Source organism: Vibrio sp. QJM3NY_26 (assembly GCF_057786005.1).
The window spans coordinates 1-57,671 of record NZ_CM173515.1 but is presented as its reverse complement, the minus strand read 5'-3'; the positions used below and the strand labels follow the sequence as shown (position 1 = coordinate 57,671).

Annotated in this window: 37 protein-coding genes, 10 tRNA genes, 3 rRNA genes and 1 riboswitch (1 of these 51 running past the window's edge); of the genes, 17 read left to right on the top strand and 33 right to left on the bottom strand. The window is 44.8% G+C overall.

Annotated elements, in window-relative coordinates:
• Positions 1–1,126: the 3' portion of a hypothetical protein gene (locus AC3CH4_RS00250; protein WP_488543118.1), read on the top strand. The gene continues 428 nt to the left of window position 1, outside the view; the window shows 1,126 of its 1,554 coding nt (coding positions 429–1,554); its start codon lies beyond the left edge, outside the window; it ends in the stop codon at positions 1,124–1,126.
• On the opposite strand, the gene AC3CH4_RS00245 is transcribed toward AC3CH4_RS00250, so the two are convergent.
• Positions 1,123–1,314, bottom strand: coding sequence for a hypothetical protein (locus AC3CH4_RS00245; RefSeq protein WP_488543117.1), 192 nt, complete (start codon positions 1,312–1,314; stop codon positions 1,123–1,125). The two genes, AC3CH4_RS00250 and AC3CH4_RS00245, sit on opposite strands and share 4 nt — an antisense overlap.
• A gap of 230 nt (positions 1,315–1,544) precedes the next feature.
• On the opposite strand from AC3CH4_RS00245, the gene AC3CH4_RS00240 reads away from it, so the two are divergent.
• Together AC3CH4_RS00240 and AC3CH4_RS00235 are read left to right on the top strand one after the other, a co-directional pair.
• The gene (locus tag AC3CH4_RS00240) at positions 1,545–3,875 is read left to right on the top strand and encodes a hypothetical protein (RefSeq protein ID WP_488543116.1); all 2,331 of its coding nucleotides are present in this window, start codon (positions 1,545–1,547) and stop codon (positions 3,873–3,875) included.
• A gap of 240 nt (positions 3,876–4,115) precedes the next feature.
• Entirely contained in the window at positions 4,116–6,926 is a 2,811-nt protein-coding gene (locus AC3CH4_RS00235; RefSeq protein ID WP_488543115.1) for a hypothetical protein, read from the top strand.
• A 79-nt stretch (positions 6,927–7,005) separates the two neighbouring features.
• On the opposite strand, the gene AC3CH4_RS00230 is transcribed toward AC3CH4_RS00235, so the two are convergent.
• From AC3CH4_RS00230 to AC3CH4_RS00185, 10 genes are all read right to left on the bottom strand, one after another.
• Entirely contained in the window at positions 7,006–7,962 is a 957-nt protein-coding gene (locus AC3CH4_RS00230) for an SPOR domain-containing protein (protein ID WP_488543114.1), read from the bottom strand.
• Positions 7,963–8,149: 187 nt separating this feature from the next.
• The gene (locus AC3CH4_RS00225; protein WP_004735541.1) at positions 8,150–9,088 is read right to left on the bottom strand and encodes an ABC transporter permease; all 939 of its coding nucleotides are present in this window, start codon (positions 9,086–9,088) and stop codon (positions 8,150–8,152) included.
• 2 nt (positions 9,089–9,090) lie between these two features.
• On the bottom strand, positions 9,091–10,068 hold the full coding sequence (locus tag AC3CH4_RS00220; protein ID WP_004735540.1) for an ABC transporter permease: 978 nt from the start codon (positions 10,066–10,068) through the stop codon (positions 9,091–9,093).
• Between the two features lie 180 nt (positions 10,069–10,248).
• A complete protein-coding gene (locus tag AC3CH4_RS00215) occupies positions 10,249–11,802 on the bottom strand; it encodes an ABC transporter substrate-binding protein (protein WP_054548018.1) in 1,554 nt (517 codons plus the stop codon).
• 94 nt (positions 11,803–11,896) lie between these two features.
• Positions 11,897–13,624: a dipeptide ABC transporter ATP-binding protein gene (locus AC3CH4_RS00210; protein WP_004735537.1), complete on the bottom strand. Its 1,728-nt coding sequence runs from the start codon at positions 13,622–13,624 to the stop codon at positions 11,897–11,899.
• 1,343 nt (positions 13,625–14,967) lie between these two features.
• A tRNA-Pro gene (locus AC3CH4_RS00205) sits at positions 14,968–15,044 on the bottom strand.
• A gap of 55 nt (positions 15,045–15,099) precedes the next feature.
• Positions 15,100–15,175 (bottom strand) — tRNA-His (locus AC3CH4_RS00200).
• A gap of 44 nt (positions 15,176–15,219) precedes the next feature.
• Positions 15,220–15,296 (bottom strand) — tRNA-Pro (locus AC3CH4_RS00195).
• Positions 15,297–15,373: 77 nt separating this feature from the next.
• Positions 15,374–15,449: transfer RNA gene (locus AC3CH4_RS00190), tRNA-His, on the bottom strand.
• A 48-nt stretch (positions 15,450–15,497) separates the two neighbouring features.
• Positions 15,498–15,574, bottom strand: a tRNA-Arg gene (locus AC3CH4_RS00185).
• A 296-nt stretch (positions 15,575–15,870) separates the two neighbouring features.
• Here AC3CH4_RS00185 and AC3CH4_RS00180 point away from each other — a divergent pair.
• Positions 15,871–16,284 carry a c-type cytochrome gene (locus tag AC3CH4_RS00180; RefSeq protein ID WP_054548019.1) on the top strand — a complete coding sequence of 138 codons (414 nt, stop codon included), beginning with the start codon at positions 15,871–15,873 and terminating at the stop codon, positions 16,282–16,284.
• Between the two features lie 95 nt (positions 16,285–16,379).
• Here AC3CH4_RS00180 and rep read toward each other — a convergent pair whose 3' ends face one another.
• A complete protein-coding gene (rep, locus tag AC3CH4_RS00175) occupies positions 16,380–18,398 on the bottom strand; it encodes a DNA helicase Rep (RefSeq protein WP_102574978.1) in 2,019 nt (672 codons plus the stop codon).
• 180 nt (positions 18,399–18,578) lie between these two features.
• Between rep and AC3CH4_RS00170 the strand changes: the two genes are divergently transcribed.
• The 4 genes from AC3CH4_RS00170 to ubiK all read left to right on the top strand — a co-directional run bounded on the left by AC3CH4_RS00170 (position 18,579) and on the right by ubiK (position 23,790).
• Positions 18,579–19,160, top strand: a complete 582-nt coding sequence (locus AC3CH4_RS00170; RefSeq protein WP_017076482.1) for a TetR/AcrR family transcriptional regulator — start codon at positions 18,579–18,581, stop codon at positions 19,158–19,160.
• Between the two features lie 18 nt (positions 19,161–19,178).
• A complete protein-coding gene (locus AC3CH4_RS00165; RefSeq protein WP_065207387.1) occupies positions 19,179–20,285 on the top strand; it encodes an efflux RND transporter periplasmic adaptor subunit in 1,107 nt (368 codons plus the stop codon).
• 11 nt (positions 20,286–20,296) lie between these two features.
• On the top strand, positions 20,297–23,419 hold the full coding sequence (locus tag AC3CH4_RS00160; RefSeq protein ID WP_488543113.1) for a multidrug efflux RND transporter permease subunit: 3,123 nt from the start codon (positions 20,297–20,299) through the stop codon (positions 23,417–23,419).
• A gap of 119 nt (positions 23,420–23,538) precedes the next feature.
• Positions 23,539–23,790: a ubiquinone biosynthesis accessory factor UbiK gene (gene ubiK / locus AC3CH4_RS00155; RefSeq protein ID WP_004735787.1), complete on the top strand. Its 252-nt coding sequence runs from the start codon at positions 23,539–23,541 to the stop codon at positions 23,788–23,790.
• A 274-nt stretch (positions 23,791–24,064) separates the two neighbouring features.
• Here ubiK and ilvC read toward each other — a convergent pair whose 3' ends face one another.
• Positions 24,065–25,549, bottom strand: a complete 1,485-nt coding sequence (gene ilvC / locus AC3CH4_RS00150; protein WP_054548023.1) for a ketol-acid reductoisomerase — start codon at positions 25,547–25,549, stop codon at positions 24,065–24,067.
• Positions 25,550–25,695: 146 nt separating this feature from the next.
• Here ilvC and ilvY point away from each other — a divergent pair, with 146 nt between their 5' ends.
• Positions 25,696–26,586 (top strand): HTH-type transcriptional activator IlvY, encoded by an 891-nt coding sequence (gene ilvY, locus AC3CH4_RS00145; RefSeq protein WP_054548024.1) that lies wholly within the window; start codon positions 25,696–25,698, stop codon positions 26,584–26,586.
• A gap of 125 nt (positions 26,587–26,711) precedes the next feature.
• Here the strand turns inward: ilvY and AC3CH4_RS00140 are convergent.
• The 11 genes from AC3CH4_RS00140 to AC3CH4_RS00090 all read right to left on the bottom strand — a co-directional run bounded on the left by AC3CH4_RS00140 (position 26,712) and on the right by AC3CH4_RS00090 (position 35,547).
• A tRNA-Ser gene (locus tag AC3CH4_RS00140) sits at positions 26,712–26,802 on the bottom strand.
• Positions 26,803–26,873: 71 nt separating this feature from the next.
• Positions 26,874–26,989 (bottom strand): 5S ribosomal RNA (gene rrf / locus AC3CH4_RS00135).
• Between the two features lie 113 nt (positions 26,990–27,102).
• Positions 27,103–29,996: ribosomal RNA gene (locus tag AC3CH4_RS00130) — 23S ribosomal RNA — on the bottom strand.
• A gap of 314 nt (positions 29,997–30,310) precedes the next feature.
• Positions 30,311–30,386: transfer RNA gene (locus AC3CH4_RS00125), tRNA-Val, on the bottom strand.
• Positions 30,387–30,415: 29 nt separating this feature from the next.
• Positions 30,416–30,491: transfer RNA gene (locus tag AC3CH4_RS00120), tRNA-Ala, on the bottom strand.
• Between the two features lie 25 nt (positions 30,492–30,516).
• Positions 30,517–30,592 (bottom strand) — tRNA-Lys (locus AC3CH4_RS00115).
• Between the two features lie 2 nt (positions 30,593–30,594).
• Positions 30,595–30,670, bottom strand: a tRNA-Glu gene (locus tag AC3CH4_RS00110).
• A 122-nt stretch (positions 30,671–30,792) separates the two neighbouring features.
• Positions 30,793–32,347, bottom strand: a 16S ribosomal RNA gene (locus AC3CH4_RS00105).
• Together the 16S, 23S and 5S rRNA genes with 5 tRNA genes alongside form the textbook arrangement of a ribosomal RNA operon.
• A 546-nt stretch (positions 32,348–32,893) precedes the next feature.
• Positions 32,894–33,421: a menaquinone-dependent protoporphyrinogen IX dehydrogenase gene (hemG, locus tag AC3CH4_RS00100; protein WP_054548333.1), complete on the bottom strand. Its 528-nt coding sequence runs from the start codon at positions 33,419–33,421 to the stop codon at positions 32,894–32,896.
• 10 nt (positions 33,422–33,431) lie between these two features.
• The gene (locus AC3CH4_RS00095) at positions 33,432–34,889 is read right to left on the bottom strand and encodes a TrkH family potassium uptake protein (RefSeq protein ID WP_010433127.1); all 1,458 of its coding nucleotides are present in this window, start codon (positions 34,887–34,889) and stop codon (positions 33,432–33,434) included.
• A gap of 34 nt (positions 34,890–34,923) precedes the next feature.
• The gene (locus AC3CH4_RS00090) at positions 34,924–35,547 is read right to left on the bottom strand and encodes a YigZ family protein (protein WP_102552457.1); all 624 of its coding nucleotides are present in this window, start codon (positions 35,545–35,547) and stop codon (positions 34,924–34,926) included.
• Positions 35,548–35,774: 227 nt separating this feature from the next.
• Here AC3CH4_RS00090 and fadB point away from each other — a divergent pair, with 227 nt between their 5' ends.
• The 3 genes from fadB (at position 35,775) to acuI (ending at position 40,359) form a co-directional block, all read left to right on the top strand.
• Complete coding sequence (fadB, locus tag AC3CH4_RS00085) at positions 35,775–37,946, top strand: fatty acid oxidation complex subunit alpha FadB (RefSeq protein ID WP_488543112.1); 2,172 nt, start codon at positions 35,775–35,777, stop codon at positions 37,944–37,946.
• Positions 37,947–37,972: 26 nt separating this feature from the next.
• On the top strand, positions 37,973–39,136 hold the full coding sequence (fadA, locus tag AC3CH4_RS00080) for an acetyl-CoA C-acyltransferase FadA (RefSeq protein WP_488543111.1): 1,164 nt from the start codon (positions 37,973–37,975) through the stop codon (positions 39,134–39,136).
• A gap of 242 nt (positions 39,137–39,378) precedes the next feature.
• Positions 39,379–40,359 (top strand): acrylyl-CoA reductase (NADPH), encoded by a 981-nt coding sequence (gene acuI / locus AC3CH4_RS00075; protein WP_146453672.1) that lies wholly within the window; start codon positions 39,379–39,381, stop codon positions 40,357–40,359.
• Positions 40,360–40,468: 109 nt separating this feature from the next.
• Here acuI and AC3CH4_RS00070 read toward each other — a convergent pair whose 3' ends face one another.
• The gene (locus AC3CH4_RS00070) at positions 40,469–41,410 is read right to left on the bottom strand and encodes a LysR family transcriptional regulator (RefSeq protein WP_372244125.1); all 942 of its coding nucleotides are present in this window, start codon (positions 41,408–41,410) and stop codon (positions 40,469–40,471) included.
• Between the two features lie 155 nt (positions 41,411–41,565).
• Entirely contained in the window at positions 41,566–41,751 is a 186-nt protein-coding gene (locus tag AC3CH4_RS00065) for a hypothetical protein (protein WP_017073805.1), read from the bottom strand.
• A 149-nt stretch (positions 41,752–41,900) separates the two neighbouring features.
• On the opposite strand from AC3CH4_RS00065, the gene tusA reads away from it, so the two are divergent.
• The gene (tusA, locus tag AC3CH4_RS00060) at positions 41,901–42,152 is read left to right on the top strand and encodes a sulfurtransferase TusA (protein ID WP_017055492.1); all 252 of its coding nucleotides are present in this window, start codon (positions 41,901–41,903) and stop codon (positions 42,150–42,152) included.
• A gap of 84 nt (positions 42,153–42,236) precedes the next feature.
• On the opposite strand, the gene AC3CH4_RS00055 is transcribed toward tusA, so the two are convergent.
• Together AC3CH4_RS00055 and AC3CH4_RS00050 are read right to left on the bottom strand one after the other, a co-directional pair.
• A complete protein-coding gene (locus AC3CH4_RS00055; protein ID WP_004736676.1) occupies positions 42,237–42,491 on the bottom strand; it encodes a hypothetical protein in 255 nt (84 codons plus the stop codon).
• 151 nt (positions 42,492–42,642) lie between these two features.
• Positions 42,643–43,197 (bottom strand): TMEM165/GDT1 family protein, encoded by a 555-nt coding sequence (locus AC3CH4_RS00050; protein WP_017073807.1) that lies wholly within the window; start codon positions 43,195–43,197, stop codon positions 42,643–42,645.
• A 34-nt stretch (positions 43,198–43,231) separates the two neighbouring features.
• A riboswitch (yybP-ykoY riboswitch) is annotated at positions 43,232–43,408 on the bottom strand.
• 210 nt (positions 43,409–43,618) lie between these two features.
• Here AC3CH4_RS00050 and glyQ point away from each other — a divergent pair.
• The 4 genes from glyQ to AC3CH4_RS00030 all read left to right on the top strand — a co-directional run bounded on the left by glyQ (position 43,619) and on the right by AC3CH4_RS00030 (position 50,415).
• A complete protein-coding gene (gene glyQ, locus AC3CH4_RS00045) occupies positions 43,619–44,548 on the top strand; it encodes a glycine--tRNA ligase subunit alpha (protein ID WP_017073808.1) in 930 nt (309 codons plus the stop codon).
• Between the two features lie 2 nt (positions 44,549–44,550).
• Complete coding sequence (gene glyS, locus AC3CH4_RS00040) at positions 44,551–46,617, top strand: glycine--tRNA ligase subunit beta (protein ID WP_488543110.1); 2,067 nt, start codon at positions 44,551–44,553, stop codon at positions 46,615–46,617.
• A gap of 201 nt (positions 46,618–46,818) precedes the next feature.
• Positions 46,819–48,906, top strand: coding sequence for an alpha-amylase (locus AC3CH4_RS00035; protein WP_488543109.1), 2,088 nt, complete (start codon positions 46,819–46,821; stop codon positions 48,904–48,906).
• 255 nt (positions 48,907–49,161) lie between these two features.
• Positions 49,162–50,415 (top strand): valine--pyruvate transaminase, encoded by a 1,254-nt coding sequence (locus tag AC3CH4_RS00030; RefSeq protein ID WP_017073811.1) that lies wholly within the window; start codon positions 49,162–49,164, stop codon positions 50,413–50,415.
• Between the two features lie 116 nt (positions 50,416–50,531).
• Here AC3CH4_RS00030 and AC3CH4_RS00025 read toward each other — a convergent pair whose 3' ends face one another.
• The 5 genes from AC3CH4_RS00025 to dnaA form a co-directional block, all read right to left on the bottom strand.
• The gene (locus tag AC3CH4_RS00025; protein WP_102571935.1) at positions 50,532–50,966 is read right to left on the bottom strand and encodes an Hsp20 family protein; all 435 of its coding nucleotides are present in this window, start codon (positions 50,964–50,966) and stop codon (positions 50,532–50,534) included.
• A gap of 504 nt (positions 50,967–51,470) precedes the next feature.
• Entirely contained in the window at positions 51,471–53,888 is a 2,418-nt protein-coding gene (gene gyrB, locus AC3CH4_RS00020) for a DNA topoisomerase (ATP-hydrolyzing) subunit B (RefSeq protein ID WP_428785288.1), read from the bottom strand.
• Positions 53,889–53,905: 17 nt separating this feature from the next.
• On the bottom strand, positions 53,906–54,985 hold the full coding sequence (gene recF / locus AC3CH4_RS00015; protein WP_017073814.1) for a DNA replication/repair protein RecF: 1,080 nt from the start codon (positions 54,983–54,985) through the stop codon (positions 53,906–53,908).
• 82 nt (positions 54,986–55,067) lie between these two features.
• Complete coding sequence (dnaN, locus tag AC3CH4_RS00010; RefSeq protein ID WP_017073815.1) at positions 55,068–56,168, bottom strand: DNA polymerase III subunit beta; 1,101 nt, start codon at positions 56,166–56,168, stop codon at positions 55,068–55,070.
• Positions 56,169–56,249: 81 nt separating this feature from the next.
• The gene (dnaA, locus tag AC3CH4_RS00005; RefSeq protein WP_017081729.1) at positions 56,250–57,671 is read right to left on the bottom strand and encodes a chromosomal replication initiator protein DnaA; all 1,422 of its coding nucleotides are present in this window, start codon (positions 57,669–57,671) and stop codon (positions 56,250–56,252) included.

The window sequence follows — 57,671 nt, the reverse complement described above, 5'->3', positions numbered from 1 at the left end:
AACGGAAAACTCTCCGATTAACCACTCGGTTGATATTACAGGACTATTTGAAGATCCTGATGATGACCTACTGACGACACAAATCGCCGTTAATCATCCGAAGTTCTCTGTTTCGAATCTCGGTGGAAAGACAAGCATCCAAGGCACCCCGAAAGCAGGTGAGGCGCCAACTCAGCTTATTGCTCGCGCCAAAGATAATTACCATGGTTCAGAAGAGAATGCATGGGTTACGACCAGCTTTTCTCTCCCTTCAATCTCTTCAAGGCTAGAGGAAGATGGCTTGCACCCTTTGATTGGTGAAACTTGGTATCGACTGGAAACCAGCCATCGATTTGCAGGCAAAACTTACAATTATGAAAAGGTATACTGCGAAGCTTTTAAGTTCATCAATGATGAAGTGTTCTTCGCATCTTCGAACACCTTAACCACCTGCCCAAATGAATATGAACTGCGGAAAGTGGGGAGTTATTATGTTGATGACGACACTATTATCGCCTCTAGCACCCAGTCAATATTTGACAATGACATGAGCTGGAAAATCTTAGAGACGTACCCAAGTCACCCTACTTTCACCACCGCTCATGTGGCACAAGTGAAAATGAACAATGACTATGAAACTTATACGCTCGCCTCAAAAACTCAAATAGAACAGCGTATAAATACCACAACAGGCTTAGAAGCGCTGCAGATGACTATGCAGAACTACATGTATCTCGCCAACGATGGCCAATACTACCTTGGTTGGTATGGCATGCACATTGGTAATTACCAACTAAAAGACCCCACCTGGCCGGACAAGATGGATGGCGACCTCAATATACAGTCTTACAATACAACGGTTATTTGCGAAGATTTACTCAACAAGTTTGATCACTATTCTATCGGCGGGCAAGGGGTGTACGGTGAGATCATCGGACAAACCATCGGTGAGGCCTATGAACCTATCGAGTGTGATGAGCAGCCATTGGGCAACCTTCAATACTCTTACTTTGATGTCGACTTTCTCGAATTCGATGAGTTCAAGCATGGCGAAGTATTTAGCATCATACTTCGCCCTAAGCTCGAGTGGCGTCATAAGGTTGAAGAGATCAAACTCAATGTTCAATATCTAGACCCTAACGCCTAGAAGTTCCAAAGAGCCTGTAAGCCGGTACTGAATATATAAGTATCGGCTTCAGGTAAGGTCGCATTTTTTTGTTCTGTTACGTAATCTGTACACACTCCATCAACCATGGTTTTACAATACATGGTCATCACAGTTTCAGTATCCGATTGGAAGCGTTTCTCATAACCAAACACCGCATACCAATCCAATGTAACCCCTACATCATTTCATAACTCACCGTTCCTTCGACATCCGCTCGATAACGACAGTCGTAAACTCGAAACCTATAAATAAAATCAAATATATTTTATGGATTTTTTCAGAATTTACGTGTGTTGATAAAACGGTCTATACCCAGTAAAACATTCACCAGGGAAATATAAAACTCAAAACAATAAGCAAACAGAGCTTGGCTAGAGCTCTTTACAAAGGATATGACATGAAAAAAGTTAGTTTACTAGCAGCGTCAGTGGCTTTCGCCCTAACAGGCTGTGGTGGTTCAGATGGTGATTCAACTTCGCCTTCTCCGAGCGGTGTAACAATTACAGGTTTTGATGGTTACTTTAACCAAGCGGTTGTGTTTGATGATAAAAACAACAATGGCGTTTTGGACATTGGATCTGACGTTATTTTCGGTCTTACTAACGACCAAGGCCAAATTGAGATATCTGGCGACGTTTCAGGTGCACTAGCACTTCAAACACTAACACCTAGCGGTGCAGTGCAAACTGCACTTGCGAACCACGATAGCAGCAAATACGCGGGCAAATACACAATCGATATGGATCACCCAGCTCAAGCAATGGCTCATGAGCTTGTGTTCCGAGCTCCAACTTCATCGGATGTAATCTCTCCAATTACCGATTTAGTTGCGATTGAAATGGCAAAAGGCACAGACGCTGCGCCAGTGACTGAAGAAGAAGCAGTAGCGATTGTTAGCACAGCTTTAGGTGGCACAGAAGAAGCGCCTATCGACCCTTACTCTGATTTCGTTTCAGGTGCTGATGCAAATGCTGAACTACACAAAACAGCACAGATCCTAACGGAATCGAAAGCGGCTAACCCTACTACTTATGTAGAAAAATCCGAGCAGTTTGCAAAAAAAGCAGATGCGATCGTTGATACGCTAACTCCAGCACAACTAGCAGACAACGATTTAAAACCAGTTATTGGAGATAATGCAGCTCCTGGTGACGATCTTGACCCTGTTGTTGTAGCCAACAATAAGCTGGTTGTAACAGCAAGCGTTTTAGAAACAGAGCAAGGTAAAATCTCAATACTAGAAGAGAATGGTAGCTCATCAAATATCGTTCTTGATATAACGGGCTTATTTGTTGATAAAGACCAAAACCTAATCACACCAGTTGTTACTCACAACATCCCAGCAGCAAGCGGTATTGTTGTCACTCTAACAGATAATACTCTGACTCTATTCGCATCAGATTACATCAATGCTTCTGGTGACTTTGAAGTTACTTTAACGGCAGAAGATAAAAACTTAACACCGGAAGTCGTTGGCTCTGCGATCGCGACTTTCAACGTTAAAATTGAAGCTGCGAACCAAGTTCCTACTGTTGACCATGCGGAATATAATGTTTTACAAGCTGAAATTAGCAACTGGCAGCTAGAGGTTGGCGTTCCATTCGAACAAACCATCAATATTGTAAACCTATTCACAGACAAAGATGGTGACATTGTTTCTTACCGTACTGGTGCTATGACAATCCCAGGGCTAACTGTATCTCCACAAGAAGGTACGAACCCAATCATTACCATTTCGGGTACGCCAACCAAAGCAACGGCTGCTGACGCTTCTGAAGCATTCATGGTTGGTGGTGTTGATAACGAAGGCGCTGCAGCTTACCAAGAAATGTTGATACCTAAAGTCGCTGAAGGTGTGGTTCCAGAACCAAACCTTCACCCTCTAGAAGGTAAGACTTGGTACATGCTAGAGCACGGTAGTTCAAACGGTGAAAATGAGCAGAACTACGCAAGCATCTGGTGTGATTCAATCAAGTTTGAAGACGGCATTGTACTAGGCAACGTAAGAAGCATCGCAAATAAAACAAGCTGTTCTGCTGCTGATACTCAAACTGAAAATGCAACTTACGAAGTTATCGACGGTAAGCTTTTTGCGACATTTGAGTTCGTAGAAGATGGACAAAACCTAGTTGAAACCTTCCAAGTCGAAGTGTTTGAAGACGCAGATGATATTTCTACTGGTGCTAAAACAATCATTCACCGAATGAAAGACTCTACTGAAGATTCAGCAGAACGATACACATATTTCAGCAATAAAGCAGACATCGAAAAGCGCATCAATGTGACATCTGAAATGTCAGGTGATGAGCGCGGCTTTAACGCTTACTTACCAGCAGAAGCAGACATAACTTACAACCTTGGCGTTATTACTTTATCGCTAACTGAAGATATAAGTAACGGTGATGAAGGTACTATGGACGCAAATTTATACTTTGATGTTCCAAACAATGATTTTACATGTAAAACCGTTAAAGAATTCTTCTCAGGCTTTTACTTCACAGGTGAAGATATTGATTCACTGCAATCTAAAGAGTTCAATAGCACACCGATTGAGTGCTACACAAATGAAGAAAACGGCGTCAACTATGCATCTGTTGACTTTGACTTACCAGCACTAACTGTTAATAACGTATACAGCGTAATTGGTAAGGTAAAAGACAGCGATAGCGAATACCTAGAAGCAGTTAAATTCAACATTGAATGGACAGGCATATCTAACAAAGACTAACGGAACACATTGATGTCAATACCCCGCTCCGGCGGGGTTTTCATTCCCACAGCCAATACGATCAACCCCGAACATACACATTGCAAATAACCAATTCCACAAATTGTTTTTAATGACAATTTTTACGGATTTTCTATTAATTTTCGTATCTTGCACCTACCGAATACAAGCTGTAAAAACTAGCCCGTTTTTATATAACTTCAAAAAAATAATAGATTTCACTCGGTAAGGATGGAAAGAATGAAGAAGGTTAGTTTACTAGCAGCGTCAGTGGCTATTGCATTATCAGGTTGTGGCGGTTCAGATGGTGGTTCATCTGACGAAGCAACCCCAGGCGGTATCGTGATTACTGGCTTCGACGGCTACTTTAAAAATGCAGTTATATTTGACGATGTCGGTCAATCTGGCGTTTTAGAAGTAGGCACAGATACTATCTTTGGCTTAACAGACCAAGATGGTAAAATCACACTTCCAGTAGATACTGAAATTGATGGAAAACTAGCCATAAAAACACTTCGTCCAGGCGATATGACTAAAGCGCTTGCTGAAGAGCTTTCAGCGTTGAGCTCTAAAGCGGATAGCTATTCTGATTTTATGGATGTTTACACCACAGATATGGACCATGAAGGCCAACCAATGGCTAACAGCGTTGTATTCCGCACGCCTGAAGGTACCGATAAAACTGCATTAGTTATCTCTCCAATTACCGACCTTGTTGCTATTGAAATGCAGAAAAACAATAGCTCATTCGAAGATGCTACGACATCTGTAAACGAAAATTTAGGCGGAACGATTGAAGAACCTATCGATCTATTTTCAGACTTTGTAGCAACTTCAAAAGATGATCTTGAAAGCGCACAGTTGCACAAAACTGCACAAATTCTTACTGAATCCAAAGCACAAGATCCTGCAGCCTACGAAAATAATGTAAATAGCATTACCGAGACCGCTGCTGAAACTTCTAAAAAGATCGTAACAGAAGAGAACAAGGGCTCTGAGGAGATCGTTAACGAGAAGCCTGTTATCGATCCAAGCCAACCAGAAACAGCTGTGCCTAACTACAAGTTGCTGGTAGACCCTACTGCGCAAGCTGATCTCGAATCAGAATTTGCAAAGCTAGAGGTAGTTGAAGGTCAAGGGTTTGAGCAGACTATCACTGTTCCTGAAAACTTATTCCAAGATAAGTACAGTTCTGAAGATAAATATCAAAACATCGCTATCGCTCGTTCTGAAGTGAATGGTGAGCAAGAAATTACGATAACGCTAGAAGGCGAGACATTAACTATCTCAGCAAAAGATAGCTTTGTTCCTACACTAAGCAGCTACATTGTTACTCTAACAGCAGTTGATCGTGCCACTGCTAGCTCCAAAGTACTGAGTGAGCTAAGCACTACATTCTCATTCGATGTTTCACTGGTAAATACTGCACCAAAAGTAGATCCAGAAGCACAATCAGAATTACAGCACGAGATTACTGATAACTGGACAATGAAACAGGGTGAAGCTTTCTCAGCAGAGCTAATGGTTAACGGCCTATTTACAGATCGCGAGAACAATACTCTAACTTATGATTCCAACATTAGTAATGTCGTAAAAGGACTGACATCAAAGTACGACGCCAAATCGGGCAAACTGCTTATCTCTGGTCATCCGGAGGTACCAACCGCAGACACAAAACAGTTCAACATCACGGCTGATGATGGCCACGCTGCGACATTCATGGTGTCTGAGCCTGCAAGTTTTGATCTACCAACTATTTCACTAGGTGATATTACTATTGAACCGACAGTGAAAGCCAATCTGCAAAAGACTATTACAAATACTTGGTCACTTAAAGCCGGTGAAGCATTCTCTGAACAGTTAGATATTAGCGAGTTATTTACCTCAAATGTGTCTGGTGATGTTGAATATTACGCAAACTATGCGGCTCACGACAATGAACCAGCACACAACTCAATTCCTGGTGTTTCTGTGCAGGTTGACGATAGCGGCCTAGTAACCTTAACTGGAAAACCAACAGCTGAAACTAACGGTGTCATGCTTTACGTCGCTAAAGGTATCAACTTCTCTGGTGGTAAAGAGAATGATATTGAATCTGAAATGGTTAGTTTTTCATTACCAAACGTAAAGCCAAGTGATGAAGTTGATCCACCAGCACCAGAACTTGGCTTTACTGAAGCACACTTCAACAATCAAGAGTGGAAGATGGGTAGCTTTGCTCCAAATGACGGTGAAATTGCTTACGCTAGCCTAATGAAAAGTGACTCAAATAGCGGCTTAAGATTCTGTTGGGGTGCGACTAATGGTGACAATTCGCCTTATGAAGCTAACATAGGCTATAGCTTCAGAAATAGTGGATTAGGTCTTAACGACGGTAGTGAAATCATAGAGATGCTGTCCGAACTTGATGATGCAACTGGATACTTAGATTCTCAAGAGAAAGATTGCTGGCCTGTAAGTCTGAGCGATGGAAAGCTAGATGACGGCGAAAGTCGCTACGAAATGCTTTACCAAAAGAAAACGGAAGTAAATGGCGAAACCCAATATCAAATTCTTGTAAAGATCGGTACTGATGAATTGTTCTGGTTAGATTCAACAAACATGCCATTCGCTCATATTCAGCCTGTTGAGAATAAAGTAAACGAAGGTATCGTTGAATTTGATTTGATGGTAGAAAACGAAGGTGAAGATGATAGCACGCAGCTAACATACAGTTTTGGCCAGTACAGCTATGACCAAACAACTTATGACTATGACTCTGTTATGCCGGAAGGCTTCCATACTCCTGGAGAGTGGACTCTAGTGGCAGATGATTTAAACAACCCACTACTACAAGCACAAGAAACGGGTGAAATGTCGGATTACAAAACTCGCTTCCGTTATATCGGTCGTGATTTTGGAGATTTTTACATCGGTATGAAATGGAGCCGTGAACCAGGTCAAGTACCAGGCCAAGTCTACCAATCAGCGCCTGAATACGGTCTGTTCTCTATTGATAAAGACAAAATGTTCAGCATTGTAAATAACCTACCAATGATGTCAGTTGACTAACATTAAAAAACCCCAGCACATCGCTGGGGTTTCTTTTATCGGTGCCTTTCGGCCTACGGTAACTCCAAGACTCTTAACGCTACTTCACACACATGACATTAAGCAGTGAAGAACCTTTCAATTGGTTTACGTTTCCGTTGGTAAACAGGCCTTTCTTATCTGCGCCCCAATAAGGTAGATGCATTGGCCAGTTCTGTTTTTCCATAACCTTTGAGCTCAAGATGCTCTGCCACTGCTTTTCGCTAATCAGCTTCATGTTGACCTGACTACACACCAATTCAGCGCTATCGAAATCTAGGCGGCTCCAAGGCTTACCTTGCTCCATATAGAACTGTTGTTGATGGTCTAGAAGGTAAGGAATCGCATATTGGCTACCCGCAACATTGGCTGTCACACGAATTTCGATTTCCAAATCGTTATCTGAATTCGCGTTACCGCTTGGTAGCGCCTGAATAGCTGCAGCACTCGTTACCGCTGCCGCTTGCTTAGCTGCCACAGGTTTCGGAGCAGGTTTTGGTTTTACAGGAGCCTTAGGCTTAACCATTTTTGGCTCTGCCGCTTTTGCAACGATAGGCTGTGATGAGGTTTTCGACTTATCGACCATGCGAATAAAGGCTTCACCATAGCCGGGAACCTTGCGCACCTGAGCTAAGTCTTTTCTCGCATCAGAGAAGGTAGAATAAGGTCCGATTAAGCAACGATAGTCTCCGCCTTCAGGCTTCATCCAAACGTTAGTTGAGATCTTCTCATATAGGGGCTTTGCTCGGTTTAGTGACAAAGGCTTATTCAGCAGGCCACATTGAACCCAAAACAGCTCGTTATCTGAATGACGTTTAGGCGCCTTGCTTCCCCACACACCCTTACCGATCGGACATGACTGCTCTAGCTGTGGTAATTGGTTGGTGCTTGCTTGAGTGGCATCACATAGAACCGACTCTGCATTCACTTGGCTCGATACCAAAAGAGATGCAGCGATAAGCCCCATACGATAATTTCTCATCACAGCACGACATACAGCATTCATTGTCAATTTCATAACCACCACTTAAACCCTTACGGGTTAATTATTACCGAATCAATGTCGATAAAACATGAATTCCATTTTAAGTATTATTGACACTATCAATGATACTAAGTTCCAGATCCATTAAGCAAAAAAAGAGCCGTAATTGCTTACGGCTCTTAATTTAGTGACTTTTTTATCTAAAAATCAATCAGAGCTATCACCCTTTATAAATTTTAGGGTTAAACACGTCACGTAACCAATCGCCTAATAGGTTAATAACTAGAACCAATGTTACCAAAAGCACACCTGGGAATGCTGTGATCCACCATGCTCCTGAGAAAATGTAGTTAAAACCTGTACTGATCAGAGCACCCAGTGACGGTTGGTCTACCGGAAGACCTAAACCTAGGAAAGAAAGTGCCGCTTCTGACATGATGGCATTTGCCACCTGTACCGTAGAGATAACCAAAATTGGAGATAAACAGTTAGGCAGAATATGACGGAACATGATGCGAGGCGCTCTAAAGCCCATCACACGTGCCGCTTCTACGTATTCTTTCTTCTTCTCTGCCAATACCGATGCACGAATTGTACGAGCATACTGCGGCCATTCAGCAATACCGATGATCACCACCAGCATAACAACGGCATATTGCGCATAGAAGTCACTGCCAAAGCTAGCCTTAAAGATGGCCGAGACAATGATCGCAACCATCATGGTTGAGAACGAAAGCTGAACATCAGCGAAACGCATCAAGAAGCTATCAATACGGCCACCGAAATAACCCGCAGATAAGCCAATGATGATACCAAGCGTCAGTTGTAGGCCTACCGCTAAGAAACCAATGGTCAGTGATAAGCGCGAACCGTAAAGCATGGTAGATAAAATATCACGGCCTTGCTCATCCGTTCCGAGCAAGAAACGTTCTTCGCCGTCTTCCATCCATGATGGTGGCAGCTCTGAATCCATGATATCAATCGATGTCACGTCGTACGGGTCTGTTGGCGCTAGAATAGGTGCTGCTAGTGCCATCACTAAGAAGATTGAGAAAATGGCGAAACTCACCATGGCCACTTTGTCGCGTAAGAAGTAATACACAATGTCTGATTGCTTAAAACGTTCCCAGCGAGACGGCACTGTCGATGTCTGTTCCATGATTATGCTCCTTTCCCTGTGATGTTAACGGTTGGGTTGATAACACCGTAAAGCAAATCAACAATCGTGTTAGTCACTACGAAAATAAGACCAACAAAAATAACGTATGCGGTAATCAGCGGTGTATCTACACGGTTGATCGCTTCTAAAAATAAGAAACCTGTGCCAGGCCACTGGAAAACCGTTTCAGTAAGAATGGTGTATGCCACCATAGTACCAATCTGAACACCACCAACAGTAAGAACCGGTAGCATGGTGTTTTTCAATGCGTGTTGATAATAGATTTTGTTTAGCGCTAGGCCTTTCGCTTTACCAAATTTAATGTATTCAGAACTTAGAACTTCTAGCATTTCAGAACGAACTAGACGAATAAACAGAGGCAGCATGATAGATGCCAGAGCAATACTCGGCAGTACTAAGTGTGCAAGGCCATCGAGCGTTAAGAAGCCAGACTCCCAACCAAACCAGTTTGCCGTATCACCACGTCCAAATGACGGTAGCCAACCTAGCTCAATAGAGAACACATACATCAGCATGATTGCAGTTAAGAAAACAGGTACCGAGATGCCGATACTACTGCCCGCCATGACCAATTTAGTGAAGAAACTTTTTGGGTGTATTGCAGAATAAACGCCTAATGGAATCGACAGACAAACAATAATCAGAGAAGCACCGAACACAAGTTCAAGCGTCGCGACCAATTTGTCTAAAATTACGTCCACAGCAGGGCGTTTAAAGAAATATGAAGTACCAAGATCACCTTGTAGGGCTGCGCCTATAAAGCGAGTATATTTTGTAACGAAGGGATCATTTAAGCCGAGTTCATCGCGTAGCGCTTGACGCTCCGCCTCTGAAACAGATTGACCGACTAACTCACGTAACGGGTCGCCCAGGTTATCCTGAATGGCAAACGCCACCAAACTGATCACAAACATCACTATCAGTGCCTGAAACAGGCGCTTGACCAGAAACGTAACCATTCCTTGCCCCTTATCTATCCATGACTGTCTAATCGAAATCCGCGACTAGACAACAAAAAATTCAGTCTTAAAAAAGGTATTTAGCCAGACTGAAGGAAGACCAAATACCGAAACTTAAATCTATATCTTAATAATATTGAGAGCCTGAAAGCTTCAGGCTCTCGATTCTAGCAAGCTAGATTATTTTACAACTAGGTCGCCGAAGTAAGGCATAACCATTGGGTTTACTACGTCTGCTGCACCTACGTTAGATTTCGCGCCCCACGCTTCACTTTGCCAGTGTAGAGGTACGAATACTGCATCGTTGTAAAGTGTTGCTTCAACGCCTTTCAGCATCTTAGAACGCTTAACAGGGTCAGTTTCAGTGTTAGAAGCTTCTACAATCGCATCCATTTCTGGGTTTGAGTAACCAGAACAGTTGTATTGACCACGGCCAGTCTCTTCGTTACGAGTCATTGTTAGGAACTCGTTGAAGTTAGCTGAATCTTCTGTATCTGAGTGCCAGCCGATCATCATCATGTCTGCTGAACATAGGTCAAACTCAGGCCAGTACTGTGCTTTAGGCATCGTCTTAAGATCAACTTTGATACCAATCTTAGACAGCATCGCCGCAGACGCTTGCGCTACTTTCGCATCGTTCACGTAACGGTTGTTAGGCGCTGCCATAGTTAGTGTAAAGCCATCTTCGTAGCCCGCTTCTTTCATCAGCTCTTTCGCTTTTTTCAGATCGTAACGAGGAACTAGATCTTCGTTGTGACCCGCGTAGCCTGTTGGGCTTTGCTGACCAGCAGCTGTCGCGAAACCTTTCATGATTTTCTTAACAATACCTTCATTGTTAATCGCATGAACGATTGCTTGACGAACGCGCACATCTTTCAGTGCTTCGTTGCTGTTTTGGTTCATTTGGAACGTAATGATACGAGTACCAGGTAGCGTTACTAGATCGATGTTCTTAGCGTTTTTAACACGCTTGTGATCGTTTGGTGCTACAGGATGAATCATATCCACGTCACCAGAAAGAAGAGCTGCTACACGCGTTGCATCTTCTTTGATTGGCACAAGTGTTAGCTTGTCTACGTTACCTTCAGTTTCTGTATCCCAGTAATCGTTGAAACGCTCGAACGTTACTTTAACGCCTTGCTCACGTTGAGTTACGATGAATGGGCCAGTACCTGAAACGTTAGTCGAAGCGAACGAGTTACCGTGCTTAACTAGCTCAGATTTATCATTACCTTCCGCTGTTTGACCAGAGTAAAACTTGCTGTCCATTGGGAAGATGTAAGTTGCTGTTTGTAGTACTAGTGGGTAAGCCGCTTTTGATACTAGCTCAACTGTGTAGTCATCCACTTTTACCATTTTTTCGTATGGCGTGAAGATAGACTTAAAGTCTGGAGAAGCTTGTAGACGTTCAAAAGTCCACACAACATCATCAGCAGTCAGTTCGTTACCAGAGTGGAATTTCACACCTTTACGTAGGTTAAAACGGAAAGTCGTATCATCAACACGCTCCCAGCTAGATGCTAGGCGGCCTTCAAAATCCATCTCTTGAGTGAAACGTACTAGAGGGTCAAACACCATGTGAGACATTTGCAGTGTGCCACCAGACAGCTGCTCGTGCGGGTCAAGTGATACCGGGTCAGCTGCGTAGCCAACGGTAATATCTGCTGCTGCTGCACTAAAGCTTAGGCCAGCTGCCATTAAAGCTACTGCTAATTTGCTTTTCATGGTTTTCATTGCATAACTCCTTCATGCGGGAATCCAGATCCCTAGTTGTTGTATTTGCGTCTGTTTATTGTTTTTAGCAAGCCAAACTCCAGCCTGCTGATTTTTATATCGCGGCTTTTGCCACTGCTTTTTCTTCTCTTAAACCCGTAAATTCAGGCATTAAAGAAATTAGGTGTTTGCTGTATTCATGCTGAGGCGATTGGAACAACTGCTCTGTTGGCGCTACTTCCAATAGCTCTCCCATTTGCATCACACCAACACGATCACACATTTGACGAATAACCGGTAAATCGTGACTGATGAACAGCATGGTTAGGTTGAGCTCGTCTTGTAAGTCTTTTAATAGATTAAGAATCTGAGCCTGTACCGACACATCCAGCGCCGACGTAGGTTCATCACAAATCAGAAGACGTGGGCGAGTTGCCAAGGCGCGAGCGATAGAAATACGCTGACGTTGGCCACCTGAGAATTCGTGTGGGTATTTAACTCCAGCCATCTTGCCTAAACCAACGTGCTCTAGCAGGTCGTGAACGATCTGACGAGTTTCATTCTCGTTGCGCGTAAGCTTATGGAATCGGATAGGTTCAGCAATGATGTCGAAGATCTTCATTCGAGGGTTCATTGATGTGTATGGGTTTTGGAACACCATCTGCATTTGGCGACGCATTGGGCGACGCTCTTTTTCAGATTTAAGCCCAGTAAGGTCAATACCTTCAAAGGTCACTTTGCCTGAATTGGGTGCGTACAAGCCAGCAATCACACGAGCAATCGTTGATTTACCCGAACCAGATTCACCCACAAGACCAAAAGTTTCACCTTCGTGTACTTCAAAGCTCACGTTGTTTGACGCCTGAACGTACTCACGACGACTCTCAAAGAAAGAATCCTTGGTGGTAAAGCGTAAGTTGACGTTTTCAACATTCAACAACGGGCCAGTGTAATCACGGTGATCTTGGCTTTGACCTAACCAGTGGTTTTTCACATCAAGTGGTTCCATCTCGTGCGCTTCTTCGATGTAGCTCACAAGAGGGAAACGATCGAGTTTACGATCTGAACGCGGAACCGCTGAGATAAGACTGTGCGTGTAAGGGTGTTCAGGAGTACCAAGGACTTTCGCCGTCGGGCCAAACTCAACTAAATCACCACGATACATAACCGCTACGCGATCGGTAACGTTAGATACGACACCCATGTCGTGCGTGACCAACATACAACCTACGTTCTTCTTAATACATAGGTCGCGAATTAAACCCAAAATCTGGTCTTGAATAGACACATCCAGTGCGGTTGTTGGTTCATCTGCGATGATTAAGTCAGGTTCACCTGCCAATGCGATCGCGATAACAACACGCTGACGCATACCGCCAGAGAATTGGTGTGGGTACTGCTTTAAACGGTTTTCTGGTTGCGGAATACCAACTTGGTTCATCAAGTCTAATGAGCGTTGGTAAGCTTCTTGATCCGAAACCTTCATGTTGGCATGAATCGTTTCTTTTAACTGCTGCTCTACTGTGAATAGAGGGTTAAGAGAAGTCATTGGGTCTTGGAAGATAAAACCAATCTTTGAGCCGCGAACAGAACGCATCTGTTCAGGAGATAAGCCAGAGACTTTTTCGCCATCCAAAAATACCTCGCCGCTAGCAATGCGACCAGGAGGGCTCAGTAGATCGATCACAGCATTGCCTACTGTTGATTTACCGGCACCAGACTCCCCTACAACGCCAACAATCTCACCACGTTCAATGTTGAACGAAAGCGATTTTACTGCTGCGTGAACTCCATGACGAGATGGGTATTCGATACGAAGATTTTTTACTTCTAAAAGTGACATTACCAGACCTCTACTGCTTTGGCAGCTCTCTGCCCTGTCTGCAAAATTGAATCCATTCTTACCAGAATATTGTTCTGATATTTTATACGGTTGACAATTTGGCAAATAATTCACAGAAAAGCAACAAAAATAGGATAAAAAGTCGACATTAAACGCTTAACAAGCAAAAGCACCACATAACTATTCACCCAGAGAGCATATAGTAATAAAAATCAACATTCTATTGTCGATAAAAAATACTCACAAATCCCTTACTACCACTTACTTGTAGAGTTAAACCTATGGTTAAAAGCAGATCTCACTACTAGTCACTAAAAACAAATAATTATTCCAAAAAACAATTAACACTATAGAAACAAACACTAATTTTTGTCATTTAAGCAAACAAAACAACCAGATAGAAGCATATTAACCATATATATTACCCCTAACATCATTTCAACGAATACCAACCAGTGAAACGAAAAACTTACTAAAATGGAGACGATTTTGAGCGACTTGATGTAAAGAAAACTGTCAAATACAGGCCTTAGAGAACATATTTAGCGTCAAATTTCACTTTTCATAGAAATCTTTAGACCAAACCTATTAATTTGTCGAATGATTGGCGGTGAATTTTATATAAAATTAGATATCGATCAGCCCATTTAATAAAGCAGACACCTCTAGAAAGGCGCGATAATCTAGAAAAAAGGTAAGAGATCGCTTTATATAAAACGATGGATCTTGCGAAGGCTATATCAAACAAGACGTTGAAATATTTAGGGTATCAGTATTCAAAATCAAAAATAACTTCAACGACAGATGTCAAAAATCTCAACCTTTCGACTGAAGCCTCTATTGTGGTAAATAAAGAGAGATTCGGCACGGAAGCGCTTCCTGTGGCCTGACGAACCGCCGAGCTGCCGATCCAGCCCACGATCTTCTGGCCCCAACTATCTAAAATTCCTGATGTAAAAAAGCCCCGTCATTTCTGACGCGGACGGCTAGTTGAGGCTTCTTAAGTGATAGGTGAAGAGACATTCTTTGAACATCAGGCGAACCCCACTTGGGTTCCAATCTAGTGATCTACAGATGAAAAAAAAGCTCATCATTTCTGATGAGCTTTCTTAAAGGTGGTCGGTGAAGAAGGATTTGATGCGACTGGGCTTCCAGCCCCCGAATACACCATTATCTTTTCTCCAGATAGAAAAAAAGCTCATCATTTCTGATGAGCTTTCTTAAGGTGGTCGGTGAAGAGGGATTTGATCGGACTGGCGATCCAGCCCACGACCCTCTGGTCTCAAATTATCTAAATTCCAGGCGTAAAAAAGCCCCGTCATTTCTGACGAGGCTTCTTAAGGTGGTCGGTGAAGAGGGATTCGAACCCCCGACCCTCTGGTCCCAAACCAGATGCGCTACCAAGCTGCGCTATTCACCGAGACGTTTCGTTTGATTTCTCAAACTGGGAACTTCAAAGAAGCTACCAAAATTAATGGGGTGGCTAACGAGATTCGAACTCGCGACCACCGGAATCACAATCCAGGGCTCTACCAACTGAGCTATAGCCACCACTAATTTTTTATATAACCGCTTAAAAGCGATTATTGAAATAGTGGTCGGTGAAGAGGGATTCGAACCCCCGACCCTCTGGTCCCAAACCAGATGCGCTACCAAGCTGCGCTATTCACCGACTAATTTTGTATCGACTCTTGGGAATAATGAATCAACACTGGAAGCCGAAGCTACCGATATTTTGTAAAGAAAGAATGGGGTGGCTAACGAGATTCGAACTCGCGACCACCGGAATCACAATCCAGGGCTCTACCAACTGAGCTATAGCCACCATTGTTTCTTTTTTGCCAATTCTCACTTACCGAAGTAAGAGACCGGATGGCGCGCCTGAAAGGATTCGAACCTTCGGCCTTTGGCTCCGGAGGCCAACGCTCTATCCAGCTGAGCTACAGGCGCATGCCCTGTCGGCGGAGTGGAATAATACGTATATCACCCAATGCCGTCTAGTACTTTTTTAACTTTTTTTTCTGTTTGGTCTCTTTTTCGACAGTTAATATGTGATAAACCCCTTATTTGAGTACTACAACCCGCCACAGCTTATAAGTTGTTGTTTATTGCAACAACTTATCGGGATATAATCACCCATTATTTACATTGGTTTAACAGTTGCTCTTTGCTGGTGAAGCCAAAACACCCTCCAACACTATAAATTGGTAAGCACGTACTTACCTTGGGAATGTAAAGTGAGTTTAATGGATATGTCTCGTCGAATTTTAAGCGTTGTCATCGCAGTTTTAACCTTTTCAACTGGCGCAATGGCTTCAGGCCTTAGCGAAGCAGAGCAAGATGCAATTGCTGAACGCATCAAACCAGTTGGTCAAGTTTACCTAGTCGGCAGCGAACCAGTAGCCGCAGAACCAACAGGCCCTCGTGATGGCGCAACAGTTTACGGTACCTTTTGTATCGCTTGTCACGCATCTGGCGTAAGTGGCGCCCCTAAAACAGGTGATGCTGGTGATTGGGGACCTCGTATAGCTCAAGGTCGCGATATCCTAGCTAACCACGCAATCAACGGCTTTAATGCAATGCCAGCGAAAGGTTCATGTATGGACTGTTCAGACGACGAAATCAAAGATGCTATCGAGCACATGATTGCTGGTCTGTAATTTACCGATCTGTAATTAAAAGTGCCAGATTCAAAAAAGGTGACCCTATGGTCACCTTTTTATTTGTCTCTATTTAATGCTTTCAGAACCAGACGCTACTTTTTGTTGAACATCGCACGAATATTAGCAATGTGTGCCTGTCCTTTTTCCATTCTTTCTTCAGCGGATTGTGGTTTCTTAACGCTTTCCCACTCAACATCATCATGCGGCAACTCGTCAAGAAAGCGGCTTTGTGTTGGCTTAATCAATTCACCGTACTGACGACGTTCACGACACTTAGTAAAAGTCAGCTCTTTCTGCGCTCGCGTAATCCCTACGTACATAAGACGACGCTCTTCTTCTACATTACCTTCATCAACACTGGTTTGGTGTGGCAAGATGCCCTCTTCGGCCCCCATCAAGAATACATACGGAAACTCTAGGCCTTTCGAAGCGTGCAATGTCATTAGTTGAACTTGGTCTGCATCGTCATTATCTTCCCCGCGCTCCATCATGTCGCGTAAAGTTAAACGTTGAACAACCTCTCGTAGCGTCTTCTCTTCTTTATCATAGTTGTCACCTTCGAGGTCGGCCACAATCCAGCTATAGAGATCAGACACGTTCTTCATTCGCATCTCTGCGGCCTTCGGGCTTGGAGAGGTTTCGTAGAGCCAATCTTCGTAATTGATGTCACGAACCAAAGAGCGAACCGCCTCAACTGTATTACCACGTTCAGCATTATCTGAAATTCGAACAATCCAATCACCGAAGCGACGTAGGTTTTCTAAACCTCGCCCAGTCAATGTTTGTTCCAATCCCATCTCAAAGCTTGCTTCATACAGGCTCTTACCGCGCATGTTGGCGTAGCTGCCTAATTTTTCAAGCGTAACTGGGCCGATCTCACGACGTGGTGTGTTTACAATACGCAGGAAGGCGTTGTCATCATCAGGGTTCACCAACACACGTAGGTAAGCCATGATGTCTTTAATTTCTGCTCTGGCGAAAAAGGATGTACCGCCTGAGATCTTGTAAGGCACGCGGTTCTGCATCAAGGCTTTTTCAATCAAGCGAGATTGGTGGTTACCGCGGTAAAGCACTGCATAATCTTTGTATTCTGTGCGATTCAAAAATTTGTGGGCAATGATCTCACCGGTAATACGCTCTGCTTCATGCTCTTCATTCTTAGCATTTAATACCTTGAGCTTTTCACCATCCGGGATCTCAGAGAACAGTGACTTCTCATAGACGTGCGGGTTGTTGGCAATCAAGATATTCGCTGCTCGCAAGATGCGACTGGTCGAGCGGTAGTTTTGCTCTAGTTTGATCAAACGTAGGTTCGGGTAATCCTCACCTAGCAGAACCAAGTTTTGTGGTTTTGCGCCACGCCATGAGTAAATAGATTGGTCATCATCACCTACGACCGTCAAACGACCACGTTCACCCACCAGTAAACGAACCAACTCATATTGGCTAGTGTTGGTATCTTGATATTCATCGACCAGCAAATAACGAATACGAGACTGCCAGCGTTCACGCACTTCTTGATTGGTTTTCAGTAGCAATACTGGCATCGCAATCAGATCATCAAAATCGAGTGCGTTATAGGCCTTCATCTGTTTCTGGTACATCTCAAAACAGAATGCAAACAACTGCTCTTGTTCACCTTGAGCTCTTGCTTTCGCCTGATCTGGCGTCAGCATGTCGTTCTTCCAATTTGAGATGGTACTCATCAAAGAACGCAGCAGATCCTTATCACCATCGATCTGTGTTTCGGTTAGTTCTTTAAGTAGAGCTAACTGGTCTTGGTCATCAAATAACGAGAAGCCCGCTTTCAGACCCAGCGCTTTGTATTCTCGGCGAATGATAGTTAAACCCATGGTATGGAACGTTGAAACGATCAGACCTTTAGATTCGCCTTTACCGAGAGTTTGACCCACACGCTCTTTCATCTCGCGTGCCGCTTTATTGGTAAAGGTTACCGCTGCAATATTACGAGCCTTGTAGCCACACTCTTGAACCAAGTAAGCAATCTTGTTGGTGATAACACGTGTTTTACCCGATCCAGCGCCCGCTAATACTAAGCAGGGGCCAGAAACATACTTCACGGCTTCATCTTGTCTTGGGTTCAGTCTCATTTGATTCTCAATTTGGTCTAGAGGGGCGAATTCAATTGCGCGCCTATAATAATGCTGCAATAGCACGAATGCTACGTTCTCTTATACAAGATTTTTACAGCGTTTGTGTAAAACTTTGTTGCACATGTGTATGGTTCTTGGGCTATAATGAATGAACGTTCATTCATTGGTGATGGAATAATGACAACTCATGCACCTCAGGATAAACGCCAACAAATACTTTCTGCCGCTGAAAAGCTCATTGCAGAGGTCGGTTTTCAAGGCCTTTCAATGCAAAAATTAGCAAAAGAAGCAGGAGTGGCTGCAGGCACTATCTACCGCTACTTTGACGATAAAGACCACTTGATCGATGATGTTCGAGTGCTCGTGACTCAACGGGTAGCAGATGCTGTTCAAGAAGGGGTTAATGATTCGGATCCAATTAAGCAACGCTATCGTACTATGTGGTTAAACATATGGAACTTAGCAGGAACGAACTTAGCCGCGATAAAAAATCGGGTTCAGTATGACTCTCTACCCATCAAAAATAGCCTAAACTTCAGGGAACTAGAACGTGAAATGTTTGCCCAAGTTGAGCTGTTATTTAATGAAGGTAAAGAGCAAGGACTGTTTAAACCACTTAATAACGAAGTATTAGGTGGCTTGAGCTTAGCGGCTAGCGTATCTCTAGCGCGAAAGCATTCTTTAGGATTTTACCAACTCGACGAGGCAGAACTAGAATCTGCAATAGAAGCCAGTTGGGATGCAATAATTAAACACTAGATCGGAGTTTTGACCATAATGAAAAAGTGGACTTTCTTCATGTTACTCATCGCTGTACTTCTTTTCGGCAGCGTTATTGGGTTCAACATGTTCAAACAACAAAAAATTGCTGAGTATATGGCCAACCGCCCTGAACCAGAGTTTCCAGTAACGGTTACTGAAGTTCAGCCGATCGACTGGGTTCCAGTAATTGAAGCTATCGGCTTCATCGAACCTAACCAAGGTGTCACGCTAGCAAATGAAACCAGCGGTGTTATTGACCAAATCTCTTTTGGTTCTGGTACTGATGTTAAAAATGACCAACTTCTTGTTCGCCTTGATTCTGGCGTAGAAAAGGCAAATCTAAAGAGTTCTGAAGCTCGCCTGCCTGCGGCAAAAGCAAAATACAAACGCTACCAAGGCCTGTATAAGAAAGGTTCTATTTCAAAAGAAGCATACGATGAAGCAGAAGCAAACTACTACTCTCTATCTGCTGATATTGAAAGCCTAAAAGCATCTATCGAACGCCGTGAAATTCGTGCTCCTTTCGATGGCAAAGTGGGTATTCGTAACGTGTACCTAGGTCAATACCTGCAATCAGGTACAGATATCGTTCGTTTAGAAGATACCAGTGTGATGCGCCTACGCTTTACTGTATCTCAAACAGATATCTCTCGTATCAATGTTGGTCAGGCTATCGACATCTTTGTTGATGCTTACCCGGAGAAACCGTTTGAAGGCTCTATCAGTGCCATTGAACCAGCGGTAAGTATCCAAAGTGGTCTTATTCAAGTTCAAGCGGATATTCCAAACAATGATGGCCAACTTCGTAGCGGCATGTTCGCTCGCGCTAACATCATTCTGCCTAAGCTAGAGAACCAAGTAACCTTGCCTCAAACAGCGATTACTTTCACTTTATATGGTGACAATGTTTACATCCTTACGGAAGAAGACGGCGTTCAACGTGTTGCTCAACATGTTGTAAAAGTAGGTGAGCGTACCGCTGAGATCGCACACATCCTTGAAGGCGTTAAAGCCGGCGATACAGTTGTAACTTCTGGCCAAGTACGTCTAAGTAACGGTGCCAAAGTTAAGGTTGTTGAAAGTGATGCAATCACTCCACCATCTGAAACACCTAAGCTGTAACTGGAGGCACAATGCGCTTTACTGATGTTTTTATTAAACGTCCAGTTCTAGCGGTATCCATCAGCTTTTTGATTGCTCTGCTTGGCTTACAAGCAATCTTCAAAATGCAGGTGCGTGAATACCCTGAAATGACGAATACCGTCGTAACCGTAACCACGAGTTACTACGGTGCAAGTGCCGATCTTATCCAAGGCTTTATCACCCAGCCCCTCGAACAGGCTGTAGCTCAAGCGGATAATATCGACTATATGACTTCTTCTTCTGTACTTGGTAGTTCTACGATTACCGTAAACATGAAGTTGAACACCGACCCGAATGCGGCTTTGTCAGACATACTGGCCAAGACAAACTCGGTACGGTCTCAGCTCCCTAAAGAAGCCGAAGATCCAACCGTAACCATGTCTACGGGTTCAACGACAGCGGTACTCTACATTGGCTTTACCAGTGACGAGTTGGTTTCGAGCCAAATTACTGATTATCTAGAGCGTGTAATCAACCCGCAGCTATTTACGGTAAATGGTGTATCCAAAGTTGACCTATATGGTGGTATGAAATACGCACTGCGCGTATGGCTAGACCCATCAAAAATGGCGGCGGTTAGCCTAACTGCATCTGATGTGATGACGGTACTGAACGCTAACAACTACCAATCAGCGACAGGTCAAGCGACCGGTGAGTTCGTGCTTTACAACGGCAGTGCAGATACTCAGGTATCAAACACTGAAGAATTAGAAAACCTAGTAGTGAAGAGCGGTGAAGGTGAGATCATTCGCTTATCCGACATCGCTAAGGTTTCTCTAGAGAAAAGCCACGACATTTACCGCGCAAGTGCTAATGGTCAAGAAGCGGTTGTTGCAGCTATTAACGCGGCACCAAGTGCTAACCCAATCAACATCGCTGCAGATGTACTTGAGCTTCTTCCTCAACTAGAGAAGAACCTACCAAGCAACATCTCTATGAATGTAATGTACGATTCAACCATTGCGATTAACGAATCAATTCAAGAGGTTATTAAGACCATCCTTGAAGCAGCATTAATCGTATTGATCGTAATTACCTTGTTCTTAGGTTCATTCCGAGCGGTACTGATCCCTATCGTGACTATCCCACTGTCTTTGATTGGTGTGGCAATGGTGATGCAGGCAATGGGCTTCTCTTGGAACCTGATGACACTACTGGCAATGGTACTCGCCATCGGCCTGGTAGTAGATGATGCAATCGTAGTACTAGAGAACGTCGACCGGCATATCAAGCTCGGGGAATCCCCTTTCCGAGCAGCAATTATCGGTACCCGTGAAATTGCGATCCCTGTTATTGCAATGACATTAACGCTAGGTGCGGTATACGCTCCAATCGCGATGATGGGTGGTATCACAGGCTCGCTATTTAAAGAGTTTGCGTTAACCCTAGCTGGTTCAGTTTTTGTTTCGGGTATCGTGGCACTAACGCTATCGCCAATGATGTGTTCAAAAATGCTAAAAGCTCACGCTGAGCCGAGCAAGTTTGAGCAGAAAGTTCACAGCGTGCTGGATGGCATGACTAACCGTTACGAGCGTATGCTTGGTGCGGTAATGCAACATCGTCCAGTATTTATTGGTTTTGCTATCATCGTATTTGCAAGTTTGCCGTTGTTGTTCAAGTTCATCCCTAGTGAGTTAGCGCCTTCAGAAGATAAAGGTGTAATCATGCTTATGGGTACAGCACCTTCGAATGCGAACTTAGACTTCATGCAAAACACCATGAACGACGTAAACAAGATTCTGTCTGATCAGCCAGAAGTAGCTTACGCGCAAGTATTTACAGGTGTGCCTAATGCAAACCAAGCTTTTGGTATCGCATCTATGGTTCCATGGAGTGAGCGTGAAGCAAGCCAGTCTGAAGTAGCAAACCGCGTTGGTAATTTGGTGAAAGACGTTCCAGGAATGGCGGTAACTGCATTCCAAATGCCAGAACTACCAGGTGCCGGTTCAGGTCTTCCAATTCAGTTTGTCATTACAACGCCAAACAGTTTTGAAAGCTTGTTCCAAATCACCACAGACATTCTGGCTGATGTCTCTTCAAATCCACTGTTCGTGTATTCAGATCTCGACCTGAACTACGACTCAGCAACCATGAAGATCAACATTGACAAGGATAAAGCGGGCGCATACGGCGTGACCATGCAAGATATCGGTATCACACTCGGTACCATGATGTCAGATGGCTACGTAAACCGTATCGACTTGAATGGCCGTTCTTACGAGGTTATTCCTCAAGTTGAACGTAAATTCCGTTTGAACCCAGAGTCAATGAACAACTACTACGTACGTGCCGCTGATGGTAACGCCGTTCCTTTAGGCAGTTTGATTACGATTGATGTTGTGGCAGAGCCTCGCTCTCTTCCTCACTTCAACCAATTGAACTCTGCGACGATTGGTGCGGTACCTGCTCCAGGCGCTGCAATGGGTGATGCAATTGCATGGTTTGAAGACACGGCGGCGAATAAGCTTCCAAGTGGCTACAACCACGATTACATGGGTGAAGCACGCCAATACGTAACTGAAGGTAGCGCACTTTACGCGACCTTTGGTCTAGCACTGGCTATCATCTTCTTGGTACTGGCGATTCAATTCGAATCCCTGAAAGATCCATTAGTTATCATGGTATCTGTACCACTGGCGATCTGTGGTGCCCTAATCGCTCTGGCTTGGGGCGCGGCAACGATGAACATCTACTCGCAAGTAGGTTTGATCACCTTGGTCGGCCTAATTACCAAGCACGGTATCTTGATCTGTGAAGTTGCAAAAGAAGAACAGTTGCATCATCACAAGACTCGTATCGAAGCGGTAATGGAAGCTGCAAAGGTTCGTCTTCGTCCAATCCTGATGACAACAGCTGCTATGATCGCGGGTCTAATCCCACTGATGTACGCAAGCGGTGCGGGTGCAGCTCAGCGCTTTAGTATTGGTATCGTAATCGTTGCTGGTCTAGCGATTGGTACTATCTTCACGCTATTTGTACTGCCAGTGATTTACAGCTACTTGGCTGAAAAACACAAACCTCTACCTGTATTTGTTGAAGACAAAGACCTAGAAAAGCTAGCTCGCGTCGATGAAGCAAAAGCAGCGCACAGAGAATTAGCTGATAATAAGTAATCACTAAGTCGTAATAACAATAAAAAGGCTACTTCGGTGGCCTTTTTTTGTACGCCATAGGCGACATCTCAAGTGTGATTAAATAGAATAGTGATAAATATTCAGGAGTTTTAATTGATATGTTTGATCCAAAAAAACTAGAGCAGATTGCTAAGCAGATCCACGATTCTATGCCTCAACCAGTAAAAGAGCTTGGTTCAGACGTAGATCAAAAAGTTCGTCAGGTTATCCAAGGCCAACTGAACAAGCTAGACGTTGTAAGCCGTGAAGAATTTGATGTTCAAACACAAGTACTACTGCGCACTCGCCAAAAGCTGACTGAAATGGAACAAAAGCTAACGGACTTAGAAGCAAAGATTGCCGACAAGTAAGCGTAAAGCAAGAAAACTGAAAGGGTTGGTGTGAAAACACCAACCCTTTTGTATTTCTGAAGATCAATCAAGAACTAAAAGTCGACGAAGATTGATCAAACAATGTTCATTTGATTGATTTTTAAGACTTTGTTACTAAAAGCAAAAAGGCTTGGTCAACGGCGACCAAGCCTTTTTATTAGATGTTGTGTTGCTTATTTATAACTCCGACCTGTAAAGAGTTGGTGATACTGCTTCGCTTTTTCTGCAAATTTATCAGTATCTAAGCGACTAATTAACCGCCTACAGCGATACGCTTCATGTCGCTCATGTAGCTACGTAGCTCTTCACCAATGTACTCTACAGGGTGGTTACGGATAGCTTCGTTTACTTCAATTAGCTTCGCGTTATCTACTTGGTTAGATGTTTCACCTAGACCGCGACCGATTACGTCAGTTGCAACTGAAGGCATGAACTGCTCGCGTAGTAGTGGTGTTGCTACGTTTGCGAATAGGTAGTTACCGTACTCAGCTGTATCAGAGATTACAACGTTCATTTCGTAAAGACGCTTACGAGCAACTGTGTTTGCGATTAGTGGAAGCTCATGTAGAGACTCGTAGTAAGCAGACTCATCGATGATGCCAGATGCTGTCATAGCTTCGAATGCTAGCTCAACACCAGCACGAACCATAGCAACCATTAGGATACCGTTATCGAAGTACTCTTGCTCTGAGATTTCTACGTCAGAAGTTGGGTAGTTTTCGAATGCAGTTTCACCTGTCTCTTCACGCCAGCCTAGTAGGTTCACGTCATCGTTCGCCCAGTCAGCCATCATAGTGCTAGAGAAGTGGCCAGAGATGATGTCATCCATGTGCTTGTTGTAAAGCGGACGCATTAGATCTTTTAGCTCTTCAGAAAGCTCAAACGCTTTAACTTTAGCTGGGTTAGATAGACGGTCCATCATATGAGTTACGCCACCGAACTTAAGTGCTTCAGTGATCGTTTCCCAACCATATTGTAGAAGTTTACCTGCATAACCTGGTTCAATACCGTCAGCAATCATCTTCTCGTAAGATACGATAGAACCCGCTTGAAGCATGCCACAAAGAATAGTTTGCTCACCCATAAGATCAGATTTAACTTCAGCTACGAAAGAAGACTCTAGGCAACCTGCACGGTGACCGCCAGTACCAGCAGCCCAAGCTTTAGCGATATCCCAACCTTCGCCTTTAGGGTCATTTTCTGGGTGAACAGCGATCAGTGTTGGTACACCGAAGCCACGCTTGTACTCTTCACGTACTTCAGAACCAGGACACTTAGGCGCAACCATAACAACCGTAAGGTCAGAACGTAATTGCATGCCTTCTTCAACAACGTTAAAGCCATGAGAATAACCAAGAGCAGCGCCTTGCTTCATTAGAGGCATTACTGTTTCAACAACGTTTGTATGTTGCTTGTCTGGAGTAAGGTTGATAACTAGATCTGCTTGAGGGATTAGCGTTTCGTAACTACCCACAACAAAGCCGTTTTCATCAGCGTTTTTGAATGATTGACGCTTTTCATCAATTGCCGCTTGGCGTAGAGCGTAAGATACGTCTAAGCCAGAATCACGCATGTTCAGACCTTGGTTTAGGCCTTGAGCACCACAACCAACAATTACGATTTTCTTACCTTCAAGATATTCAGCTTCTGTCGTGAATTCTTCACGATCCATGAAGCGGCAACGACCCAATTGGTCAAGTTGTTCACGAAGGTTTAATGTATTGAAATAGTTAGCCATTCTAGGGCACTCCTTTAAAAATAAGTCCGTAAGGTCGATATCTCTCTATCGAATGACTTCATACTAAAACAGACACTCCGTTGCTGAAAGTGATATATTCACAATTAGTTATTGCAATAAATGCAACATGGAAACGATCGCAAAACATGAACATAAAATCTCTACAATTATTTATACATTTATGTGACAGCAAGAGTTTCAGCAAAACCGCTGCTGCTATGCACGTCAGTCCTTCAGCACTTAGTCGTCAAGTACAAAAGCTTGAAGAAGAAACGGGGCAAGAATTGCTTATCAGAGATAACCGCAGTGTTGATCTCACTCCAGCAGGAAAGCACCTATTGCCAGTAGCATTAAGCATCGTTGGAGAGTGGCAGCAATACAATCTTCACCTGAAAGGTGGTGAGCAAGAACTTAAAGGTGAAATTCGCATATTTTGCTCGGTAACGGCTAGTTACAGCCACCTACCTGAGCTCATAACAGAATTCAGAGCTATTCATCCGTACATTGAATTTAAGCTCTCTACAGGCGATCCGGCTCAATCTATCGACAAAATTTTAAATGATGAAGCAGATATCGCTATCTCAGCGAAGCCAGACATTCTTCCCTCAAGATTAGAGTTCGAAACCATCAGCGATATACCACTGTCAGTCATCATCCCATCCGGTGTGAGTAGTTTTAGCCAGCAGCTGCAATCAGATAAACCAAACTGGAATGAAGTACCTTTTATCATCCCAGAAGCAGGTACTGCACGAGAACGTGCGAACGCGTGGTTCAAAAAGATGAAGATAAAGCCCAACATTTACGCTCAGGTATCAGGTCATGAAGCGATCGTAAGTATGGTTGCTCTTGGTTGTGGGGTTGGTATCGCGCCAGACGTTGTAATCAACAACAGCCCTGTGAGAGATAAAGTCGACCGCTTAAAAATAGAGCCCATCAAGCCGTTTGAATTGGGAGTGTGCTGTAAGCGATCCCAGTTAGAAAATCCGTTAATTAGAGCATTTTGGCAGGTCGCTGAAGGTAAATACCTCCAAGACTAGTTATCTATAAGTGATAACAAGCCGGTGTGGAGTCACAGATAAAGAGCACGTTAGTGCTCTTTTTTGTTTTTCTAAACGACAAATATGAAAAAAGCCCACTGATTTCTCAGCGGGCTTTTCAATGGTGGTGGAGGGATAGGGATTTGAACCCTAGAACCGCTATTAACGGTTGCCGGTTTTCAAGACCGGTGCTTTCGACCACTCAGCCATCCCTCCAACAAATTGTCATCAACAGATTAGTACACTGTAGATGTTGTTACATGTATACACAGGTAACGATATTTAAAGCCTGGCGATGTCCTACTCTCACATGGGGAAACCCCACACTACCATCGGCGCTATTGTGTTTCACTTCTGAGTTCGGCATGGAATCAGGTGGGTCCACAATGCTATGGTCGCCAAGCAAATTTTAAAATTCGGAAAGCTGCTTCTCTATTTAATAGAGCTATAAAAGTTTCTCTTCAAACGCATTCAAGGTCTGGTACTTCTGAGTCCACAAAACCCCTTGGGTGTTGTATGGTTAAGCCTCACGGGCAATTAGTACAGGTTAGCTCAATGCCTCGCAGCACTTACACACCCTGCCTATCAACGTCGTAGTCTACGACAACCCTTTAGGACACTTATAGTGCCAGGGAAAACTCATCTCAAGGCTCGCTTCCCGCTTAGATGCTTTCAGCGGTTATCGATTCCGAACTTAGCTACCGGGCAATGCCATTGGCATGACAACCCGAACACCAGAGGTTCGTCCACTCCGGTCCTCTCGTACTAGGAGCAGCCCCTTTCAATTTTCCAACGCCCACGGCAGATAGGGACCGAACTGTCTCACGACGTTCTAAACCCAGCTCGCGTACCACTTTAAATGGCGAACAGCCATACCCTTGGGACCGACTTCAGCCCCAGGATGTGATGAGCCGACATCGAGGTGCCAAACACCGCCGTCGATATGAACTCTTGGGCGGTATCAGCCTGTTATCCCCGGAGTACCTTTTATCCGTTGAGCGATGGCCCTTCCATTCAGAACCACCGGATCACTATGACCTGCTTTCGCACCTGCTCGAATTGTCATTCTCGCAGTCAAGCGGGCTTATGCCATTGCACTAACCACACGATGTCCAACCGTGTTTAGCCCACCTTCGTGCTCCTCCGTTACTCTTTGGGAGGAGACCGCCCCAGTCAAACTACCCACCAGGCACTGTCCGTAATCCCGATTCAGGGACCAACGTTAGAACATCAAAACTACAAGGGTGGTATTTCAAGGACGACTCCATCACATCTAGCGACGCAATTTCATAGTCTCCCACCTATCCTACACATGTAGGTTCAATGTTCAGTGCCAAGCTGTAGTAAAGGTTCACGGGGTCTTTCCGTCTAGCCGCGGGTACACTGCATCTTCACAGCGATTTCAATTTCACTGAGTCTCGGGTGGAGACAGCGTGGCCATCATTACGCCATTCGTGCAGGTCGGAACTTACCCGACAAGGAATTTCGCTACCTTAGGACCGTTATAGTTACGGCCGCCGTTTACCGGGGCTTCGATCAAGAGCTTCGACCGAAGTCTAACCCCATCAATTAACCTTCCGGCACCGGGCAGGCGTCACACCGTATACGTCATCTTACGATTTTGCACAGTGCTGTGTTTTTAATAAACAGTTGCAGCCACCTGGTATCTGCGACTCTCGTCTGCTCCATCCGCAAGGGACTTCACTGATAAGAGCGTACCTTCTCCCGAAGTTACGGTACCATTTTGCCTAGTTCCTTCACCCGAGTTCTCTCAAGCGCCTTGGTATTCTCTACCCGACCACCTGTGTCGGTTTGGGGTACGATTCCTTACAATCTGAAGCTTAGAGGCTTTTCCTGGAAGCATGGCATCAATGACTTCACTACCGTAGTAGCTCGACATCGTATCTCAGCGTTAATGAAAGTCCGGATTTACCTAAACTTTCCGCCTACATACTTGAACCTGGACAACCGTCGCCAGGCCCACCTAGCCTTCTCCGTCCCCCCATCGCAATTGTAAGAAGTACGGGAATATTAACCCGTTTCCCATCGACTACGCCTTTCGGCCTCGCCTTAGGAGTCGACTTACCCTGCCCCGATTAACGTTGGACAGGAACCCTTGGTCTTCCGGCGAGGGAGTTTTTCACTCCCTTTATCGTTACTCATGTCAGCATTCGCACTTCTGATACCTCCAGCATGCCTTACAGCACACCTTCAACGGCTTACAGAACGCTCCCCTACCCCACATACCCTAAGGTACGTAGCCGCAGCTTCGGTGTATAGCTTAGCCCCGTTACATCTTCCGCGCAGGCCGACTCGACCAGTGAGCTATTACGCTTTCTTTAAATGATGGCTGCTTCTAAGCCAACATCCTGGCTGTCTGAGCCTTCCCACATCGTTTCCCACTTAGCTATACTTTGGGACCTTAGCTGGCGGTCTGGGTTGTTTCCCTCTCCACGACGGACGTTAGCACCCGCCGTGTGTCTCCCGGATAGTACTTACTGGTATTCGGAGTTTGCAAAGGGTTGGTAAGTCGGGATGACCCCCTAGCCTTAACAGTGCTCTACCCCCAGTAGTATTCGTCCGAGGCGCTACCTAAATAGCTTTCGGGGAGAACCAGCTATCTCCAGGTTTGATTGGCCTTTCACCCCTAGCCACAAGTCATCCGCTAATTTTTCAACATTAGTCGGTTCGGTCCTCCAGTTGATGTTACTCAACCTTCAACCTGCCCATGGCTAGATCACCTGGTTTCGGGTCTAATCCTAGCAACTGTACGCCCAGTTAAGACTCGGTTTCCCTACGGCTCCCCTAAACGGTTAACCTTGCTACTAAAATTAAGTCGCTGACCCATTATACAAAAGGTACGCAGTCACACCACGAAGGTGCTCCTACTGCTTGTACGTACACGGTTTCAGGTTCTATTTCACTCCCCTCACAGGGGTTCTTTTCGCCTTTCCCTCACGGTACTGGTTCACTATCGGTCAGTCAGTAGTATTTAGCCTTGGAGGATGGTCCCCCCATATTCAGACAGGATATCACGTGTCCCGCCCTACTCGTTTTCACTGATTATGATGTGTCGGTTACGGGGCTATCACCCTTTATTGCGAGACTTTCCAGACTCTTCACCTGCATCATTAAAAGCTTAAGGGCTAATCCAATTTCGCTCGCCGCTACTTTCGGAATCTCGGTTGATTTCTCTTCCTCGGGGTACTTAGATGTTTCAGTTCCCCCGGTTTGCCTCCTGTTGCTATGTATTCACAACAGGATACTTGCTTATGCAAGTGGGTTTCCCCATTCAGGAATCCCAGACTCAAAAGGTTATTACTACCTAATCTGGGCTTATCGCAAGTTATTACGCCTTTCATCGCCTCTGACTGCCAAGGCATCCACCGTGTACGCTTAGTCACTTAACCATACAACCCGAAAGGGTCTTAGCGTATGGCAACTAACCAAGGTTTTTGGTTGTCATCAAGAAGGGTTAATTCTTGATGACTGTTTGCCGGACTCAATTGTGAATCAAACTAACGTTTGATTCGAATACAAGACACTTGAATGTGTTTGTTGTGTTTATCTAATGAAAGATAAACATTGAGAACTTTTAAATTTGATTTGAATTACTCGTAAGTAATCAAATCAGTCAGCTTTCCAAATTGTTAAAGAGCAAGAGTTTTAAGTGTTAAACTTTCAAACCCATTTTTAAAGACTCTCTTACGAGAATGCTTAAAGATGGTGGGCGATACCGGGCTCGAACCAGTGACCCCCTGCTTGTAAGGCAGGTGCTCTCCCAACTGAGCTAATCGCCCATAAAAGTTTCAATTCCTTATGGAAGGAATGGTGGAGCTATGCGGGATCGAACCGCAGACCTCCTGCGTGCAAGGCAGGCGCTCTCCCAGCTGAGCTATAGCCCCATATTTTTATTTCCTTGGGAGGAAATGGTGGGTCGTGCAGGATTCGAACCTGCGACCAATTGATTAAAAGTCAACTGCTCTACCAACTGAGCTAACGACCCAATGGTATCCCGTAGGGGAGTCGAACCCCTGTTACCGCCGTGAAAGGGCGGTGTCCTAGGCCTCTAGACGAACGGGACACTGCAATTTATCTCCACTTTAAAAAGTAGAAACAAACTTCGAAGAACTTGGGAGTTCTTCATCTCTTTGCTTTTCTAAACCTAATCAATCTGTGTGGACACTCATCGTGACTATCTTCGTATAAGGAGGTGATCCAGCCCCAGGTTCCCCTAGGGCTACCTTGTTACGACTTCACCCCAGTCATGAACCACAAAGTGGTGAGCGTCCTCCCCGAAAGGTTAAACTACCCACTTCTTTTGCAGCCCACTCCCATGGTGTGACGGGCGGTGTGTACAAGGCCCGGGAACGTATTCACCGTGACATTCTGATTCACGATTACTAGCGATTCCGACTTCATGGAGTCGAGTTGCAGACTCCAATCCGGACTACGACGCACTTTTTGGGATTCGCTCACTATCGCTAGCTTGCTGCCCTCTGTATGCGCCATTGTAGCACGTGTGTAGCCCTACTCGTAAGGGCCATGATGACTTGACGTCGTCCCCACCTTCCTCCGGTTTATCACCGGCAGTCTCCCTGGAGTTCCCGACATTACTCGCTGGCAAACAAGGATAAGGGTTGCGCTCGTTGCGGGACTTAACCCAACATTTCACAACACGAGCTGACGACAGCCATGCAGCACCTGTCTCAGAGTTCCCGAAGGCACACCTGCGTCTCCGCTGGCTTCTCTGGATGTCAAGAGTAGGTAAGGTTCTTCGCGTTGCATCGAATTAAACCACATGCTCCACCGCTTGTGCGGGCCCCCGTCAATTCATTTGAGTTTTAATCTTGCGACCGTACTCCCCAGGCGGTCTACTTAACGCGTTAGCTCCGAAAGCCACGGCTCAAGGCCACAACCTCCAAGTAGACATCGTTTACGGCGTGGACTACCAGGGTATCTAATCCTGTTTGCTCCCCACGCTTTCGCATCTGAGTGTCAGTGTCTGTCCAGGGGGCCGCCTTCGCCACTGGTATTCCTTCAGATCTCTACGCATTTCACCGCTACACCTGAAATTCTACCCCCCTCTACAGCACTCTAGTTCACCAGTTTCAAATGCAGTTCCGAGGTTGAGCCCCGGGCTTTCACATCTGACTTAATGAACCACCTGCATGCGCTTTACGCCCAGTAATTCCGATTAACGCTCGCACCCTCCGTATTACCGCGGCTGCTGGCACGGAGTTAGCCGGTGCTTCTTCTGTTGCTAACGTCAAGATGCGCAGCTATTAACTACACACCCTTCCTCACAACTGAAAGTACTTTACAACCCGAAGGCCTTCTTCATACACGCGGCATGGCTGCATCAGGCTTTCGCCCATTGTGCAATATTCCCCACTGCTGCCTCCCGTAGGAGTCTGGACCGTGTCTCAGTTCCAGTGTGGCTGATCATCCTCTCAGACCAGCTAGGGATCGTCGCCTTGGTGAGCCATTACCTCACCAACTAGCTAATCCCACCTAGGCATATCTTGACGCGAGAGGCCCGAAGGTCCCCCTCTTTGGCCCGTAGGCATTATGCGGTATTAGCCATCGTTTCCAATGGTTATCCCCCACATCAAGGCAATTTCCTAGGCATTACTCACCCGTCCGCCGCTCGACGCCCAACAAATCCTCCGAAGATTCAATATTGTCGTTTCCGCTCGACTTGCATGTGTTAGGCCTGCCGCCAGCGTTCAATCTGAGCCATGATCAAACTCTTCAATTTAAGATTTTGTGACTCAACGAATACTGACTTCAAAACTAATATTCATTGCTCTTTCGAAAAAGATTGATGAACATGTAATTCTAAAGCTATTACCATTCCAACAGAATGGTAATGAATTGACTGTGCCAAAATTAAGTAAACTTAACTTTGTATTGGTCACTCAGTTCATTGAAATCAAGTTTGTTACCGAAGTAACTGTTACTACCTAAGTAATAACGTTTTGATATTCATCAACGAGTGCCCACACAGATTGATAGGTTTAAATTGTTAAAGAGCTTTTCCTTTTTGAGCTTCGCTCAAATCGGACGGCCATTTTAGCGATTTAAGTTTTAGTGTCAACCACTATTTTCAAAACTTTTTTCAAGCGCTTAGCTTGGCTAATTTGGCTTGTTGATTCGTTTTGGTTTCCTAAGAAGCCTTCCCGTTTCAACGAGGTCGCATTATAGAGATTTCGATCACACTGGCAAGCCCTTTTTTAAGTTTTTCTCGTTTTTTTATTCGTTCGATTAAAAAGAACTCAAAACGCCTCAAAAGTAAGCTTTTCTCTTACATCTCTTGCAGTTTCTTAGAGAATAAAGAGACTTTTTCCCAATTTGTGTACTCGACTTCTTTGGTTGTATCCGTTTCTCCACCTGTCATATTCATAATGAAGCGAATCATGGTTTTATCGAACCAGTTATAACGTGGGTAATAGAGGGCACCAGCGAATACACCGATTAGAGTCGGCTGCCATGGTGACTTAAGAAGAAACTTCTTAATATAGGCACTACCTTCAGGGGTGTCTTTGCCTTGGTCTTCTTTACGAGCCGTTAAGTTAACGCAGAAGAAGGCAACCTTATTGGATTGCAACTGAGCAAGGTTGGCATCAATGAACTGATATAGCTTCTTATTAAGATGGCCATAACGAATAGATGCACCAATCAACACTCTGTCGTATTGAGCAAAGTCGACATTACTAATAGTGTGCAGATCTTGAAGCTCACATTCGAACTCATTCATTTCTTCTTTTATATAGTTCAAGATCTTCTTGGTTTGCCCTTCACGGCTTGAATACAAAAATAGAGCTTTTGCCACAATGTTGTCCTTAGCTACGCCAAAACGTAGGGGTCAATAAAATTAATAAGGTGAATATCTCTAAACGACCAAACAGCATAGATACGATCAACACCCATTTAGCCTTATCATTCACATCGCCGAAGTGCATTGCCACTTCACCTAAGCCCGGGCCAAGGTTATTCAATGTTGCCGCTACGGCAGAGAAAGCACTTAGCTCATCCATCCCTGTAGCAATAAGAGCCAACATACAAACCACAAAAACCAATGCGTATGCAGAGAAAAAGCCCCAAACGGCATCCACGACTCTTTGTGGCAATGCTGACCCGCCAACCTTGATGGTATAAACAGCACGGGGATGAACAAGGCGCTTCATTTCACGAGCACCTTGCAGAGTAAGCAATAAGATTCGAATTACTTTCATACCACCGCCTGTTGAACCTGCACACCCACCAATAAAGGAAGAGAACAGAAGCAAAACGGGCAAGAATAGTGGCCACTCAGAAAAACCGGTGGTGGTGAAGCCTGCGGTTGTTGAAATAGATACTGTCTGGAACAGCGCTTGATCGAAAGCATCGTAATACGAATCGTAAGAGTGATGATTAAGTAGCAATAAGAAACAAACTAAGAACAGTACAACTTGAATAAAGATAAAGGCGCGAAACTCAGGATCTTTCCAATAATACTTAGGATGCACACCACCTGAAGCAAATGCCGCAAAGTGAAGTGAATAGTTACATGCTGATATAAGGAGGAACACAACCGTAATCATGTTGATAGCAGGACTGTTGAAATAGCCCATGCTCGCATCGTGAGTCGAGAAGCCACCAATCGCAATCGTAGAGAAGCTATGACTGATAGCATCAAAGAAGCTCATGCCTGCAAGCCAAAACGCCACGGCACAGGCAATAGTTAAACTCAGGTAGATATACCAAAGTGCTTTCGCAGTTTCAGCAATACGCGGAGTCATCTTACTGTCTTTTACAGGGCCCGGGATTTCAGCACGATATAGCTGCATACCACCGATACCGAGAACAGGAAGGATGGCGACCGCCAATACGATGATACCCATACCACCGAACCATTGCAGGAACTGGCGGTAAAATAGAATTGCCTTAGGTAGGTCATCGAGTCCAACAATAACTGTTGCACCTGTAGTTGTTAATGCAGAAAACGATTCGAAGAAAGCATCGGTAACCGAAACGTTCGGGTTATCGGCGATCAAAAACGGCAATGCGCCCGCACTGCCGATTACCGTCCAAAACAACACAACAATAAGAAAGCCATCACGCGCTTTCAACTCATGTTTATATCGTCGGTTGGGAAACCAACAAGTTGCCCCACAGAATAATAGAACGAAAAAAGTCGTCACAAATGGCACACCCGCACCATCTCTATAGATAAGTGCGACGAGCGCAGGTGCGAGCATTGATACACTAAAAAGTGCTAATAATAATCCGACGATTCGAATAATTGAGCGAAATTGCATGAGCTATTGAACGAAGCGAAATGCTTCAAACTTCCTAGTTGTCTTTAACTTTCGTTACCAGTGCCTTGGCACCGCTTTTATTGATCATGGTCTGGGTAAACGAATCTACCTGCAGGAGCTCTATCTCAATGATAAGCTCAACTTGAACACCATAATCCGCTTGGACCTCAACAGCCTGATGCTGAGCCATAATAGATTGTGCAATTGGCACGAAGCTATAGTCTAACTCTAGCCGTAATTTTGTGGTTATTTTTTTCTCGATAGTTTGAAGCAGCTTGAGAGCTTGTTGTACTCCTCCACCGTAAGCCTTAACCAAACCACCCGTTCCGAGCTTGATTCCGCCAGAATAACGAGTCACAACAGCCGTTAATTCACCAACGCCTGAACCCGATAACTGCGCCAAGATAGGCTTGCCAGCGGTACCTGAAGGCTCACCATCATCACTAAAACCCCATTTCATAGAGTCTTCCGGTCGCCCTGCCACAAACCCCCAACAATTATGTCGCGCTGAAGAATGCTCTTTTTTTACCTGCTCTACGAACTGTTTAGCAACTTCTACACTTGGTGTATGAGCAAGCTGAGTAATGAATACGCTCTTTTTAATCTCTTCTTCAAACAGAGCCGATGCTGACGGTATTAAATAGGGCTGTTCATTCATATCGTTGACTTAATTATTAAGAGCGGCGAAGTGTATCACGCGTGAATAATAACGGTTAGAGGATCTGTGCTATCGCACAATGTTAAACAATTGTTTAAAAAATGTATTGAAATTAATCAGGCAGAGGTACAGACTAAGATAACTGGTCTTACCAGGTATTCTACAATAATAGAAAGATAACAAGATTCTCTCAAACAATCGTGGATTGTATGTCATGGAGATAGACAATGATTTACCAAGCTAACACCCTACAGGTAAAGGAATTACAAGATGGTATCGCTGAACTAAGCTTCTGCGCGCCGGCCTCTGTAAACAAACTCGACCTCGCTACTTTAGAATCACTAGACAAAGCGTTAGATGCTCTTAATGCTCACGCAGGATTACGTGGTTTAATCTTAACTTCAAACAAAGACGCGTTCATTGTAGGCGCAGACATCACTGAATTTCTTGGCCTATTTGCTAAGCCAGAAGCAGAACTTGATGAATGGTTAAGATTCGCTAATTCAATCTTTAGTAAGCTCGAAGATCTTCCTGTACCAACTCTTTCAATGATGCGTGGCCATGCTCTTGGCGGTGGCTGTGAATGCGTACTCGCAACGGACTTCCGTATTGGTGACAAAACCACCAGCATAGGTCTACCAGAAACAAAACTGGGTATCATGCCTGGCTTTGGCGGTTGTGTGCGCCTACCTCGTGTTATAGGTGCAGACAGCGCAATGGAAATTATCACGCAAGGCAAAGCATGCCGCGCAGATGAAGCGCTTAAGATTGGCTTGTTAGATGCGATTGTTGATACAGACAAACTATTAGAGTCAGCGATTAATACTGTTTCACTGGCTGCAAATGAAAAAATCGATTGGCAGCTACGTCGTAAACAAAAAACATCAGCGCTATCACTGAGTAAGTTAGAAGCAATGATGAGCTTTACCATGGCTAAAGGCCTTGTAGCTCAAAAAGCAGGCCCTCATTACCCAGCGCCAATTACTTCAGTTATTGCTATTGAAGAAGCAGCACGTAGCGATCGCGATGCGGCATTAGACATCGAACGTAAACATTTCGTTAAACTAGCGAAATCAGAAGAAGCAAAAGCTCTTGTTGGCTTATTCCTTAATGACCAATACATTAAAGGCTTAGCAAAACAGGCTGGTAAATCTGCAAATAAAGCAACTGAGCGTGCTGCCGTACTCGGTGCTGGCATCATGGGTGGCGGTATTGCTTACCAATCTGCGCTGAAAGGCGTGCCAGTAATGATGAAAGACATCGCACAGGCGTCTCTTGATCTTGGTATGAACGAAGCATCTAAGCTATTGAATAAACGTTTATCACGCGGTCGCCTAGATGGATTCAAGATGGCAGGTATTCTGTCTTCGATTACTCCAAGCTTGCATTATGCTGGTGTTGAACAATCTGATGTGATTGTGGAAGCGGTTGTAGAAAACCCGAAAGTAAAAGCAGCAGTACTGAGTGAAGTTGAAGGCCTAGTTGGTGAAGACACGGTTCTAACATCAAATACCTCAACGATTCCGATCAACCTGCTGGCGAAATCTTTAAAGCGCCCAGAAAACTTCTGTGGCATGCACTTCTTTAACCCAGTACACCGCATGCCTTTGGTTGAGATCATCCGTGGCGAGCATACTTCAGAAGAAACTATTAATCGCGTAGTTGCTTACGCAGCGAAAATGGGCAAATCCCCAATCGTTGTTAATGACTGCCCTGGCTTCTTCGTAAACCGTGTACTTTTCCCTTACTTTGGCGGTTTCAGCATGTTGCTACGCGACGGTGCTGATTTCACTAAAATAGATAAAGTAATGGAACGTAAGTTCGGTTGGCCAATGGGCCCTGCGTACCTGCTAGACGTTGTTGGTTTAGACACTGCACACCATGCACAAGCAGTAATGGCGCAAGGTTTCCCTGAGCGTATGGGCAAAGAAGGTCGTGATGCGATTGACGCACTTTACGTCGCTGAAAAATACGGCCAGAAGAACGGCAGCGGTTTCTACACATACAGCGTAGACAAACGCGGTCGTCCTAAGAAAACTTTCTCAGAAGACATTCTTCCTATCCTGGCTGATGTATGCCAACAGCCACAAGACTTTGATGACCAGACCATTATCCAGCGTGTGATGATTCCAATGATCAACGAAGTGGTGCTTTGTTTAGAAGAAGGCATCATTGCTACACCGCAAGAAGCGGATATGGCATTGGTTTACGGTTTAGGCTTCCCTCCATTCAGAGGCGGCGTATTCCGCTACTTAGACAGTGTGGGTATTGGTAACTTCGTTGAAATGGCGAAGAACTACCAAGACTTAGGTGCAATGTACCAAGTTCCTCAACTATTGCTTGATATGGCAGCGAAAGGCGAAAGCTTTTACGACGGTCAACAAGCCAGTTCTCTGTAACCCACTCTTGGAAAAGGAATAGCAAAATGAATAATGTAGTTGTTGTTGATTGCCTTCGCACCCCAATGGGACGTTCCAAAGGTGGAGCTTTCCGTCACACTCGTGCTGAAGATTTGTCAGCACATTTGATGAAAGGCATTTTAGAGCGCAACCCAGAAGTAAACCCTGTCGAAATTGAAGACATTTACTGGGGTTGTGTACAACAAACGCTAGAGCAAGGCTTCAACGTCGCACGTAACGCTGCTTTGCTTGCTGGTCTCCCGATTGAGATTGGTGCGGTAACGGTCAACCGTTTATGTGGCTCATCTATGCAAGCTCTGCATGATGCAACCCGCTCTATCATGGTTGGCGATGCTGAAATCTGCCTGATCGGTGGTGTAGAACACATGGGCCACGTGCCAATGAACCACGGTGTTGATTTCCACCCAGGCATGTCTAAGCACGTAGCAAAAGCAGCAGGAATGATGGGCCTAACGGCTGAGATGCTTGGTAAAATGCACGGTATTAGCCGTGAAGATCAAGACGCATTCGCAGCACGCTCACACGCTAGAGCTCAAGCGGCAACGGTTGAAGGTCGTTTCAAGAATGAAATCCTACCAACAGAAGCTCACGCGGCAGACGGTTCACTGTTCACTCTGGATTATGATGAAGTAATTCGCCCTGAAACTACTGTAGAAGGCCTGTCTCAGCTTCGCCCAGTATTCGATCCAGCAAATGGTACGGTAACAGCAGGTACTTCATCAGCACTGTCTGATGGCGCTTCTGCAATGCTTATCATGAGTGAAGAAAAAGCCAACGCGCTTGGCCTTAAGATTCGTGCTCGCGTGAAGTCTATGGCTATTGCAGGTTGCGACCCTTCTATCATGGGTTACGGCCCAGTACCAGCAACCAAGAAAGCACTGAAACGTGCAGGCTTAACGATTGAAGATATGGGTGTTATTGAGTTGAATGAAGCATTCGCTGCTCAGTCTCTTCCATGTGCGAAAGATCTAGGTCTACTGGATGTGGTTGACGTGAAAGTAAACCTTAACGGTGGTGCCATTGCACTGGGTCACCCACTAGGCTGTTCTGGCTCTCGTATCTCAACAACCCTGATTAACCTAATGGAAGCACAAGACGTGAAATACGGCTTAGCAACCATGTGTATTGGTTTAGGCCAAGGTATTGCAACGGTATTTGAACGCCCATAGCGCTCGTTGATTGTAATACTTGTAGGGTAATAATTTGTGCAGCTATATTTATATAGCTGCACTTTTTATTGCTCGGCGTCCAGTAATGTATCGATTCGTTCAGCGAACTTAGCAAGAGAAAAAGCGCCACTCACATCTATGCACAAAATGCATAGACTCAATGTTGATGTTTCATTATTTTTTCTTCGGTGATTCAACTAAAGTTACTTCAGTTTCCTAATATTCCTCCCACGGAGCAGATCATGTTTAAAGCACTTGTACTAAACCAAGAAGACAAAAAAACTATCGCGTCAGTTTCTCAAATTGATGAGTCTCAATTACCAGAAGGTAACGTGAAGGTTGATGTAAGTTACTCTTCTTTGAACTACAAAGATGGTTTGGCGATTACAGGTAAAGGACGCATTGTTCGTAACTTTCCTATGGTTCCTGGTATCGACCTTTCTGGTGTGGTTTCACAATCTGAAGACCCACGCTACAAAGCGGGCGACGAAGTTGTTCTAACTGGCTGGGGTGTTGGTGAAGGCCACTGGGGCGGCATGGCGGAGAAAGCAAGCCTAAACGGTGATTGGTTAGTGCCAATGCCATCAGGTCTAGACGCTAAAAAAGTAATGGCTATTGGTACAGCAGGCTTTACAGCAATGCTTTGTGTTCAAGCTATTGTAGATGCTGGCATCAAACCAGAAGACGGTGAAATCCTAGTAACAGGTGCAAGTGGCGGCGTAGGCAGTGTGTCTATCACTCTACTAAACCAACTGGGCTACAAAGTCGCAGCTGTGACTGGTCGTGCTTCTGCAAATGGCGAGCTATTAAAATCACTAGGCGCAACACGTATTGTAGAGCGTGCTGAACTAGAAGAACCGGCGAAGCCACTTGAGAAACAACTGTGGGCTGGTGCTATCGATACTGTAGGTAGCAAAGTACTTGCAAAAGTATTGGCGCAAATTGATTACAACGGTGCGGTTGCAATGTGTGGTCTAGCAGGCGGTTTTGACTTACCAACCACGGTAATGCCATTCATTCTACGTAACGTTCGCCTACAAGGTGTTGATTCAGTAATGTGCCCTCGTGAGAAACGTATTAAAGCGTGGGAACAACTTGCTGAGTTGCTACCTGAGTCTTTCTACGGCCAAGCGACTAAAGAAGTATCTTTAGATGGTGCTATTCAAGCTGCAGAAGACATCACTAACGGTCAAATCACTGGTCGCGTAGTTATAAAGCTTTAGTAATCAGCTAAAGCTTAAATATCCCAGATCAACAAAGGGCTGATAGTAATCAGCCCTTTTGCGTTTTAGTCATTGAGATCGAGTAAACCAAAGCTAGATCTAAGTTAAGTTACCCCAAGCCAACATCCGCAATACGCTTCTGAATCAATTCACCACACTCCTCTTTTACCACCCTTCTTAACCATTGTTGCGAGGCAGAAGAATCGCAGCGAGAGTGCCAGATCAGAGAGTAATCAAACGGCATAAACTCAAATGGTAATGGCTTAACAACCAAGTCATAGCGCTCTGCCACCAAATAAGCCAAATCGGCAGGCACAGTAATCACCAACGGCATTCTATCGACAATCGCCAATGCGGCTTCAAGGTGATAAGCACGCAGCACCATTTTGCGAGGCTGTTGATTAGCTAAAGCGTTATCGAGTAAAGCCTTAACACCATCACTGATCGCAATCATCGCGTGAGGTGAAGAAACATAATCTTCAAGACTTAACGATCGATCGGCTAAAGGGTGATTTTTAGATAACAAACACGACACACCGACCGGCCCCAATACTTCTTGATGAAGTGGTGCAACGCTGCCACTCGGGCGACAAATAGCCATATCGACACGTTCGGTGCTGAGTTGCTTAAATAAATGCTCATGCTGCAGCGGCGCAAATTCCAATGAAATATTAGGCGCTTGCTCGTAAATCTTAGGTAACGCATACGGCAAGATGGTTTGCATCGCGTAGTCAGTGGTTGCGATCAGAAAACGCTCACTGCAATAGTAAGGGTCAAAATCACTAGGGCTAAGCAGTTGGCGGAATGACTCTAAAGGTTGATCAATACGTTGACTGATTTCGAGTGCTTTCTTGGTGGGAATAAGATGCTGACCTTGGCGTGTAAACAGAGGGTCATTGAGTAACTCTCGAAGTCGTCCCAATACACGGCTGGTTGCTGATTGGCTTAAGTTAAGCCGAATCGCAGCCTGACTAACACTGCCTTCTTCAATCAATACCTTTAAGGCGACCAATAAATTAAGGTCTCTACGATAGATGTCTTCTAATTCCACGCCACTTACCTAGCTGTATACAATTGTCATTGATCACTACGTTGTTTATAGCATGCTTTAGATAAAAAAAATCCCGCAATTACGCGGGGAAGCCCAAGAAAATTTGGGGATAGTGTCGGAATGTTGTCGTATCGGAATTCGCTGTTATATTCGGGTTAGTGTTCTTGCTCTTCGGCTATGCCTTGCCAACGGCGCATCTCTACCCAAATACCAATAATCGTTGCTATTATGCCAAATATTGGCATCAGTGAGGTCTCTGTCGATGAGCGTAGTACTAACGCACAAAAAGAAATAAAACAGAGAACTGAATAAATTGTTAATCTATCTAATCCTGTCAACATCGCCACTCCTTAGCTAGTTGCCTTTGCTTCAAGTTGTTATCAACTTGTTAATTAAGTTATAGGAAATGACTCCACTTGCCAAGCACTTATTGCATATTTTTTCTGCAGACGTATTATTCACTCGTTAGATAGATATAGAGATACAAACCATGACATTCAAACCTGAACTGGCAACCCATACTTTAGAAGCTGAAGGCCTGCGTTGCCCAGAACCAGTAATGATGGTCAGGAAGACAATTAGAAACATGCAGGATGGCGATGTGTTACTGGTAAAAGCTGACGACCCTTCGACAACTCGTGATATTCCGAGCTTTTGTCGTTTTATGGATCATCAGTTAGTCGGCCAAGCGACTGAAGCTTTGCCTTACCAATATTTGATAAGAAAAGGGTTGGAGGCATAACGCCTCACCTAAATATCAAGCATCAAAAAAGCCGCTCGTACCTTATGTTCTTAAACAGAACTCAGAGTACGAGCGGCTTTTTGTTTATTCGTTTCTAGACTTGTTTTGCAGATGCTCAAGCTGATGCTGAATTTCTCGGATATCTTTGCGCATAGGAATAATATGCGCGACCCGAATCCAGGCTTCTACTGCAAGCCCGGTCATGATCATCGAACCAGCCACCATTGGTAGCCACATGTCCGTCAACACCATGCCTAATAGTGTAAGTGCAAGACCAAAGGTAAATAGATAACTTTGGCTTTGTGGAGTGATACCCATATAACGCGTCAACATAATCATGCCCTCGTGTTCTTAACTCACAAGATTAAAATATCATGACAAGTATGACAGTTATATGTCCATTCGATCGATAAACCTGACAATACTGTAAGAGTATGACCTACAACACATTACTCTACTGGTTGAGTATAATAAGACTCAATACCACCGCTTAATAGAAAGCCGCTGCGATAGCCAAACCCACGAATAACAAAGCAGTGATCTTGCGAATCAGATCAAGAGGCATCTTATCTGCCGATAACTTACCAATGATCACCACAGGCACATTCGCCAGCAACATACCAATGGTAGTACCCAGAATCACCCACGTTAATGCATCAGAATATTGGGCCCCTAGAATGGAGGTCGCAATCTGAGTCTTATCGCCAATCTCAGCAATAAAGAAAGCAATAAAACTGGCGACAAACGGACCACGGTTAGAGATGGCTTCATCGTCGTCCAGTTTATCCGGAATAAGAATCCAGCCCGCCATAGCGATAAAACTGACCACCAGCACCCATTTCAACACTTCAGGAGATAAGTAATCCGCGACCACAACACCGAGCCATGCAGCAAGGGCATGATTGGCAATAGTGGCAAAGAAGATAGCGGCAATAATCGGTATCGGTTTTCGATATCGACTGGCTAATAAAAGGGATAACAACTGAGTCTTATCACCGATCTCGGCTAAGGCGACAGTTGTAATTGAAATTGCTAAAACGCTCACGACATGCTCATTTGGGACGGAGATTATTATATTTAACCAAAGACAAACCTCGCGCCCCATCCCGGTTCACGATGCTTGTCTAAGGTCTTGCTAAGCGCCACCAAAGGTGGTGGTTGCCTCGAACGCCATGATGATTTTGCATCAATTATGTTGACGGACGAACTCATTCAATAGGATATGAATAAGTAAGCTACTCCCCAAAGACCGCGAGATTTTAATCACCCACGCTTTCAAACACAAGTGTCAAAGTTATCAAAATATCCACTTGTGCCGAAAAACAAACATTAAAGGCAAAAAAATCCACTAAACGACATTTTAGACCACTAATTAAACAAGATTACCCCTACTCGCTTTACCAATATCTCGGTATACTCAGAGGTTATTTTTCTCATTCATTTAAAAGAATCGCGCGAACCTGACTATGCAAAAATACGATATCAAAACCTTCCAGGGAATGATCCTCGCGCTGCAGGATTACTGGGCACAAAACGGTTGTACCATTGTTCAACCACTAGATATGGAAGTAGGTGCTGGCACCTCTCACCCAATGACATGTCTACGTGCACTTGGCCCAGAGCCAATGTCTACGGCATACGTTCAACCTTCTCGTCGTCCGACCGATGGTCGTTACGGTGAAAACCCGAACCGCCTGCAGCACTACTATCAATTCCAAGTAGCTCTAAAACCTTCTCCAGATAACATCCAGGAGTTGTACTTAGGCTCTCTTGAAGTTCTTGGTGTCGACCCGCTTGTTCACGATATTCGCTTCGTAGAAGACAACTGGGAAAACCCAACGCTAGGCGCATGGGGTCTTGGTTGGGAAGTATGGCTAAACGGTATGGAAGTGACTCAATTCACTTACTTCCAACAAGTTGGCGGCCTTGAGTGTAAGCCTGTAACTGGCGAGATCACTTACGGTATCGAGCGTCTAGCAATGTACATCCAAGAAGTAGACTCAGTTTACGACCTTGTATGGAACGTAGCACCAGACGGTTCTAACGTGACTTACGGTGACATCTTCCACCAAAACGAAGTTGAGCAATCAACGTACAACTTCGAGCACGCAGACGTAGATTTCCTATTCACTTTCTTTGACCAGTGCGAAAAAGAGTGTAAAGAGCTACTTGAGCTTGAGAAGCCACTGCCGCTTCCAGCTTACGAGCGCATTCTAAAAGCAGGTCACGCATTCAACATCCTTGATGCGCGCAAAGCTATCTCTGTAACAGAGCGCCAACGTTACATCCTTCGCATCCGCAACCTGACTAAAGCTGTTGCAGAAGCGTACTACGCGTCACGTGAAGCGCTTGGCTTCCCAATGTGCCGTTCTGTAGAAAAAAAGGAAGGTAAATAATCATGGCGAAGAATTTTCTAATTGAACTGGGTACGGAAGAGCTTCCACCAACGGCACTTCGTTCCCTAGCAGAAGCCTTTGCTTCTAACTTTGAAGCGGGTCTTAAAACGGCTGAGCTTTCTCACGAAGGCATCAAGTGGTACGCAGCACCTCGTCGTCTAGCACTTAAAGTGACTGCACTGGCTGAAGGCCAAGCAGACAAAGTGGTTGAGAAGCGCGGTCCTGCAATTTCTGTCGCATTCGATGCTGAAGGCAACGCGACTAAAGCTGCACAAGGTTGGGCGCGTGGTAACGGTATTACCGTTGAGCAAGCTGACCGCCTGAAAACAGACAAAGGCGAGTGGCTTCTTTTCAAACAAGAAGTGGCTGGCAAACCTGTTCAAGAATTGGTAATGGACATTGCTGCGAAAGCTCTCGCTGGCCTACCAATTCCTAAAGCAATGCGCTGGGGTAACTCAGACATTCAATTTATCCGTCCAGTGAAGACACTGACAGTACTACTAGGTGATGAGCTTGTTGAAGGCAAAATTCTAGGTGTAGCATCTGCTCGTACTATCCGTGGCCACCGTTTCATGGGCGAACAAGAGTTCACAATCGACTCTGCTGACCAATACCCTGCGATCTTAGAAGAGCGCGGTAAAGTAATGGCAGATTACGATGCGCGTAAAGCGATCATTCTTGCTGATGCTAAAAAAGCAGCAGATGCGGTTGGCGGTATTGCTGACCTAGAAGATGATCTTGTTGAAGAAGTTACCTCTTTGGTTGAATGGCCAGTGGTGCTTACTGCTAAGTTTGAGCAAGAGTTCCTAAAAGTGCCTTCTGAAGCTTTGGTTTACACCATGAAAGGCGATCAGAAGTACTTCCCTGTATACGATTCAGAGAAAAACCTACTACCGAACTTTATCTTCGTTTCGAACATCGAGTCTAAAGAGCCTCGTCACGTTATCGAAGGTAACGAGAAAGTGGTACGTCCACGTCTTGCTGATGCTGAGTTCTTCTTCAACACCGACCGTAAGCGTCCGCTTATCGACCGTCTTGCTGAACTAGACCAAGCTATCTTCCAGAAGCAATTGGGGACGATCAAAGACAAAACAGACCGCATCACAGAACTTGCTGGCTACATTGCTGAGCAAATCGATGCTGACGTTGAAAAGTCTAAGCGTGCTGGCCTACTGGCTAAATGTGACCTAATGACATCGATGGTATTCGAATTTACGGATACTCAAGGTGTAATGGGCATGCACTACGCAACGCACGATGGTGAAGACGAGCAAGTAGCACTAGCACTTTACGAGCAGTACATGCCTCGTTTTGCGGGTGACACACTACCAAGCACTGGCATCTCTTCTGCGGTTGCAATGGCAGACAAGCTAGACACTATCGTAGGTATCTTCGGTATTGGTCAAGCACCAAAAGGTTCTGACCCATTCGCGCTACGTCGTGCATCACTAGGTGTGCTACGTATCATCGTTGAAAACGGCTACAACCTAGACCTAACCGATCTAATCGGTAAAGCGAAAGAGCTACTAGGTGACAAGCTGACCAACGACAACGTAGAAACTGACGTTATCGACTTCATGCTAGGTCGTTTCCGCGCATGGTACCAAGATGCTGGTTTCAGCGTTGATATCATCCAAGCGGTATTAGCACGTCGCCCAACCAAGCCAGCTGACTTTGACCAACGTGTCAAAGCGGTTTCTCACTTCCGTGAATTGGAAGCAGCAGAAGCACTAGCAGCAGCGAACAAGCGTGTAGGTAATATCCTTGCGAAATTCGATGGCGATCTACCCGCTGAAATCGATCTAGCGCTTCTTCAAGAAGACGCAGAGAAAGCGCTGGCTGAAAACGTTGAAGTAATGACGGAAGCACTAGAACCAGCATTCGCGACAGGCAACTACCAAGAAGCCCTAAGCAAGCTTGCTGATCTACGTGAACCAGTAGATGCATTCTTCGATAACGTAATGGTAATGGCTGATGACGAAGCGCTTAAGAAGAACCGTCTAACGCTACTGAACAACCTACGTAACCTGTTCCTACAGATTGCTGACATCTCTCTACTGCAAAAATAAGCACGAGTGAGACAGTTACTCTAGACATACTCTTAGTAACTAACGGTAAACACCCAAAGGGAAGCGAAAGCTTCCCTTTTTGTTTTTGTGAACCAAGCATTTGTTTGTAGGCGTATTATTGATTAACTGAATGAAACAGCACTCAGACTGTAGAGGGCATTGTTTGCTATAAATAACCTGTTTATTCAGGGGAAGGGAACAATGAAAAAAACAGTACTCGCGCTTTCAATACTCGCACTCAGCGCATGCAGCCAAACCAGTGACAACAACCTACTGCTGACGATTGATAACGACACTGTCGTATTTGAATCATCAGGTAAAGGCACCGTAATTGCAGAACAGGAACTCGCCAAAGGTAGCTATACCTTCTCTATCAGCGACGCTCAAAAGACCTGTGGTACTAACTATGCTTTGGCTGAAGAGAGTCGCATCAAATTCAATAAACCCCTTCGTCTAGACGACTGTGCCGAGAATTCTGAAATCGCCATCAAGGTCTTTCGCGCTAACACCTACCAGTTTACGTTGAACCCTCAGACCAATGAACTCACGGTTCAGATAAAGCCAAAGCAGCAACAAGTTCAAAGCTTTGCCTGCCCTGTACCTAGTGACCAGCCAACCACCATCAACGTTGCTCAAACCTTTGATGATGGCACCTTGGTAAGAGACGCCCTTTCAGGAAAACAAGTCACAGTTACCAACGGCAGCGTCACCATGCAGCCAGCAGAAAATAGCCAAGGCGTTCTGCTACTAGAGAAAGTAGAACCAGAAACCAAAGCTGATTTTAGCTGGGACAACGCCACGGTTTACTTCGTGATGACCGATCGCTTCCACAACGGTAACCCTGACAACGACAATAGCTATGGTCGCAGTCAAGATGGACAAGATGAAATCGGCACCTTCCACGGTGGTGACCTAGCAGGCTTAACCGAAAAGCTCGACTACATTGAATCGCTCGGGGCCAATGCTATCTGGATTACCTCTCCACTAGAGCAAATCCACGGCTGGGTTGGCGGTGGTGATCGCGGTGACTTCAAACATTATGGCTACCACGGCTATTACCATCAAGACTGGACCAAGCTTGATGACAACATGGGCACAGAGGATGAACTTAAAACCTTTATCGATACAGCTCATAGCAAAGGCATTCGCGTCGTCTGGGATGTGGTAATGAACCACACGGGTTACGCAACGCTTGCCGACATGCAAGAATTCGACTTTGGTAAACTCAACCTTACCGATGAACAAGCCAAACAAACGCTTGGTGAGAACTGGACCGACTGGCAACCAAAGGCAGGTCAAAACTGGCACTACTTCAATAATTTCATATCCTACAGCGACCAAGACGCTTGGGAAAAGTGGTGGGGTAAAGCGTGGTTACGCAGTGATATCGGCGCTTATGACTCACCGGGGTACAACAACCTCACCATGTCTTTGGCGCACCTGCCCGATTTCAAAACAGAATCGACAGAAACTACTGGGCTACCTAACTTCTATCTCAACAAGTCCACCAGCGCCACGGATGAACTCAAAACACCTCGAGAGCATCTCATCACTTGGTTGTCTGATTGGGTGCGCGACTACGGTGTCGATGGTTTCAGAGTCGATACCGCTAAGCACGTTGAGCTAGAAGCATGGGCAGAGCTTAAAGAGAGCACGAACCAAGCGCTTGCAGAATGGAAGCAGAACAACCCAGATAAAGCCTTAGATGACCTGCCCTTTTGGATGACGGGTGAAGTGTGGGCACACAGCGTAGTAAAATCAGATTACTTCGCTAATGGCTTTGATTCGATAATCAACTTTGAATTCCAGAGTGATATCGCACCTAAGGCGCTTAAATGCTTATCCGATCTCGATGCTGACTACCTTCGCTATGCAGACAAGATCAACAACGACAGTGAATTCAACGTGTTGAGTTACCTATCGTCTCACGACACTTCTTTATTCTGGACACAACACGGCAGTGACTTTGCGAAACAGACCAAAGCAGCAAACGCATTGATGTTGGCTCCCGGTGCGGTGCAGATCTATTACGGTGATGAAATCGCTCGTGATTTCGGCCCGACAGGATCAGATCCAATGCAAGGGACTCGCTCTGATATGCCTTGGGATCAAATCACAGGTGAACGAGCACAACTGTTAGAACATTGGCAGACGCTTGGTCAATTCCGTCAGCGCCACCCATCGATTGCCCAAGGTAAACACATCATCCGTAACAGCAAGGGCTACTATGCCTTCGAACGCCAATACCAAGATGACAAAGTATTGGTTGTTTACACAGGAACGAAGTAAACGTTCATTGAAATAATCAGTAGAAACTAAAAGGAGAAGCTTAGGCTTCTCCTTTTTTTATCACGAAACACTCATTCAATAAGAAAGCAGACACTCATTAGTTAAACTTTATAGAAGTTTTTTTCGCGTTAGCGCATTTGGCGCTATGCGTCGCAAAAACATTGCGGTATGTTCAAGGAACACACTGATGGTAGACATAAGGTCTGCCTTAATGACACATAACAAGCAATCACAATGAATTAGGTAAAATAAGTAATGCAGTTCTCTAAGTTTGGTGAAAAATTTAATCGATACTCTGGAATCACTCGTTTAATGGATGATTTGAATGATGGCCTGCGCACTCCTGGCGCAATCATGCTCGGTGGTGGCAACCCAGCCGCTATTCCAGCCATGCTCGATTACTTTAACCAAGCCAGTGCCGACATGCTCGCCAGTGGAGAACTCATCGCCGCCCTCGCCAACTACGATGGTCCGCAAGGCAAAGACAGCTTCATCAAGTCGTTAGCTACAATGCTAAAAGATACTTACGGCTGGGACATCAGTGAGAAGAACATTAGCCTAACTAATGGTAGCCAAAGTGGCTTCTTCTACTTATTCAACTTGTTAGCAGGTCAGCAGCCAGATGGCTCACACAAGAAAATCTTGCTGCCAATCGCGCCTGAGTACATCGGTTACGGCGACGCTGGCATTGATGACGATATATTTATCTCATATCACCCAGAAATAGAGTTGCTTGAAAACAGACAGTTCAAATACCACGTCGATTTTGAAAAGCTCAAGGTTGATGATTCAGTAGCGGCTATCTGTGCTTCTCGTCCAACTAACCCAACCGGCAACGTACTAACCGACGAAGAAGTACTTAAGCTGGATAAACTGGCGCGTGAAAACAACATTCCTCTGCTGATCGATAATGCTTACGGCTTACCGTTTCCAAACATCATCTTTGAAGATGTTGAACCGTTCTGGAATGAAAATACCATTCTATGCATGAGCCTATCCAAGCTTGGCTTGCCAGGCGTGCGCTGCGGTATCGTGATTGCGAGCGAAGAAGTAACACAAGCACTGACCAACATGAATGGCATTATCAGCCTAGCACCCAATAGTGTTGGCCCTGCGATTGCTAACCACATGATTGAAAAAGGCGATTTACTGCGCTTAAGCAGCGAGGTAATCAAACCTTTCTATAAAGATAAATCTTTACGTGCAGTTGAGCTTTTACAACAAGCAATCGACGACCCTCGTTTTCGTATCCACAAGCCTGAAGGCGCGATTTTCTTATGGCTATGGTTTGATGAGCTGCCGATTACCACCATGGAGCTGTACGATCGCCTCAAAGCTCGTGGCGTATTGATTGTTCCGGGTGAATACTTCTTTATCGGCCAAGAAGACGAATGGGATCATGCCCATCAATGTCTACGCATGAACTACGTGCAAGATGATGAGGCGATGCAGAAAGGCATTGCTATCATTGCTGAAGAAGTGAAAAAGGCTTACTCAGAACAGCAATAAGACCTTTTAGGTTACTGTAGACCAAATACAAAAAAGAGCACCGACCTTCTTCAAGGTACTGGTGCTCTTTCACTTTTACTTCCCGATATTTATTAGCTCAAATGAGCTAATAACGCTTAACCTTCTAGAAGACTATTACCATTGATAGCAATCTTACGTGGTTGCATCGCTTCTGGGATTTCGCGTTCTAGATCGATGTGAAGAAGACCATTTTCCATGCTTGCACCTACCACTTTTACGTAGTCTGCCAGTTGGAATTTACGCTCGAAATCACGCTCTGCGATACCTTGGTATACGAAGGTTTTCTCTGCTTCTGCTTTGCGCTCACCTTTAACAATTAGCATATTCTCTTTCTGAGTAAGATCTAATTGGTCATCAGAAAAACCAGCAACGGCCATAGTAATACGGTAGTTATTCTCGTCTTTTTGCTCGATGTTATACGGAGGGTAACCGCCAGAAGCATTTTTTGATGTGTTCGCTTCCATCATATTGAATAGACGATCGAAGCCGATTGCGTTGCGGTAAAGTGGAGTGAAATCTACAGTTCTCATAATGCTATCCTTTTAGTAAGCAATAGTCTTAGCCGTGAATTTTACTGAGTTCGAACCTGTGTGTGACCCAGTAAACAGCTAAGGGATTCAGTTCGCATTCCTCGGGTTTCACCTCTATTGGCGACAACGCTGGGACATGGCAATGAATCAATTTTTAAATTGTGTGCTGACAAAGTTATCCTCTCTTGAGCGATACTTCGTCAGCGATAATGAAGGTTCTGTTTCTTCTCTTGTAGAGCAAGACAGTCATCCTCTTCACAACTAGATATGTGGAATGAGCAAAATAGTTTCAAGGGATTATTTTCAATTATTTTTCCAATCCAATATTTTTCAATCACTTAAAAACAAAAAAGACCGTCATTTCTGACAGTCTTTTCAATAAGATATTGAGTTTTTTGAGACGAAGCTATTTCGTTTTAGTTCAAGGAAGAGGCGCGGAGCATACGAATGTATGTGAGCACCTCTGACACAGAAATTAAGCGAAAGAGCGAAGTATCAAAGATACTAAACGTCTAGGTTAGCTACTTTAAGTGCGTTTTCTTCGATGAAGTTACGACGCGGCTCTACTTGGTCGCCCATCAACGTTGTAAACAACAGATCAGCACCAACAGCATCTTCAATCGTTACTTGCATCATACGACGAGTTTCAGGATCCATTGTCGTTTCCCAAAGCTGATCAGGGTTCATCTCACCTAGACCTTTGTATCGTTGTAGGCTCAGGCCACGACGAGACTCTTTCACTAACCAGTTCAGAGCTTCAACAAAGCTAGAAACCGCTTGAGTACGCTCACCACGCTTGATGTAAGCGCCTTCTTCAATCAAGCCGTCAAGCGCTTCAGAAAGGTCTGCTAGCTTACCAAACTCTTTCGAGTTGATAAGGTCAATGCTGAGTACATGTTCGTGAGTAACACCGTGTGTACGCACTACAATCTTAGGAACGCTTAAACCTAGCTCTTCGTGTTTTTCAACTTCAAGAGAGTATTGGCTCGCACCCGCTTCTTTGCCGTTTAGCTGCTCTACAAGCTGCTTGCCCCAAGCTTCAACGGCTGCTTCATCATGACACTGCTCAGCGGTTAGGCGAGGTACATAAATCAGTTCGTGAATCAATGCGCGTGGGTAACGACGGCTCATACGATCAACCAGCTTAATACCCGCATTGTATTGATGAACAAGCTTCTCTAAGCCTTCACCAGCAAACGCAGGCGCTTCAGGGTTTACGTGCAATTCTGCATTGTCTAAAGCTAAAGATACTTGATACTGGTTCATCGCATCTTCATCTTTGATGTACTGCTCTTGCTTACCCTTCTTCACTTTGTAAAGTGGTGGCTGAGCAATGTAGATGTAACCACGTTCAATCAACTCTGGCATTTGACGGTAGAAGAACGTCAGTAGCAGGGTACGGATGTGAGAACCATCGACATCGGCATCGGTCATGATGATGATGTTGTGGTAACGCAGTTTATCTGGGTTGTATTCGTCACGACCAATACCACAACCAAGTGCTGTGATGAGCGTTGCAACTTCTTGAGAAGAAAGCATTTTATCGAAACGTGCTTTCTCTACGTTAAGGATTTTACCTTTAAGCGGTAGGATTGCTTGGTTCTTACGGTTACGCCCCTGCTTAGCTGATCCGCCAGCAGAGTCTCCTTCCACAATATATAGTTCAGACAGTGCAGGATCTTTTTCCTGACAGTCAGCTAGTTTACCTGGAAGGCCCGCTAAATCTAATGCGCCTTTACGACGTGTCATCTCACGAGCTTTACGCGCTGCATCACGAGCACGTGCTGCATCGATAATTTTCGAACAAACGATTTTCGCTTCACCTGGGTTCTCAATTAAGAACTCAGACAGCTTCTCACCCATTGTAGACTCAACCGCAGACTTCACTTCTGAAGAAACCAGTTTGTCTTTAGTTTGGCTTGAGAACTTAGGATCTGGCACTTTCACCGAAACAATCGCCGTCAAACCTTCACGAGCATCATCACCTGATGTTGAAGTCTTCGCTTTCTTCGAGAAGCCTTCTTTGTCCATGAAGCTGTTCAATGTACGTGTTAGTGCACCACGGAAACCCGCTAAGTGAGCACCACCATCACGCTGAGGGATGTTGTTGGTGAAACAATAAATATTTTCTTGGTAACCGTCATTCCATTGCATCGCAACTTCAACGGTAATACCGTCTTCACGCTCATGATCGAAATGGAATATTTTCTGGATAATTGGTGTTTTGTTGGTGTTTAAGTGCTCAACAAACGCTTGGATACCGCCTTCGTATTCGAAGTGATCCATTTTGTCTTCTTCGCGCTTATCAATTAACTTAATTGATACACCTGAGTTCAAGAATGATAGCTCGCGTAAACGCTTAGCTAAAATATCGTAATGGAACTCGATGTTAGTGAAGGTTTCTTCACTCGGCCAGAAACGAATCTCTGTACCTGTTTTGTCCGTGTCACCTACAACCGCTAGTGGCGCTTGAGGCTCACCGTGGCAGTATGTTTGAGTGTGGATTTTGCCACCGCGATGGATAGTCAGAGTAACTTGCTTAGAAAGTGCGTTAACTACTGAAACACCAACACCGTGCAGACCACCAGATACTTTGTACGAGTTATCATCGAACTTACCACCAGCGTGAAGAACCGTCATGATTACTTCTGCTGCTGATACTTTTTCTTCTGGGTGCAATTCAGTTGGAATACCACGGCCGTCATCGCTTACTGACACAGAACTATCTTCATGGATAGTTACGATGATGTCATTACAGTGACCAGCGAGTGCTTCATCAATAGAGTTATCTACCACCTCAAAAACCATGTGGTGCAGACCGGTACCATCATCCGTGTCGCCAATGTACATTCCAGGACGCTTACGTACCGCATCCAGACCCTTCAGTACTTTAATACTCGATGAATCGTAATTATCTGACATAGTTACTCTCTGACTAATTATCCTTGCTCTATTTTGCCATGTTCCACATGAAACATCCTGCTATTTTCGTCATGCATATCTGCAATCTGGTCAGCGGTAATAGAGCTTACAAAAACTTGAGCCTTAGTCGCCTTTAAACACTCAGCAAGACGTGCTCGGCGTTGGCTATCTAATTCGGAAGCGAAGTCATCTATCAAATAGATGCACTGCTTACCTGTCATTTGAGTGAGGTGTTGCCCTTGTGCTACTCGTAGCGCGCATACCATCAACTTCAATTGACCTCGTGACAAGACATCTTCCACTGGAGTGCCATTCACTTTTATCTTTAGATCCGCTTTGTTTGGCCCACTGAAGGTGTAACCAAGCTGCTGATCCCTTTCAAAATTCTTTTCTAATATCTCGGCGTATGGGGTGTCTTTATCCCAGCCTCGATAGTAGTTCATCTTTATCTCAAACTCAGGTAAGAAGGTCGCGCAGATTTCTTCAGCGACTTCTTTAAGCTGTTCAACGTAAGTGGCACGCCACTGGCTGATGCTTTCAGCTAAACGGGCCAATTCTTGATCCCAATAGCTCAGTTCTCGATAATTCGTCGCCGTTTTCAATAATGCATTACGTTGTTTATTGAGGCGCTTTACCCTGCCCCAAGCATCATAAAAACCCGACTCACTGTGGAAGACTCCCCAATCAATGAATGCGCGGCGATGCTTAGGTCCATCGGTTAGTAAATCAAACCCTTCAGGGTGAATCAACTGCAAAGGTAAGACTTGAGCTAACTGAGCCAATTTCTGACCAGTTTGACCGCTTATTTTAACCTCTGTGGTGCCATCGCGCTGCTTATTAATGCCAATTGGCAGCTCAAATTGATCCGAGGTCATAAAACGGCCATGGACAAACAGTTCGCTACACTCATTTTGAATGATACGACCGGTTAGTGAGCTTTTGAACGAGCGACCATGTCCGAGCAGATACACCGCTTCAAGGACACTGGTTTTGCCGCTTCCGTTAGCCCCTATAAGAAAGTTAAAGCCTGATGACGGTTGAATGTCACAGGCTTCAATATTTCTAAACTGCTTTACGATTAAGCGCGATAAAGGCATAACGTCTTCATATTAATCTTCAATCACGGCTCGATAGACAAACGTTGTTGATAAGCAAACATAATTTATAAATAAACATGGCTTACAAACGAATCGGCATAACAACGTACATCGCGCTGTCATCTTGTGCGTTTTCAATCAACGCACTCGCATTCGCGTCTGACATTGAGATTCGAACCTGTTCACAACGCAGTGTGTTCAATACATCCAATACATAGCTTACGTTGAAGCCAATCTCTAGCGCGTCACCGTCGAAGGTGACGTCTAGCACTTCTTCCGCTTCTTCTTGTTCTGGGTTGTTCGCTGTAATACGCATCTCGGTATCTACAAGATTAACGCGAACACCACGGAATTTTTCATTCGACAGAATCGCAGCACGAGAAAACGCTGAACGTAACTCATCGCAGCCGGCTTCTAATGTCTTAGTGGTATTTTGTGGCATTACGCGGCGATAATCCGGGAAACGACCATCAACAAGCTTAGAAGTGAAGACATAGTTGTTCACTTCAGCACGCACATTAGAGTTACCAATCTGCAGCGTTACTGGCTGTTCAGGAGCATCCAGGAGCTTCACCAACTCTTGCACACCTTTACGAGGAACAATGATCTGCTTCTGAGCAAAATCGGCACCCAGTTGCGCTTGAGATACCGCCATACGGTGACCATCAGTTGCGACACTACGTAAGATAGAACCTTCAATCTCAAACAACATACCGTTGAGGTAGTAACGAACGTCTTGGTTCGCCATTGAGAATTGTGTTTTCTCGATAAGACCGCGCAATTCAGCTTGTGTCACTGACACTTCAACTTCACTGCTCCAATCTTCAATATTTGGAAAATCTGCCGCAGGTAATGTTGCCAATGAGAAACGGCTACGACCAGAACGAACCTGAACACGGTCACCATCCAATACCACGGTGATCACTGAGCTATCTGGCAAGCCGCGACAGATATCTAGGAACTTACGTGAAGGTACGGTAATGCTGCCCGCTTCGAAATCACCTTCAAGCGTTACACGGCTGATCAATTCAACTTCTAGATCCGTCGCTGTCATCGACAACACGTTATCTTCTACTTTAATCAGTAGGTTTCCTAGAATTGGAAGCGTTGGCCTGCCACCGAGTGCGCCAGATACTTGTTGTAATGGCTTTATCAGGTGACTACGTTCAATGGTAAATTTCATATCTTGCTCTTACGGTCTAAATGGCACTGCGTAATAGTACGTGGCCAAGATTCTGCTTATTAAGGTTAAGAATACTGTGTATTAAGAAGAAAGGGTACGAATCAAGTTCGAATAATCTTCTTTAATGTCGTGGCTCTCTTCACGCAGCTGAGCAATCTTACGACAAGCGTGCAGCACGGTCGTGTGGTCACGGCCACCGAATGCATCACCAATCTCAGGCAAGCTGTGGTTAGTCAGCTCTTTAGCCAGTGCCATCGCCAATTGGCGCGGACGAGCAACAGAACGAGAACGACGTTTAGATAATAGATCAGCGACTTTGATTTTGTAGTATTCAGCGACTGTCTTTTGAATGTTATCAATGGTGACCAGTTTTTCTTGCAGGGCAAGTAAGTCACGCAGTGCTTCACGCACGAAATCGATCGTGATCGGACGGCCAGTGAAGTTTGCATTCGCAATAACACGGTTCAATGCGCCTTCTAGCTCACGAACGTTAGAGCGTAAACGCTTCGCAATAAAGAACGCCACTTCATCCGCAAGATGAATTTGGTGGTCTTCTGCTTTCTTCATCAAGATCGCCACACGAGTCTCAAGCTCAGGTGGCTCAATCGCAACCGTCAAACCCCAACCGAAGCGGGATTTAAGACGATCCTCTACCCCGTTGATCTCTTTTGGATAACGGTCAGACGTTAGGATGATCTGTTGATTGCCTTCAAGCAGAGCATTAAAGGTATGGAAGAACTCTTCTTGAGAGCGCTCTTTATTAGCAAAGAATTGGATATCATCGATAAGCAATGCATCTACACTACGGTAGTAGCGCTTAAATTCTTCAATCGCATTGTTTTGGAGCGCTTTCACCATGTCTTGAACAAAGCGCTCTGAGTGCATGTAAACCACTTTAGCATTCGGCTTATTATCAACAATGGCGTTACCCACCGCATGCAACAAGTGCGTTTTACCTAAACCAGTACCACCATACAAAAACAACGGGTTGTAAGCGGTTCCTGGGTTATCAGAAACCTGACGTGCCGCAGCCAAACCCAGTTGGTTCGACTTACCCTCAACAAAGTTATTGAACTTATGTTTTGGGTTCACGTTTGAACGGTGATTAAGGTCAACCGCTACAGGTTCTTCATCACGCCAGATATTGTGTACTGGTTTGCGTGCTTGTAGCTGCGCAGGTGCAGACGACTCAGCAGCTACATCAGCAGCGGTACGTGTACGAGCAGGGGCGATAGCCTCAGACCTTGGAGCAATGACTCGTTTACTTCCAATCTCAAAATGAAGATGCGGGATATCATTACCACAATATTCTTGTAGCAAACGGTTAATGCTATTTAGGTACTTATCGCGCACCCAATCGAGTACAAATCGGTTTGGTGCAAATAGAGTTAGAGTATTACCATTGAGCTCCGCTTGTAACGGACGTACCCACATACTGAATTCTGTAGCTGGTAACTCTTCTTGAAGCTGTTGCAAGCATTGCAACCAAAGCGAAGATGACAC

Excerpts from the sequence above, each read along its gene's own strand:
- ilvY (WP_054548024.1), top strand. The coding sequence starts at position 25,696 with ATGAACATAAAATCTCTACAATTATTTATACATTTATGTGACAGCAAG.
- recF (WP_017073814.1), bottom strand. The coding sequence starts at position 54,985 with ATGCCTTTATCGCGCTTAATCGTAAAGCAGTTTAGAAATATTGAAGCC.
- AC3CH4_RS00030 (WP_017073811.1), top strand. The coding sequence starts at position 49,162 with ATGCAGTTCTCTAAGTTTGGTGAAAAATTTAATCGATACTCTGGAATC.
- AC3CH4_RS00170 (WP_017076482.1), top strand. The coding sequence starts at position 18,579 with ATGACAACTCATGCACCTCAGGATAAACGCCAACAAATACTTTCTGCC.
- AC3CH4_RS00225 (WP_004735541.1), bottom strand. The coding sequence starts at position 9,088 with ATGGAACAGACATCGACAGTGCCGTCTCGCTGGGAACGTTTTAAGCAA.
- AC3CH4_RS00160 (WP_488543113.1), top strand. The coding sequence starts at position 20,297 with ATGCGCTTTACTGATGTTTTTATTAAACGTCCAGTTCTAGCGGTATCC.
- AC3CH4_RS00035 (WP_488543109.1), top strand. The coding sequence starts at position 46,819 with ATGAAAAAAACAGTACTCGCGCTTTCAATACTCGCACTCAGCGCATGC.
- AC3CH4_RS00220 (WP_004735540.1), bottom strand. The coding sequence starts at position 10,068 with ATGGTTACGTTTCTGGTCAAGCGCCTGTTTCAGGCACTGATAGTGATG.
- ilvC (WP_054548023.1), bottom strand. The coding sequence starts at position 25,549 with ATGGCTAACTATTTCAATACATTAAACCTTCGTGAACAACTTGACCAA.
- AC3CH4_RS00215 (WP_054548018.1), bottom strand. The coding sequence starts at position 11,802 with ATGAAAACCATGAAAAGCAAATTAGCAGTAGCTTTAATGGCAGCTGGC.
- AC3CH4_RS00165 (WP_065207387.1), top strand. The coding sequence starts at position 19,179 with ATGAAAAAGTGGACTTTCTTCATGTTACTCATCGCTGTACTTCTTTTC.
- AC3CH4_RS00240 (WP_488543116.1), top strand. The coding sequence starts at position 1,545 with ATGAAAAAAGTTAGTTTACTAGCAGCGTCAGTGGCTTTCGCCCTAACA.
- acuI (WP_146453672.1), top strand. The coding sequence starts at position 39,379 with ATGTTTAAAGCACTTGTACTAAACCAAGAAGACAAAAAAACTATCGCG.
- dnaN (WP_017073815.1), bottom strand. The coding sequence starts at position 56,168 with ATGAAATTTACCATTGAACGTAGTCACCTGATAAAGCCATTACAACAA.
- AC3CH4_RS00210 (WP_004735537.1), bottom strand. The coding sequence starts at position 13,624 with ATGTCACTTTTAGAAGTAAAAAATCTTCGTATCGAATACCCATCTCGT.
- AC3CH4_RS00090 (WP_102552457.1), bottom strand. The coding sequence starts at position 35,547 with ATGAATGAACAGCCCTATTTAATACCGTCAGCATCGGCTCTGTTTGAA.
- AC3CH4_RS00095 (WP_010433127.1), bottom strand. The coding sequence starts at position 34,889 with ATGCAATTTCGCTCAATTATTCGAATCGTCGGATTATTATTAGCACTT.
- fadB (WP_488543112.1), top strand. The coding sequence starts at position 35,775 with ATGATTTACCAAGCTAACACCCTACAGGTAAAGGAATTACAAGATGGT.
- AC3CH4_RS00055 (WP_004736676.1), bottom strand. The coding sequence starts at position 42,491 with ATGATTATGTTGACGCGTTATATGGGTATCACTCCACAAAGCCAAAGT.
- gyrB (WP_428785288.1), bottom strand. The coding sequence starts at position 53,888 with ATGTCAGATAATTACGATTCATCGAGTATTAAAGTACTGAAGGGTCTG.
- rep (WP_102574978.1), bottom strand. The coding sequence starts at position 18,398 with ATGAGACTGAACCCAAGACAAGATGAAGCCGTGAAGTATGTTTCTGGC.
- AC3CH4_RS00230 (WP_488543114.1), bottom strand. The coding sequence starts at position 7,962 with ATGAAATTGACAATGAATGCTGTATGTCGTGCTGTGATGAGAAATTAT.
- AC3CH4_RS00025 (WP_102571935.1), bottom strand. The coding sequence starts at position 50,966 with ATGAGAACTGTAGATTTCACTCCACTTTACCGCAACGCAATCGGCTTC.
- glyQ (WP_017073808.1), top strand. The coding sequence starts at position 43,619 with ATGCAAAAATACGATATCAAAACCTTCCAGGGAATGATCCTCGCGCTG.
- fadA (WP_488543111.1), top strand. The coding sequence starts at position 37,973 with ATGAATAATGTAGTTGTTGTTGATTGCCTTCGCACCCCAATGGGACGT.
- glyS (WP_488543110.1), top strand. The coding sequence starts at position 44,551 with ATGGCGAAGAATTTTCTAATTGAACTGGGTACGGAAGAGCTTCCACCA.
- AC3CH4_RS00065 (WP_017073805.1), bottom strand. The coding sequence starts at position 41,751 with ATGTTGACAGGATTAGATAGATTAACAATTTATTCAGTTCTCTGTTTT.
- AC3CH4_RS00180 (WP_054548019.1), top strand. The coding sequence starts at position 15,871 with ATGGATATGTCTCGTCGAATTTTAAGCGTTGTCATCGCAGTTTTAACC.
- ubiK (WP_004735787.1), top strand. The coding sequence starts at position 23,539 with ATGTTTGATCCAAAAAAACTAGAGCAGATTGCTAAGCAGATCCACGAT.
- AC3CH4_RS00235 (WP_488543115.1), top strand. The coding sequence starts at position 4,116 with ATGAAGAAGGTTAGTTTACTAGCAGCGTCAGTGGCTATTGCATTATCA.
- tusA (WP_017055492.1), top strand. The coding sequence starts at position 41,901 with ATGACATTCAAACCTGAACTGGCAACCCATACTTTAGAAGCTGAAGGC.